Origin of the sequence: Lysinibacillus sp. NPDC056185 (assembly GCF_047737915.1) — a bacterium.
In the GTDB taxonomy this organism is placed as follows: domain Bacteria; phylum Bacillota; class Bacilli; order Bacillales_A; family Planococcaceae; genus Lysinibacillus.
This window is the reverse complement of record NZ_JBLLLQ010000034.1, coordinates 1-49,836: the sequence shown is the minus strand read 5'-3', so window position 1 is coordinate 49,836 and position 49,836 is coordinate 1. Positions and strand designations below refer to the sequence as shown.

Genomic DNA, 49,836 nt, shown 5'->3' with positions numbered 1-49,836 from the left:
CCATCACATCCTGTGATAACGCCTTCGTGACCAACATCTTGTTGGCCCGAGACCCTGGAGCGAGCAAATAGAGGAACGAAGGCTAAGAACATCACGTCCTGTGATAACGCCTTCGTGACCAACATCCTGTTGCCCCAAGCGGCTCATCGGACGCCCCCAGGAAACTCTGCTCTGTGCGAAAGCGAAGCGACAGCAACAAATGTTTTCTGTAGCGAAAGCAAAGCGGCAGCTACAAAGCGCCCAGCCGGAACGGAAATCAACTCCACATTATGGTGAAGAGCTTAAGCGTGTAAAGTTTTGAAGGAAAATTGAGGTATTTTCGAGAGATAAAGTGCTCGTGGTGAACGAATAATCAGTGTAGAATAACCTCACTGATGAAAGTTTTGCTTTATCTATATTGTCTGTATGAAATGAATGTCTTTTCATGCTATTATGGTAAAGGTTAAGCACTAAATTATGAGGTGAAAAATAGAATGTGCGGATTTATAGGCTATATTAATGGAACAAATGTGATCGATCATCATCAAACGATCGAAAATATGATGAATACAATTATTCACCGTGGACCAGACAGCGGTGGGATTCACAGTGATGATAAAGTAACGTTAGGATTCCGTCGATTAAGTATTATCGACTTATCAGACGTGGCAAATCAGCCGTTGTACAGTGCAGATGGTAATATCGTTCTCGTATTTAATGGAGAGATTTTCAACTTCCAAGAGCTACGTGCTGATTTGGTTGAAAAAGGTCACAACTTTAAAACACACTCCGATAGTGAAGTTATTATTTATGGTTATGTTGAATACGGAGTAGAATTTGTCAAAAAGCTTCGCGGGATGTTCGCATTCTGTATTTGGGATAAAAAGAATGATTTACAATTCATCGCTCGTGATGGCTTCGGTATTAAGCCACTGTATTATACAGAAAACACAACAGATGGTACGTTTATTTTCGGTTCAGAAATTAAATCATTTTTACCACACCCAGCATTTATTAAAGAATTAAATAAAAATGCGCTACGTCCGTATCTGACGTTCCAATATTCTTCAATGGACGAAACGTTCTTTAAAGGTGTGTACAAATTACAACCAGCACACTATATGCTTATTCAAAATGGACAAAAGCAAATTGTGCAGTATTGGGATAAAAAATTCCATGCAAAAGAAGCTCCAATTGAAAAATATGTAGAAGACATTCGTACGACTGTAAGTGAATCAGTAGACGCGCATCAAATAAGTGATGTAAAGGTTGGTTCTTTCTTATCAGGTGGTATTGATTCAAGTTATATTACTTCATTATTACGCCCTGATAAATCCTTCTCTGTTGGTTTCTCTGACTACGAGGATATGTTTAATGAAACAAATTTAGCAAAAGATTTATCGGATACATTAAATATTCAAAATGAACGTAAATATATTTCGGCAGATGAGTGTTTTGAAGCATTACCAAAAATTCAGTGGCATATGGACGAGCCACAATCAAACCCATCTTCTGTACCGCTTTATTTCCTTTCTGAGTTAGCATCGAAGGATGTAACAGTAGTACTTTCAGGTGAAGGTGCGGATGAAATTTTTGGTGGCTACTCATGGTACCAAAACTCTGGTAAAATGCAAAAATATGAGAAAATCCCATTTGGTATTCGTAAAGCGTTACGTGGTATAGCAGAGGCGTTACCTAAAAATCAATATTCGAACTTCCTCGTTAAAGGTGGTCAAACAGTAGAAGAACGCTTCATTGGGGAAGCGGTTGTATGGGACGAAGAAGATGCATTAAATGTCTTGAAACCAGACTATAAAAATGGTCCATCTGTTAAATCGATTACAAAACGTATTTACGATGAGGTTCCAGGTGATGATGATGTTACTAAAATGCAGTATCTTGATTTAAATCTTTGGATGCCAGGTGATATTTTATTAAAAGCAGATAAAATGAGTATGGCTCATTCTATTGAATTACGTGTACCATTTTTAGATAAAGAAGTGATGGAATTAGCGAAAAACATTCCATCAAAATATCGCGTAAATGACATTGATACGAAATATGTTCTTCGTCAAGCTGCACATCAGGAATTACCTGAAGAATGGGCAAAACGTCCAAAGCTTGGCTTCCCAGTGCCAATTCGCCACTGGCTGCGTGAAGAAAAGTATTATAAGATGGTAAAAGAAATGTTTACAACTGACTTTGCCAATGAATTCTTTGATACAAAACAATTAGTAGGCTACCTAGATGAGCACTATGAAGAAAAAACAAATCGTGGACGTTATATTTGGACAGCCTATGTGTTCTTAGTATGGTATAAACAATTTTTCGTAGATATGTAATAGAGAAGTAGCATTAATCGGTGGGGATTTTCTTAATCTCCACCGATTATTTTGAGCCTTCTACTTTCTATGGGAAGGGCACAACCACTATTTTTTTTATAGAGCTTCTAGAACTTTTTAATGTATTTGTGCGTCTGTATACCTATAAATATGTTAAGATTACAATTGGTTTACTTATTTAATATTTTGCGATGATGTGCTTTCTAGTTGTTTTGCTGAATTTTTTATTGGCGTAGTATTAAGATTTGAACAGTAAAGAACGTTTGAAACAACCCTGTAAAAGTGCTCGGGTAGCGGAAGAAACCGCTCGGGTACCCAGTGAAACTTCTCAGGTAGCAGAAAGAACTGCTCTAGAAGCAGGTTAAACCTCTAATGCTTTGAAAAAAGACTGCTCTGCATGTAGCAAATATTTTATAAGTGTTACGGTAATGAAAATATTGATTTTACGATGAATGGATGGGTACGATGTCCAATTTAATGAAAGGTACCGCGATATTAACAATGGGAATGTTTTTATCGAAGGTGCTCGGATTAATTTATATTTTTCCTTTTTATGCGATTGTGGGTGAGGAAAATGTTGCCCTCTATCAATATGCATATATTCCCTATTCGATAATGCTAGCAGTAGCCATCTCAGGTGCGCCAATTGCTGTATCCAAGTTTGTTTCTAAATACAATGCAATGGGTGATTATCAATCAGGCCGCAAACTTATGAAATCAGGCATACTTATAATGATGTGTACGGGGTTTGCGGCGTTTATTTTTCTTTTTGTGCTAGCTACGCCAATAGCGGGGCTTGTTATTAAAAGTGATGATCAGGCATTTACGGTAGAGCAAATTGCTTCAGTTATTCGCTGGGTTAGTTTTGCGTTAATTGTCGTGCCATTTATGAGCCTCTGGCGTGGATTTTTCCAAGGCTATGACAAAATGGAGCCTACAGCGGTTTCTCAGTTAGTGGAGCAAATTGTTCGTATTGTTGTGTTATTGGGTGGTTCTTTCTTAGTTGTGGTAGTTTTCAAAGGGAAACCAGAAACAGCTGTTTCCTTTGCAGTATTTGCTGCATTTATTGGGGCAATTGGTGGGTTGCTAGTACTTTATTATTATTGGAAGAAGTATCAACCTGAATTTGATTTACTGCGCAGTCAAAGTGTGACGTCTACACAGCTACCAATGTCCAACATATATAAAGAAGTAATTACGTATTCAATTCCAATGGTATTTGTAGGCGTAGCCAATCCGTTGTTCCAATTAGTAGATATGCTGACATTTAATGGAGCTATGATATCTATAGGCTTAGCGGAAGTAACGGATAAGTATTTATCAATGATCAACTTTACAACACAAAAGGTTGTCATTATCCCAGTAATGTTAGCTACAGGTTTTTCGTCGGCACTAGTACCGACGATTACAAAGTACTTTACGCAAGGTGAATATTTATCGCTTCGACATGCAATGGATAAAACATATCAAATATTAATTTTTATTACATTGCCTGCGGTAGTTGGAATTTCATTGTTATCGAATGAAATTTACTTTATGCTCTATACTGAAAGCGAGATGGGTGCTATGATTTTAGCCCATTATGCACCTGTTGCTATTTTATTTGCATTATTCCAAGTGACAGCAGCTCTTTTACAGGGCATCGACTTCCAAAAGTGGATTGTCTTAAGCTTGTTAACTGGAATTTTAGTCAAGCTAGCGATTAACATTCCGTTAATTCGTTGGATGGAGGCAGATGGCGCACTCCTTGCTACAGCTATTGGCTATAGTGTTTCAATTATTATTAATATGCTTGTGTTACGAAAAACTCTGAACTATAAATCAGAAATGGTTATTCGTCGTGTCACGCTCATTTCTCTTTTGACAGCGGCAATGGCGGTAAGTGTATTACTCGTTCATAAACTTTTAGTGTTATTAATGGGACCGGTAAGTGGTAAATTCTCTGCATTAGTTTATTCTGTTATTTGTGCTGGAGTAGGTGTAGCAGTATATGGCTATTTGTCTTTACGCCTAGGCTTAGCACAAAAGCTTCTCGGTGAACGATTGACAAGAATTACAAACAAACTGGGATTTAAATAGGAGGTACTAATGCGTTTAGATAAATTACTGTCGAATATGGGTTACGGGTCACGCAAGGAAGTTAAGCAGCTTCTAAAGCAAAAAGCGGTGACAGTAGATGGCGCATATGCGAAGGATGCAGCATTACATGTTGATCCTGACAAGCAGGATGTCTCCGTTTTTGGTGAACGTGTGAACTATACAGAATTTGTATACTTTATGATGAATAAACCTCCTGGTGTTATTTCTGCAACTGAGGATTTACGAGATGAAACTGTCATCGATTTGTTAGATCCTTTACATCAACATTTCCAGCCTTTCCCTGTAGGTCGCTTAGATAAAGATACAGAGGGATTATTGTTGATAACAAATGATGGCATATTAGCCCATAATTTATTGTCTCCTAAAAAACATGTGCCGAAGGTTTACTATGCACAAATAGAAGGAATTGTGACTGAGGAAGACTGCGAGAAATTTGCTCAAGGTGTTGAGCTAGACGATGGTTATGTAACAAAACCAGGAGAGCTTATCATATTAAAATCTGCTCAGCAATCAGAAATTGAGTTAACGATTCAAGAAGGTAAGTTTCATCAGGTGAAGCGTATGTTTGAGTCTGTTGGTAAACGTGTAACGTATTTAAAACGCCTATCGATGGGCAGCCTAAAGCTAGATGACAGTCTAGAATTAGGCGAATATCGAGAATTAACGGCTGAAGAACTAGCTTACTTACAAATTAGGGATTAAAGAATTCCTCGATGCTAACATAGATTAGTATCGAGGCATTTTTTATATACATACTTATACCAGTAACTGTATAATTGATATAACTTTTGTGTGAAAAGCTATTTAGTCTATGGTACTAATAAATCTCTAAATGTTTCAGAAAATATGATGGTGAAAATAAGTAGAGGACAAGTTAATGAAAAACCTAAGAATTAAATTATTAATATCTTTAATTGCCTTTGCATTAATACTAGTGGGTGTGATTTTTTACGTTAATAGGCAAATACTTACTGAGGATATGAAAAAACAAGAAGTCATGAATAGAACATTAATTGAAAACCATATTCTTAAAGATATGCAGGCTGTAGATAATGCACATTTTTATTTTGATCAAAATCTCTCTGACAAAATGGAAGAAGTACTACGAAAACTAATTACTTATTATAAAGAAAACCCACATATAGCGAAGTGGGATTTACAGAAAATAAAAAGCGAAAATGGAATGGATGTGTACATACTCGACCAATCAAATACCGTAATTTATACAACTTTTGAAAAAGATAAAGGTTTAGCTTTTTCTCAATGTTGCCACCGTTTTTCTACTTTACTAGACAAACGTCGAGCAAGCGGAGAATTCTACACTGATGGTATTGATATTTCAACAACTACTGGGGGATATCGAAAATTTGGCTATTTAGCAACACCTGACAAGAAATATTTATTCGAGGTAGGTATAGACTTACTTGATGATCCTGTATTCCAAACTTTTAACTTCGGAAAGACTGCTGACTATCTAATAGATAAATATGCAGATTTGTTAGAAGTACAAACGATAAATGCGGGTGGGGTTTTCTTTGATGATTCTAAATCTCATGAAATAACTGTAAAAGATCAATCGAAAATGTTTCAAGAGCATTTTGAGCTAGCCAAAAAAACGATGAAGCCAACGGAATATCAAAAGGGGTTTAATAATGGTTATATTGAAAAGTACCGTTTTATACCATACGAAGCTGAAGCGGTTCGGGGAGAATCCTCGAAAAGAGTTGTATATGTGAAATATGGTAATTTCACAGAAATGAGAGCACTAACTAAAAATACAAAGCAGTTTCGAGTATTGCTTTGTATTGCCTTAGTAACTTCTTTCATCATGCTATTAGTCATCAACAAACTCCTTTCCAAAACGATTCATCTTGCAACATATGATCCTTTAACAAATGTTTATAATCGTGCTACCTATATTAGTAAAATGGATAAATTATTAAGACATAGGAAGACGAATCAACCGGGTTTATTGCTGTTAGATTTAGATAATTTTAAACAAGTAAATGATCGGTTTGGACATGTTGAAGGTGATAAAATTCTGATTGAAACAGCGAGAACTTTAAAACAAGAAGTGGGGAAGAATGGCTTTGTTGTAAGATTTGGTGGAGATGAATTTGCAATTGTTTTATATGATACGAAGGATGAATGTATGGGAAGATTAGCAAATTCTATTTTGGAGAAAATTCATCACTTGAAGTATGAGGATAAAGTTTCTATTGATAGATGGTCTGTACTTTCAGTCAGTATGGGCGGTGCTATTTGCATTCATCCAGATGAGTCAGAAAGAAGCTTATTTGAGCGTGCAGATAAGGCGTTGTATCAATCGAAAAATGCTGGGAAAGACCAATACACCAGTTATGAAGAAGCTCCTGCTAATGAAGAAAGCTAAAGCCACTTCCAATTTTTAAGGATAAAATTATATGCTCGCTCCATTCTTATTAGAGAGTCCAAGCAAGAAGTTAAAGCCTCCGAACGCAATTTGCCGAGGCATAATTGATATGCTTGAGATTCGCTTATAGAAATGGAGCGATTTTTTGTCAGAAGTTAAAATCCGTAAAAGCTCTATTACTTACATTATTTTGGCTCATCACCAAAAGTTGTGGATGACATTTGTTAAAACATATGCCATGTATTTAAGTTGATTGAAGTGAAGACTTGGCGACTACTTGGGGATCAGCATCAGACCCTTGAGCGAGCACATAGGGGAACGAAGGCTTAAAACCATCACGTCCTGTGATAACGCCTTCGTGACCAACATCGGTGCTGTTGCCGCTGCCGCTACGTTAGCACTACGCTTTCGCGCAAAAAACATCTGTTGGTCCAAGCGGCTCATCGGACGCCCCCAGAGGAAGCTTTGCTCTGCGCGAAAGCGAAGCGACAGCAACAAATGTTTTATCTGTGCGAAAGCGAAGCGACAGCAACAAATGTTTTATCTGTGCGAAAGCGAAGCGACAGCAACAAGCCCCCAGTGGAACGGAAATCAACCACACACATTATGATGATGAGCCACTTTATTCCTTGTGGTGTGTCTTAAGCTTTGATCTATAAAATAAACAACTGCATAAAACTAGAACTGCAATGACCGCAAACATTGCGTTCATATAATGTGTTAGCAGCCAACCGCCAATAATTGGTCCAATAAAGCCCCCTAAATTTTTAAATTGAGCTGCTCCTAAATAAGTTCCCTTTTGTGTATCAGGCGCAATTTCATCAATCATGACATTCATAGTCGGAAAGGCGAAAATTTCACCAATCGTGAATATAATCATAGCGATAATATATAACGGATAGTTATTTGAGAAGCCGAATAATAAAAGACCAAACACGAAGAACAAAATCCCTACTAATAGAGTAGCTGCCGATGAAAAACGTTCTGAAAGTATACTAATCGGTAATTGTAGTAATAACACAACTGCTGCATTTATTGAGATTAGTAGAGAATAGAGTTTGGCACCATTTTCAATTTTAAGTTCAATGATTTGTGGCAATGTGGAATCAAATTGAGAGTACCCAATATTTATTAAAATTGCCCCAAAAATAAAGCTTAGTAATACACGATTCGTCAATAGTATCGTAAAGGTTTGCAGTATTTTCGTTGGTGTTGAAGCTTTTGGTTGTTGCATTTCATAGCGATTTAACACGAAAAATAAAAATAAAGCATAAATAATATACATAGTTCCTGTCAGCATGAATGGAATACTTGGGCTGGACAATTGAGAAATATAAACACCAATAATAGGACCGATAACAGCAGCTATGTTAATGGCTGTGTAACGAAGTGAAAACAATCTTTTTCGTTTATCAGCAGGAGTAAAATCAATCATTAATGCCTGTGTCGAGGGTTCAAAGAAGGAGCGACATAAGCCATTAAGGGCGTTCAATGCTACAAAGAACCAAATCGTTTGTGCTGTTGCAAAGCCAAAGAACACAATGCTCCAAACAATAATCGTAAGCAAAATGACGTTTTTTCTACCAAATCGGTCAGTTAAATAACCGCCAAAGAATCCGCCTACAGTGGAGATTAACGGTGCAATACCAATCGTCAAGCCTATTTGTAAAGGGGATGCTTCAATTTCATTATGTAAGTAAATTGCTAAAAAGGGCATTGCCATAAAACTTGCAATACGTGTGAAAATAGTTCCCCCTAAAATAATCCAAACTAGCGGATGAAACAGTTTGGGAAGTTTCATAGAATCCTCCTCTCAAAATGTAGAATGTTTCGATTTTAACGGATTGTTAATTAATTGTAAATAGTCAAAAAACATTTGAAGATAACGCTGAGAAAACGAATGTTACAAAAATACATGAATTGTTAGCAAATAAAGGGCTCCAATCAATTTATATACATGGCATACTTTTAAAATAATGTTATCCTCAACTTTTGATGATGAATACCATAAATAATGAATTTCATGATTAGTGGAAATTTCACTAAAAGTAATCGCAAACTTTTGAGAGGTATTTGCTTGGAAGCTTGAGAAATTGTGGGGAATCAAAAAATAGTAGAAAACAAAAAAAGAATGACCACGACGAAAGGTCATTCTTTTTCCATACAAGATGCTTTACGTGTTACACGTAAAAACTAAGACGTCATTTTTACTTTTTTCTTCGTCGTTGTCCATTTGCCTCGACTTGGACTCATCACCAAATCGTTAAAGGCTAACACGTTCAAATCTCTTTGAACGGTGCGAGGAGTGATACTAAACTCTTCGACTAAATCCTGTGTAGACACGGTTCCTTTGTCTAAAATAAACATGTACACATCTTTAATACGATTAAGCATTCGATCAGTAGTTGGTTTCATAAATGAACCACTCCTTCATCTTAATTCTCTTGGCAAAGACTAGCGGACGACAATATGTGCGGAGTGCACTTAGGCTAATAAGTAGCTGCCTTAGACATCCCCTTTTCTAATTTTATATTCAGAAAAATCATTCTGATAATTTCATTATATAGAAAAGCTAGTCGATTTTCTAGTGAATGCAAGGGAAATTTACAATTAAGACATAAAATTTATACTGTATTTTGTGGGAATAAGTGAAAAACGTGCTATATGTGGTAGTGTTCGAAGTAAGATTTTGAAAAGTTGTCAGAAAGATGATTGTAATTTATGTTGTTAAGAGTAGAATAATGTTATTACTTTAGAGGAGGTCCATCATATGGATTGGTTACAAGCTGCAAAGGAAAGACAAGATGAATTGATACAAGAGTTACAGGAGCTTGTGCAAATTAATAGTGTTCTTGATGAGAATACGATCACTACTGAAGTACCTTTTGGTGATGGTCCATTAAAGGCTCTGGAATGGTTATTAGCAAAGGGCCAAGCTGAAGGTTTGCAAACTAAAAATATTGATAATTATGCAGGTCACATACAGATGGGTGAAGGTGACGATTTATTAGGTATTTTATGTCATGTTGACGTGGTACCAGTTGGTGATGAAACAGATTGGACATACCCACCCTTTAGCGGCACTGTAGCAGATGGTAAGCTATTTGCTCGTGGCGCAATAGATGATAAAGGACCAACAATTGCGGCATGGATGGCAATGAAACTTGTTAAAGATGCAGGCGTTGAGCTTAATAAAAGAATACGTATGATAATTGGTACGGATGAAGAAACTGGCTTCCGCTGTGTCGACCACTATTTTAAACATGAGGAAATGCCGACGATTGGATTTGCACCAGATGCGGATTTCCCGCTCATCAATGCTGAAAAAGGCATTGCCGAGCTAGTGTTCTCTCAAAATAAAACAGGTGATGCTTCGAAAGAACAGCTATTACTATTTAATGCTGGAAATCGACCAAATATGGTACCGGATTTTGCAAAAGCAACGGTGCAGTTCGTTTCCTCACAATTCGAACAGAATTTTCACGCATTTTTAAGTAAAAATCAGCTAGAAGGGTCTTTATTAATCGAGGGTTCTCACTATATAATAACTATCAAAGGTAAGGCAGCCCATGCAATGGAGCCGGAAAAAGGTGTCAATGCAGCTGTTTATCTTGCAGCATTTTTACAACAAGAGTTGACGACAGAGGCAAGTAAACAATTTGTCGACTTTACCGCAGATGTTTTTTATCAAGATCATTATGGTAACAAGCTTGATTTACAATTCGAGGATGAAATGTCTGGTAAAACTACATTAAATCCAGGTATTGTAACCTACGATGTGGCTAAAGGTGGTAGCATGGTCATTAGTATGCGCTATTCTGTCTCATATCCGTTTGATGAAAAAATCACGGAAGCACAACGCTTAACTGTGGCAAAAGGATTTTCATTGGATATTCAAGATGACTCTAAACCTCATTATGTAAGCGAGGACGATGCATTTATCCAGACTTTAGCAGATATTTATAGACGTCAAACAGGAGACTATGAAACACCTCTACTGTCTACTGGTGGTGGTACGTATGCGCGTGTCATGAAAAAAGGTGTAGCATTTGGCATGCTGTTCCCAGGTGAACCTGACGTAGCTCATCGTGCGGATGAGTTTGTCGTCATTGAAAATCTTATAAAAGCAACAGCTATTTATGCTGAAGCAATTGTTGAACTTGCAGGAAACAAATAAATTAAAGATGAAAAGGATGAACGAAGCATGGCATATTCATTATGGAATGATCAAATCGTTGAAGAAGGATCAATTTCAGTATCTCCAGAAGACAGAGGTTACCAATTTGGTGACGGTATTTATGAAGTAATTAAAGTTTATAACGGAAACATGTTCACAGCACAAGAACACATTGATCGTTTCTATGCGAGTGCCGAAAAAATTCGTCTTGTCATTCCGTATACTAAAGACGTATTACACAAATTATTACATGATCTTATCGAAAAAAATAATTTGGAAACGGGTCATATTTACTTCCAGATTACACGTGGTACAACTTCTCGTAATCATATTTTTCCGGATACAAGTGTTCCAGCTGTATTAACAGGGAATGTTAAAGTTGGCGAGCGTTCGTATGAAAACTTTGAAAAAGGTGTTAAGGCTACCTTTGTCGAGGATATCCGCTGGTTACGTTGTGATATTAAATCATTAAATTTATTAGGTGCTGTACTGGCGAAACAGGAAGCATCTGAAAAAGGTTGCTATGAAGCTATTTTACATCGTGGTGACATCGTAACAGAATGTTCATCAGCAAATGTTTACGGCATTAAAGATGGTAAGCTTTATACACACCCTGCAAATAACTTCATTTTAAACGGTATTACACGCCAAGTTATTTTAAAATGTGCTGAGGAAATTAATTTAACAGTTATTGAAGAACCAATGACGAAGGCTGATGTATTAACAATGGATGAGGTAATTGTGTCATCTGTATCTTCTGAAGTAACACCTGTTATCGATGTTGATGGTAACAAAATTGGTGCTGGAGTTCCAGGTGAATGGACTCGTAAATTACAGCAAGCATTCGAAGCGAAATTACCGCTTTCTATTAATGCGAAATAAATAAATCCTTTAAGAGAACTACCTAAACTTGGGTAGTTCTCTTTTTCTATAGAGCAAATTATGGATGTTTTATCCTGAAACGTCATGTAAAATAAAAAGGATGAATGAGTTGTAGAATGATCGCTATCGGAATTTAAAGTTAAAGAGCAAATGTCGATGTAATGAATGCAAATGTCTATTTATCTTTATTTAGTAATTTTTTATGTAGCGAAAGCATAGTGCTAATGAAGCTACAGCTACAACTACAACTACATTATGCCAAGGAGAAAATTGATACTTCGATTTGCCTTCCGAGCAGTTGTAGGGAGATTAGCAAATTAGATATAGGGCGAGTAAGATTGGAGTGACCTTAACATGGCACAATTGGTGAAAATACAAGATTATATTTCACGCTATCAGATTGATTTAGCAAGATATCCAACTCAATTTGTACGCTTAAAGAAAAGTCAATGGGAGCGTGTTAAGCGACAGTGGGAGTTAGGAGAAGAAATTAGTGAGTGGCAACATACCGACGACGATTCAGAAAATGATTCTTTCGCAGAAAAAGAGAGATTTTCTTTATTCAAAAAGATATTTGCAGGTCGTCAGAAGGAAGAAAATGAGGACGTTGAACAGATCGAAATATCGAATGAACTAGTAAGTGATGAAGATAGCATACCTGAAGAAGAAACGACTTTAACATTTGAACCAAAAATTGTCTACGCACCACAATCTATTCATGAATTAAAACGAATGTTTATCGATCAATTTTTCCATTTCCAAATGAAATGGGCAAGTTCAACATTACGTGAAAAGTCGTATGTAGATCCTCGTTTTATGCGTGATCCATTACTACGAAATTTATTGCAAAAATTACCGGACAATTATTTACTTTTTTATTATCCTATTTTACAAATTAGAAAAGCACCTATAGAGCTGGATGTCGTACTAATGTCACCGACAGAATGTATATGTATAACAGTGCTGGAAGCAGAAAATCAAGCAGTTTATGTTGGAGGCAGTGAGCGATTCTGGATCAAAAAAGTAGGAACGAAGGATTCAAAAGTCCTTAATCCAATGATAAGTTTAAATCGTATGGAGTCTGTATTAACTCAATTATTTATGCAGGACGATATAAATATGCCAATTCGTAAGGTTATTTTATCCCAGAATGGCTATTTCGATTATCCAGGGTCACCTTATGGAATTCAATTTGTTGATCGTCGAAATTATGGAGAGTGGATGGAGCATTTAAAGAAAGTATCCTCTCCTATGAAACATATGCAAATTCGTGCTTCTCAAACGATTTTAAACAACGTACAAACAACATCTTTTAATCGAGATATTTGGAAGCAATCTTCTCAACCAGCCGGGGATTAGTGAATGCAAGTATTATTTATTGTGAATGAAGCAGCAGGGCACGGCAAAGGTAAGAAAGTTTGGCATCACCTTCAACAACAATTAACAATGAACTATGAAGTCGCTTTTACAGAATATGAGGGGCATGGACAGGAACTTGCAAAAAATTGGGCGCAAGATGCTCAAACCAAAAAATTAATTGTTATTGTTGGCGGTGACGGCACAATACATGAGATTGTTAGTGGCGTTGTACATAATAAATTTATAGTTATTGGTGTAGTCCGTGCTGGTTCCGGAAATGATTTCGCACGATACTTTACTACATTTCAAAATGCTTTTCAAATTGAAAGCTATATACAAAAAGAAATGGCTAACCTCCAAATGGATGTTGGTACCGTTCAATTTGGAGATCAACTGCACGAAATATTTGTTAATAATGCTGGTGTGGGCTTCGATGCATTTGTCACAAAAAGAATTAATAAATCCCGTTTGAAGCTTTACCTCAATAAAATCGGGCTCGGCAAGCTATCCTATGCTGCCGCCGTTGTAAGAGGGTTATTTAGCTTTAGATGTTTTGATGTAACTATTCGTACAAACAATCAAGAATGGCAATTTAAGCAGGCGTGGTTTGTTGCGATGAGCAATCAACCTTATTTCGGAGGTGGAATGAAAATTTCCCCATCTTCTAAACCAGATGATGGACAAGTCGAAATAACAATCGTTCACGGTATTTCACGCCTTAAATTGCTACTAGTTTTTAGCACGGTTTTTTTTGAAAAGCATACAAAATTTAAAGAGGTTACTTTTTTGCAAGGCAATCAATTTAACATTTTCGTGCACGCAAATAACGTTGATGCTCATACGGATGGTAATTATATCGGAGAAATTAGAGAGGGAACGGGGATTCATTGTACAGTGCAACGTAATGCTTGGCAGGTTATATCAGACGAGCATTGAAGATGGCCCATCACTAAAATATCATTTCGCAATAATTTCATGCGAATTTTATGGTTATACGTTATACTATAAAAAATCAATAATTTCATGAGAAAGAAATGAGGAAAAAAATTGAGATTAAGAAATAAGCCTTGGGCGGAGGAAATGATTACGAGTCATCCAGAGGTGATTGTTCCGAATCCTGAAGACTTTAAAGGTAATTGGCAGGCTGTTTTTGGAAATGACAACCCGCTACATATTGAAGTAGGTACTGGGAAAGGTCAATTTGTCACAGGTATGGCCTTACAAAATCCGGATATAAATTATATTGGCATTGAGCTTTATGACAGTGTAATTGTTTGTGCATTAGAAAAAATTTTAGAGGCTAAATCTCCAGCGAATTTACGATTATTAAAAGTAAATGGCGCAGATTTATATAAATATTTTGGAAAAAATGATGTAGAGCGTGTGTATCTGAATTTCTCAGATCCTTGGCCGAAAACGCGCCATGCTAAGCGACGTTTAATGCACGGGGATTTTTTGAAATTATATGAGTCGATTTTAGTGGATGAGGGGGAAATCCATTTTAAAACGGACAACCGTGGTTTGTTTGAGTATTCATTAATGAGTATGTCTGAATATGGTATGTTACTAAAGTATGTATCACTCGACCTACATGCGAATATGCCAGAGGATAATGTTATGACTGAATATGAGGAGAAATTTTCTGCTAAAGGACAGCCAATTTATCGTCTAGAATCGCAATTCTTTACTAAATAGGGGGAGTATGGATGGATCAGTTAAAGTTTCACAATATGTCATTATCATGGCTAAACGGGGGTGTCACTTGCCTTGATGGCGGTGCTATGTTTGGAGTTGTACCAAAACCACTTTGGTCACGCAAATATCCAGTCAACGAAAAAAATCAAATCGAGCTACCAACTGAGCCGATTTTAATTCAATATGGTGGCAAAAACTATCTTGTTGATACTGGTGTTGGCTTTAACAAATTAAATGAAAAACAGCTACGAAACTTTGGGGTCACTGAGGAATCAACATTAGCGGCTAGCTTACAGGAGCTAGGATTAACAACAGCTGATATTGATGCAGTATTAATGACGCATTTACATTTTGACCATGCTGGAGGTTTAACGCAGTGGGAAAATGATGTACTTGTACCAACATTCCCAAACGCCAAAATCTTCGTAACGAAAATCGAATGGGAAGAAATGCGTGAGCCGAATATTCGCTCGAAAAATACGTATTGGAAAGAAAACTGGGAGCCAGTTCAGCACTTAGTAGAAACGTATGAAGGTACGTTAGAGGTAGTTCCGGGTATTGAAATGATCCATACGGGTGGTCATAGTGATGGACATGCCATTATAAAATTTACTCAAAATGGCGAGGTATTATTGCATATGGCAGATATTATGCCAACACATGCACACCAAAATCCATTATGGGTTTTAGCGTATGACGATTATCCAATGACGAGTGTCTATGCGAAGGAACGTATAATGAAAGAAGCACTTGCGAATGGCTACGGCTTTATTTTCTACCATGATGCGTATTACCGCATGATTAAATGGGATGAAACAGGTAAAGAAATTGTAGATAAGCTAGAACGTAGTAGACAAGCTGTTATTACATTCTAATTAATAGAACGTGTGAACCTTTTGTGTTCGCACGTTTTTTTCATCGTGTTGAAAACGATTGCGTCAATAAAATTAAGATAATTTAATAAAGTATCGCTCTTTGGCAAAACTAGGGTTTGATTTCCGTTCCGACTGGGCGCTTTCCTGGGGGCGTCCGATGAGCCGCTTCACTCGCGTTGCTCGCTCCAGGGTCTCATCTGTGACGCTAATCCCCGAGGAGTCGCCCATTCTCCACTCCAATCAAACGCTTCACATAGTATGTATCTCGGGTATGTCACTCTAATTTATAGTGATAAAACGGAACTTCACTTATTGTTTTATGCAAACGTAAGCTATGTGATAAAAATTATTGTAGTTGTATAGTAGGAACAGAAATTAACTTAACGTTATGAAGATATGCTTAATTGTCTATACCCCATTTTTTTGACACTTTTCTCGTGAACATCTTGGAAAATATGATACACTAAAAACTATACTAAAACACAAAAGAGAGTTGAAATTTACATGGCAACTGAGCAACCATTTTTACCAGTATTATTAGGATCAGATATGAATGCATATGGTATGGCACGTGCATTTTATGAAGCATATGGCATTAAACCACTAGTATTAGGACGTTCACATTTAACGGCAACGCAAGATAGTCATATCATAAATTTCGAAGAGATTGATCGCTTAAATGAACAGGATGTATTTGCACCTGCACTTGCAAAGGTCGCAAAAAAATATTCTGATAAAAAACTACTGTTGTTAGCTTGTGGAGATGATTATGCAAAGCTTATTATCAAAAATAAGCCAGCATTGCAGGAACATTTTACAGTACCATACATTGATGAATCACTTATGGATGAAATTTTATTAAAAGAAAATTTCTATAAAATGTGTGATAAGTACGATTTTAAATATCCAGGTACGACGACTGTAACAGCAGACAATTACGAAAACTTTACACCACCATTTGATTACCCAATTATTTTAAAGGCATCGAACTCGGTGGAATATTGGGCATGTAAATTCCCAGGCAAGAAAAAAGTTTTCGTTGCGAATGATGAAGCTGAAAAAACAGCTATTTTAAAAGCAATCTACAGCTCAACTTATCAGGATACGATGATTATTCAAGAATTCATTCCAGGTGATGATTCGTATATGCGTGTATTAAATGCGTATGTAGGGAAAGATGGCAAAGTAAAGCTAATGTGTCTAGGAAACCCAATCTTAGAAGAGCATTCACCTGAAGGAATCGGTAGTTATGCAGCCATTGTTACAACATACGATAAAGAATTAATGGATCAAGTACGTTCCTTCTTAGAGGATATCGGTTATACAGGCTTTGCTAACTTCGATATGAAATACGATATGCGTGACAAACAGTATAAGTTGTTTGAAATTAACTTACGTAATGGTCGCTCTAGTTATTATGTAACAGCAAGTGGTCATAATTTAATGAAATATGTAGCTGATGACCATATGTTAAATATTGAACAGGAAGTAACTTATGTTCAGGACAAGCATTTATGGATGATCATTCCTAAGGGTGTTCTGTTCAAATATGCATCAAATGAAAAGCTTAAGCTAGAAGCGAAAAAATTAATTCGTGAAGGGAAATATACAAACTCTCTTTACTTTAATCAAGATATGAATGCGAAACGTTGGGTGAAGCTAACATTAAATAATTTAAATTATTATCGCAAATATAAAAAATACTTCAACAATAAAGGATTGTCTGAGTAAAACGAAGAAGCCATCTCAACTAAATGAGATGGCTTCTTTTGTAGGGTTCTATAATATTTGTTCGTGTATTGCTGAGTAAGGTTATACTTCTGTTAGCTCTACTACTACACCAGAGCGAGCGTCAGCAGCAAATTCAAATGTTTGCATTTCGCCCTCGTTCATACGAGAGATACCTCCACGATATACAGGAATAGTCATAATGCCGTTTGAGAAATTGTCTGTCTTCATAAAAATCCAAGAACCGTCAATCGGTGAATCCTTTTTAAATTCCTTTTTTATGTTTTCGAGTACTTGTCCTGCAGGTACATACGGAGAAACCTTTTCACTTGCTTCTTTAACAATGACTGCGGCAGCTAGGCCAGTAGCAACACCAATTAAAAAATCACGTAATTTCATGCTTTTTTCCTCCTTTTTCTATAGCTCCATTTTAACATAGCATACAGAGTGAATGCACGTTCACACTTTAGCACTTTTTAGGAAATGTATCAATATTTCGGATTTGGAAATTGCACTGAGCCTTCGCTTTTGCACTGAGCAAATTTTGGATAAACTTCGAAGAGAAACTACACTCTCATTTTATCTTGCGGCTCATTGAAAAATGGGAGTTTTCTGCTGAATATAGATAAATATGTTACAATGGCAAAGGAAGAATATTCTACTTCGTGGGGGAGAGAGTCATCATGAATGAGGAAACATTACAATTATTTAAAACACTAACAGAATTACCAGGCGCGCCGGGAAATGAACATGCGGTACGTGCGTTCATGCGTTCTGAGTTGGAAAAGTACTCGGATGAGATCGTTCAGGATAATTTAGGGGGTATTTTCGGTGTGAAGCATAGTGAAATTGCTGATGCACCAAAAGTGTTAGTTGCTGGTCATATGGATGAAGTGGCATTCATGGTTACTTCTATTACTGATAATGGGATGATCCGCTTTCAAACATTAGGTGGCTGGTGGAATCAGGTAATGCTAGCGCAACGAGTTGAAGTATTTACTAAAAATGGTGCGATTCCTGGCGTAATTTCATCAATACCACCACATTTATTAACAGATGCTGAACGTTCTAAACCGATGGATATTAAAAATATGCTTATAGATGTTGGCGCAGACAATAAAGAAGATGCTATTGCACTTGGCGTTCGTCCAGGTCAATCAATTATCCCTGTCTGCCCATTTACACCAATGGCAAATCCGAAAAAAATTATGGCCAAAGCTTGGGATAACCGCTATGGCTGTGGATTGGCAATTGAATTGATGAAAGAAGTAAAAGGTGAAAAGTTAGCCTCGCATTTATATACAGGTGCCAATGTAATGGAAGAAGTTGGTCTGCGAGGTGCTCAAGTGTCCGCAAATATGATTAAACCAGATTTATTCTTTGCTCTAGATGCTTCACCTGCAAATGATATGTCAGGAGAAAAAAATCAATTTGGCCAGCTTGGAAAAGGGACATTATTACGTATTCTTGACCGTACGATGGTTACACATAGAGGCATGCGTGAATTCATCTTAGATACTGCGGAAACGAATAATATCCCTTATCAATATTTTGTATCACAAGGTGGTACGGATGCAGGACGTGTACACACGGCAAATGACGGCGTTCCTAGTGCAGTAATTGGTGTTTGCTCACGCTATATTCATACATCTGCTTCAATTATTCATATTGATGATTATGCAGCTGCAAAAGCTTTAATTGTGGAGCTAGTGAAAAAAGCAGATCGTTCGACATTAGCAACGATTCGCGCTAATGTGTAATGTGATTCCGCTGGAAGAAGTTAAAAGATGCCTTTAGGGGCATCTTTTTCTATGCGAAGAAAGAGGGATTAGAAAATGAACATAACTATTGGAACAACAAACAAAGCAAAAACAGAGGCAGTTGAAGTTATAGCTAGAAAATATTTTGATAAACCAAATTTCACCTACGTCAAGGCAGCTTCGCAAGTATCTGATCAACCGATGACTCATGAAGAAACACGATTGGGAGCAATAAACCGTTCGAAAAACGCAATCAAAGAGACAGGTGCCCAATTATCGTTTGGATTAGAGGGCGGAGTGACTGAAATTGATGGTGTTATGTATGTTTGTAACTGGGGAGCACTTACAGTTTCAAATGGCACAACTTATACAGCTGCTGGCGCACAAATTATATTACCAGAAGAAATTGCCCAGGAAATAAGAGCTGGGAAGGAACTTGGGCCTGTAATGGAGCACTATACACAACGCCGAGATATCCGACAAGGTGCGGGAGCTGTAGGTGTTTTCACGCAAGGGTTAGTAAGTCGTCAGATGATGTTCGAGCATATAGTTTCGCTTCTTATTGGCCAATATTTATTCACATTAGCACATGACTAGTTTCTGTTGATTAGTGATAATGGAATAGTGAAGTTGCAACTTTAAAATAATTTTTTAAAAATAGAAAAATATATGATAATTTACATGAGATGACGAAAATCGTTCATTCGGTTAAGATTAAATAATTGGATAGTTTTGAACAGAACGGTTCACAAACATGTGAGCCGTTTTCTCTTCATTTAACTTCTTTCAGCAATTATTTTCTGTAGCGCAAAAAACATTTGTTGGCCCAAAGCCGATTCCGGACGCAATTATGCCAAGGCATAATTGATTATATTAAGTTACAATAGACTCCTATCTATAGTTGATGAGCTAAATAAGGGGGAAGGATACCCAGATTTGCTGGAGTAAACGTCACGTTCTGCGACAATTTATTTCTGCGCGTCAGCGGTAATTACACCAAAAATATAAATTAATTTAGAAGAAAGGGTATGAGCTAGGTGAAACAAATTAAATCAGAACAACTTGTGACCCTATTAAAACAACAATTGAATGAGGAAAAGTTTGATTTTGAATTTGATAAAAAGCACGATAAATTACGCCTAAACCATAAAAAAATTGGTAAAGGAATGGAGCTATCTCTACCAGGCATTTTAGCAAAATATAATGACAAGCAAGGGGCTGCAATCGATGAAGTTGTTTATACAATCGAGCAAACCTTTAATGCTATGGAGCAAGAAATGGAACAGGGATTCCAAACTATTACAAAAATTTATCCAGTTATTCGCGCAACATCCTACCCTAAAGCCTCGAAGGAGGGGCATGCATTCATTACTACTGAACATACGGCAGAAACACGTATTTTTTATGCGCTTGATTTAGGAAAAACCTATCGTTTTATTGATGAATCCATGTTAGAGGTACTACAATTAACAGTAGAGCAAATTCGTGAAATGGCACGATTTTCCGCAAAGCAACTGCCAACAATTTATAAAAAAGATGAAGTTGCAGGGAATATTTTCTATTTTGTTAATGCTAATGATGGCTACGATGCAAGTCGTATTTTAAATGAAAGCTTTTTGAAAGAGATGCAGACGAACATTGAAGGTGACATGACGTTATCTGTGCCACATCAGGATGTATTAATAGTAGGTGATATTCGTAATGAAACAGGGTATGATGTATTAGCGCAGATGACGATGCATTTCTTCGCTGTCGGTACTGTACCGATTACGTCATTATCTTTTATTTATGAAGACGGGGAGCTAGAACCGATCTTTATATTAGCAAAAAACAGAGTTAAAAAGGAGCAAGAGAAACAATGAATGTATTTTACAACAAAGAGCATGTAGGAGATGTATTGCTAGTACAATTAGCAACAGAATCAATCGTGAAGACGGAGTTAGAACGTGCGGGTGATATTGCTATATTAAAGGAAGCACAAACGGGAGAAATTAAAGCATTTAATTTATTTAATGCCAGCAACTATATTCAAACTGATGCAAAAGGTCTAGTTGAAGTTACTCCAGAATTAGTAGCTCAACTAGAGGCAGCTATTGCAAAAAATGGAGCAGTAATCAGCCTTGATGTAGATTTTTCTCCAAAATTTGTTGTTGGCTATGTAGAAACAAAGGACAAGCATCCAAATGCTGATAAATTAAGTATTTGTTCTGTAAACGTAGGTGAAGAAACATTACAAATTGTATGTGGTGCGCCAAATGTGGAAGCAGGTCAAAAGGTTGTTGTAGCTAAAATTGGTGCGGTGATGCCTTCTGGAATGCTTATTAAAGAAGGTAATTTACGTGGTGTTGAATCATACGGTATGTTATGTTCAGCACGCGAATTAGCAATACCAAATGCACCTTCTGAAAAAGGAATTTTAGTATTACCGGAAGATGCGAAAACTGGTAGTGCGTTTGAGGCACCAACTAGATAAAGCCTTAGGAAGCACTTTAGCTGTGCGAAAGCGAAGCGACAGCAACAAATGTTTTCTGTGCGAAAGCGCAGCGGCAGCAACAATTTGCTAAGTGAAAATTGATTATATGTACTTAAAATCGTTATGCTACTATTATGCTAGTAACATAACGATTTTTTTATGTAGAATGAGCCTCTTAATGCAAGTTTCTGTTACATTTTTATGGTATGCTTTTTGTTATAGACATTTAACTTCTTTCAGAGGTCTCCTACCTCTATAGGTGGTGAGATGAATGCAGGTTTAGGCTACTTTTCAGTGGGTGTCCAAATACCCGCTAGAAATAGAGGAACTCAGTCTAGTGACCACATCGTGTTGGCCCAAAGCCTTCGGACGCAATTATGCCGAGGCATAATTGATTTAGTTAATGCTATAAATGAAGTGTAAGAGAAATGAGTGAACAAAGTGAATTGGTTAAAAAAACAAGTGAATAAAATTTTAAATAAAGATGACAATGATTACGAATATGAAGAGTTTTATGATGACTATGAAGAAGAACAATCCGAGCAGTTGCCTTCATATAAAGAAGCAACTGTAGCAAAGCAAAAAACTTTTCGTTTTCCGTTAATAGAGGATGAGGAATTTTCGGCTTCACCATCATCACCACCATCAAAAGAAGCATTCAATCAAATGGACGATACTTACTCCGGACAAATTGAAGATTTATCGCTACCGAGGCATTTAAATAATCATATTGTAGATTCGAGTGTTTATGATATTGAGGTTTCAGGTATTCGAGATCTATTAGCAAATCGGACGAAGAGAACTGGTAGAACGACGATTACACGAAGTCAGCCTGAACAGGAGAACCGTTCAAAAGCAAGTCTTGTTTTTCGAGATGCGCAAAATGAGGTACCGACGCCACCTAAAAATACGAATTATCAATTAGAAAAAGCAGATGAAAGTGTTTTACCCGAAAATCGCAAGCGTTTTGTACCAAGTGATGTTCCGTCACCAGTCTATGGTTTTTCTAAGCCAAGCCCAATTGAGCAATTATTAGAGAAACGGAAGGAAGAGCACGACAAGAAAGAGTTAGAAATACCTACAGCTTCTAAGTCTTTAAAAGAAGCGACAACAAATGAGGCTAATGAAAATATACTAGAAGAAAAAGAGCCTATTAGCGCAGTTCGGAAAGATGAATCTGAACAGCTTGAAAACCCTGAAAAAATTGAAGTACCTGCAATGCAACCGATTACTTTTGAAGATAAATTTACAGACGAAACAAATGATCATAGTGAAAAAACGACGACGGAATTACCTGTACCGCAAACAACTTCTTTTGCTGTAGAATTTGAAAATCAAGTGAAAGAAGCCGTTCAACATGAGCTGAATATTGAACAACTATCATCTGACCAATCAGAAATCCATGTAAAAGAAGTAGTTGTAGAACAAGTACAAATCGAAAATTCTACCATCCACATTGGTGAAGTTACAGTAGTCCAGCCACCAATGAATGAAGATGATAAGCAAGATGTGTTGCAGAAACAGCCTTTAGAAGAACAATCTGTAGAAAAGAAAGAAAAAAGTGGCATTCCATTTAATGTTTTAATGCTAAAAACTGATAAAGAGAAATGGAGAATCCAACAGCAATTTAAAAATATGAAGCCGACATCAACAATTGTTGAAATAAATCAAGAGGAACAGGAGCCTTCATCTGAGCTTATTAATTCGGGAGTAGAACATCAATTAGTGACATCTGAAAAAGAACAAATTCCACAATCTATAGATTTAGAGATAAGCGAGTTAGAGATGGACAATAAAACAACTCCACAGTTGACGAAGGAAAACGAGTATTCTATTGAAAATACTACTCCATCTGAAAAAGAACAAATTCCACAATCTATAGATTTAGAGATAAGCGAGTTAGAGGTGGACAATAAAACAGCTACAGAGTTGACGAAGGAAAACGAATTTTCTATTGAAAATACTATTCCATCTGAAAAAGAACAAATTCCACAATCTATAGATTTAGAGTTAAGCGAGTTAGAGGTGGACAATGAAACAGCTACAGAGTCGACGGAGGACAACGAGGTTTCTATTCAAAATACTGTTCCATTCAATGCTGCACCAGAGAGTGTCTCAGTCATTACAATGGCACCAGTCACATCAATGTCTAACGTTTCGACATTAGAAAAAACAGTGATTGATGTTGAGAGCTTCGACGAAATTTCAGCAACTACTGAAATGGACGTAGAAACAGCTACTGAACAGAAGCTTACTACCGAGAATGTAGTTATTCCTGAGGTGAATTCTATTGATACGGAGGAGTATCCGGAGCAACCTTCCATATTAGATGAAACATTAGTGGAAGTTCAAGTACAGGAAACACCTCGAAAACCTGTTCATGTGTATCAAAAGCCAGATGATGAGTTTTTAGAGCCACCTGAGGAAAAAACACAAGATACTGAGTGGATGGAGCAACAGGGAGATACATTGGTCGAAGCTTTGTCTTATTTCCAAGTCTCAGCTCAAATAGAATCCATTATGCAAGGACCTGCCGTGACACAATTTGAAATAACCGTGAGTCATGGTACAAAGGTTAGCAAAATCCGCAATCTATCAGATGATTTGAAGCTTGCATTGGCAGCGAAAGACATCCGCATCCAAGCACCGATTCCTGGGAAGAGCTCAATTGGCATTGAGATACCGAACCGTGTATCACGCGCTGTTCGATTATCAGAAGTGACAAATAGTGCTTCTTTCCTCGAGTCAGATTCACCGTTAGAAGCAGCATTGGGTCTGGATTTAACAGGGAAGCCTGTAACTATTGATTTACGAAAAATGCCACATGGATTAATTGCCGGAGCTACAGGTTCTGGTAAATCGGTTTGTATCAATTCAATTTTGGTTAGTTTATTATATAAAGCTGCACCACATGAATTAAAGCTGATGCTTATCGATCCTAAAATGGTAGAATTAGCACCGTTTAATCATATTCCACATTTAGTTAGCCCGGTCATCACCGATGTTAAGGCTGCTACAGCTGCACTGAAATGGGCAGTGGAGGAAATGGAGCGTCGTTATCAGTTATTTGCACATGCGGGCGCACGTGATATTACACGTTATAATGCAATTGCGGATAAAAATAATGAACATAGCTTAAAATTACCGTATATTCTAATTGTCATTGATGAATTGGCAGATTTAATGATGATGTCTCCTGCAGATGTAGAGGAGGCGATTTGTCGTATTGCTCAAAAGGCACGTGCTTGTGGTATCCATTTAATTGTTGCAACTCAAAGACCGTCTGTTGACGTTATTACAGGGCTTATTAAATCAAATATTCCTACACGTATTGCTTTTGCGGTATCATCACAAATCGACTCACGTACAATTTTAGATGCGCAAGGTGCAGAAAGATTGCTTGGACGAGGCGATATGTTATATTTAGGTAATGGTATGTCTGCTCCGGTGCGTTTGCAGGGGACATTTGTGACAGATGATGAAATTGAAGCGATCATTGAGCATGTTCGTGAGCAAGGAGAGCCTGATTATATATTCGATCAAGAGGAACTTTTAAAGAAGACGGAGGTTTCCGCTGAGCAAGATGAACTGTTCGAGGATGTATGTCGATTTGTTTATGAGCAGGGAGGAGCTTCTACTTCCTTAATTCAGCGCAAATACCATATTGGCTATAATCGTGCTGCTCGTTTAATCGATATGTTGGAATCGCATGGCTTTGTGTCTGAGGCACGTGGCAGTAAACCACGAGAAAGTTACATTACAGAAGAAGATTTAATTGCTATGTTTGAATAAGAATTACATTGTTTTCGTATAGATTATCTTATTCGCGTAAAAATTAGTATTTTTAGAAAAGTTACACATTTATCCTAATGCATAAATAGTGCTATAATAGACGAGATATGAAGATGAGTACGTATTTTTTAGTACTTACAAAGGTATTAATACCTAATAATTAGTGAAAAATACGATACACCTAATAGATGATAGAAGGGATATTGAATTCCCGGGGGGTTTAATTAATGACAGTTTTTCATTTCACAGGCATTAAAGGTTCTGGCATGAGTTCACTTGCACAAATCTTATTTGATGCTGGTGAACAAGTACAGGGCTCAGATGTTGATAAATATTTCTTCACGGAACAGCCGTTACGTGATCGTAATATTCCAATTTTTACATTTACCGCAGATAATATTAAAGAAGGTATGACAGTTATTGCAGGGAACGCATTTCCTGATGACCATCCTGAATTAGAGCGTGCTCGTGAAATCGGTGTAGAAGTTATTCGCTACCATAAATTTTTAGGTGAATATATCGGTAATTATACGTCGATTGCTATTACTGGTGCACATGGTAAAACATCAACAACAGGCTTGATGGCTCATGTTGTAGGTGGGTATAAACCAACTTCTTATTTAATCGGTGATGGAACAGGAGCTGGACATGAAAATGCTGACTTCTTTGTGATGGAAGCATGTGAATACCGTCGACACTTTTTAGCTTATAATCCCGATTACGCTGTAATGACTAATATTGATTTTGACCATCCAGACTACTTTGCAAACATAGAGGATGTTTATTCAGCATTTCAATCATTAGCACTACAGGTTAAAAAAGCAATTATTGCTTGCGGTGATGATGAACATCTACAACGTATTCAAGCAAAGGTGCCTGTTGTTTATTACGGTTTTGGGGCTGAAAATGATTTTGAAGCTCGTAATGTTGAAAAAACAACTAAGGGTACAAAATTTGATGTATTTGTCCGTAATGAATTTTATAGCACTTTCTTTATCCCGTTATTTGGAGATCATGCGGTATTAAATACATTAGCTGTTATTACACTTTGCCAATATGAAGGTATTTCACCAGAAATCGTTCAAGAACGTTTATACACATACAAAGGTGTAAAAAGACGTTTTACAGAAACGAATATTGGGAATAATGTTTTAATAGATGACTATGCACACCATCCAACAGAAATCCGTGCAACGGTTCAATCAGCACGACAAAAGTTTCCGGATCGTGAGTTAGTAGCTATTTTCCAACCACATACATTTACACGTACACAAGCTTTTTTACAGGATTTTGCGGATAGTCTAAGTCTTGCAGATACAGCATACTTATGTGATATTTTTGGCTCTGCAAGGGAAACACAAGGCGCACTTTCAATCCAAGATTTAGCGTCTTTAATTGAAGGCAGTGCAGTGATTACCACTGAAGGAATTGAAGTGTTAACAAAGCATAAGGACGCAGTATTTTTATTTATGGGCGCAGGCGATGTTCACAAATTCCAAGATGCTTTTGAAGACGTGCTAAAGAACAACGAAACAGCTTAGTCCGCAAGGAATAAGCTGTTTTTTCTCAAAAATGAGGAGGAATTCAGTTTTTTTTGTCGAATTTAAGGAAATGAATAGTAAAGAGAATTTTTACTTGTAGGAGGTCTAGTTATGGAAGTTATTTTGTATATTGCAGCAATTATCGCAGCAATCGGTTTTTTAATTTTTTGTGTGAGCGTTGGAATGACATTATTTTCGCTCAAACCAATCCTTAACAGTTTAGCTGGAACATTATCGGGTATTGAAGGACAAATGGAAGGTATTACACGTGAAACGACTTCCTTACTATCCAAAACAAATAGCTTGGCAGAGGATATTCAAGAAAAATCTGAACAGTTAAATTCCGTTGTTCATGCAGTCAAAGGAATTGGCGACTCTGTAAATGGTTTAAATACATCTGTACAGCAAATTACTTCTTCAATTTCTAAAACTGTGGAACAAAATGAAGAAAAAATTGCGCAAGTTGTTCAATGGAGTAATGTCGCAATAGGCATTGCAGATAAGTGGAAGAATCGTAAAATTATCGATCAGGCCAATGAGGTGATTCAAGAAGATGTTTATTCTTCTGAATCAGAGCAGTCGGAAAAACCGAAAAGAAAATGGGGCCGTAAAAAATAATTATTATTCGGTGGCATTAAATGTCAACGGAATAAAAATAAAGTCTTAAGCATATGTTGAAGAATGCATCCGCGAAAGCAGATGGACAACCAGTCTAAGCAAATTAGATAATAAGATGGGGAGGAATTGTTGCATGACAACTCAAAAGCCAAATTATAATGAAGTGAAGGAACAACAACTTGAAAGTTCATTGCCACAGCTTTATCAACCGCAAGAGTCGATCTATGAAGAGGAGCGAGTGAACATGAAGGATTTTGTTATTGGCGCATTAGTTGGGGGTATAGTAGGTGCAGCTGCAGGCTTATTACTAGCTCCAAAATCAGGGAAAGATTTACGTAGCGATGTAGCAGTACAAGCTGTTAACTTAAAAGATAAGAGTGCAGATTTCTCGACAACTGCTAAAGATAAAACGGTTCAATTATCTAAACAAATTCAAGAACAATCTACACAATTAGTAGAGAAAGTAAAAATATTAAAATCAGCAAAAGCACCAACTGTTTTTGACGATGGTACTGTTTCTTTTGAGGGTGAAGAGCCACTGGAGGATTTCATTCCTAGTGAAGAACCTAAAGCAGAGGATGCTAGTGAAAAAAAGGAACAAGCTGAAGAAAAAAGTGAAGAAGTTCGGGCATAATAGATAAAAGGGATACGCTACATCTTATCATAGATGTAACGTATCCCTTTTTTTAAGATATTGGCGCTTTTTCTAGTAAAATCTCTAATTTATCCCCGCCGAAAATCTCCATATCAAAGCTGGCCGGTTGACCATTTCGTAAAATTGTAAAATTACCTTTAAATGTAGTAGGTAGTTGCCAATTAGAGAAGCGGAACACATCCTGGTATATCCAACGACTTCGGTCTTTTTCTTTAAATGAAAGTGTTGCTCCATTTGGAACGGTTGAAAGAGGTGAAACTACTACATGATTAACGAGAACTTCGTTGGCCATCTTCTTCAGCTCTAACACTTCGTTTTGAAAGTGTATGATGATTTTATCCTCAAGTAAAACATTCATTTGGTCAGCAATCCGTTGAACAGTAGGGAATGTTTGTTGCTGAAATGTAAGTACATCACCATCTTGGACAGCATATGACATTTTAGCTGGTTTACCATTAATCATTAGATGGGCTGAAAACTCTGGTAAATAAAGTGGCTTTCCGTCCACTTGAATATAAAATGACTCAAATTGTTTTAATAACTCCCAATTATTTGTGAGCTTAAATACATCCTCGACTGTTTCGGATATTTCAAACATCACAACATCTCGATCATTTAATGCACTATCGAGTGATGCGCTAGAACTATTAACAGTTATTTGTGGTTCAATTACATATTTTGTATGCTGAATTGTAATTGTTTTAATGGCAGCATCATCTACAATATCTCTCACCGTAGCATTAGCTGGCTGACCGTCTTGGCCTTCAATTAGCTGGATAGCATCGCCTGTTTTAATCATCGTTTTAGTGGATGCCTGATGACCATTCACTAAAATTTCTGCCGGCTGACCGTGACCACCAGGGATGAAAATATCTTGTCCATTTACATTCACTGATAATCCATATCCCGGTTTTCCATATAATTGCTTTGCTCGAATATTGGCTGCTAAAAATGCATCAGCAACGGTCATTTCCTTTAATTCAAAAAGGCGAACTACTTGCTCATTGACAGTTAGACTCATATATTGAATAGGCATTTTTTTTGCTGCGATGGCGATACCAATTGGGGTCACCAATTCAGGAGATGCTTTGATATGATCTTCCTTCGTTAAGTTTTGAATGGCATCAATCCCTCGAACGGCAATGCGATTGGCAGGTAAATCTAGTACCAGTCCAAGTTCAGTTGTAAGATTTGGTGTTAAGCTACCTCCACCAACAAGCATTACCGCCTTAGGAGCTATGCGATTATTAAGACGCAAAATTTCTTCCCCAATGGCTTTTGCAAGTTGCTTAACAGCAGGTTCAATTGCTTGAAGAACTTCTTCTTTCGGATAATATTGGTCAAAGCCTAAAATATCCTGAATTAAAATTTCTTCATCTGTTTGCAGTTGACGTTTCGCTTTTTCGGCAACTGGAAAGTCGAGTAAGTAGTGGTCACTTAAAGCCTCTGTTATTTCATCACCAGCTGTTGGTACCATGCCATATGCGACAACGGTACTTTTATCGGTAATGGCAATATCAGATGTACCAGCACCAATATCAACAAGCGCCACATTTAAACGACGCATTGTTGGGGGGATAAGCACATTAATAGCTGCAATAGGTTCTAATGTTAGTGCATCCATTTCTAAATCCGCGCGTTTAAGAGCCGCGATAAGTGATTCTACGACAACTCGTGGCAAGAACGTAGCAATAACTTCAATTTGTGCTTCATCACCTTGCTGATCGAGTAGGCTACCAATTTCTTCGCCATCTAAACGATAGTATAAAACTGAATAACCAACACAATAATAGTGGCTTATTTTAGCGTCTTCTTTTTGTTGAAGGAGCTGTTGCTGTGCCTGTTGAACAGCTTGCAGTTCTAAACGACTTATATCTTCTTCTGTAAAGATTGGTCGATTACGTATATTGATCGTCACGCTTGCTTGTTCTGTTTTTAATGAACGACCAGCCGCAGCGACGCTCACTTTTTTTAAAGGACCATGCTTCTCTTCAAGTTCATGTTTAATTTCATTGATTAAATCTGCCACATACATGACATTATGTATTTGACCATCAACCATGGCGCGTTCTTTATGTTCTTTTACTAAGATGTCTTCCACGTGAAAGCGGTCATTATCTTCAGCTAAAATAATGCCTACTACAGAACGTGTACCGATATCAAGTGCAAATAATTTTGAACTCAATGTCCTCGCTTCCTTTCTAGTTATATGTTAACTTCTTTCAGCAAAATTCAGCTGGCATAGAGGAACTCAGGCTAAGAACTTCACATCCTGTGAAAGCGCCTGAGTGACCAACATCGTGTTGCTGACGCTACGCTTTCGCACAAAAAACATTTGTTGGCCCAAAGCCTCCGGCGGATGTCACGAAACGGAAAGGAGTTCTTTATACTCGCTTCCTTTCTCGTAATATGTTAATATAATTTAGCGAGTTGAAGCGCTAAATTAAAAATGCGTGACATTCTGTGCAACATTGATTATAATGTTGCTAATATCTAAAAATGTAACATACATTTCAGAGTTCTGAAAGTGTCTGTCATGAGGAGAGGAGCAAGAAACATGAGCCAAAAAGATTTAGAAAGCTTACGTAGTCAAATAGACGGTTTAAACTTAGAAATTCTTCGTCTAATTAACGAACGCGCAGCAGTAGTTGATGAAATCGGTAAGATTAAAGAAAAACAAGGTGTGAATCGCTATGACCCGTTACGTGAACGCCATATGCTTGATCTTATTAAAGAGCACAATCAAGGTCCATTAAACCAAATGACGGTTGATTATATATTTAAGCAAATCTTTAAAACAGCTTTAAAACAACTTGAAGCGGATAAGAAAAAAGAATTACTTGTTTCCCGTAAGAAAAAATCAGAAGATACTGTCATTAATGTGAATGGTGAGCTAATTGGCCAAGGAAAACCATCTTTCGTATTTGGACCTTGCGCTGTAGAATCATACGAACAAGTAGCGGCAGTAGCAGAATCTATTAAAGCAAAAGGTGAAAAGTTAATTCGTGGCGGCGCTTATAAACCACGTACTTCTCCATATGACTTCCAAGGTCTTGGATTAGAAGGACTTAAAATTTTAAAACGTGTGTCAGAGGAATACGGTTTAGGCGTTATTACGGAAATCGTTACACCAGGTCATTTAGAGGAAGCTTTAGATTACATCGATGTTATCCAAATTGGTGCACGTAATATGCAAAACTTCGAATTATTAAAAGCTGCGGGTGCAACAAATAAACCTGTACTTTTAAAAAGAGGCTTAGCGGCGACAATTGATGAATTCATTCACGCTGCAGAATACATTATGTCTAAAGGAAATGAGAACATCATTCTTTGTGAGCGTGGTATTCGGACTTACGAAAAAGCAACTCGTAACACATTAGATATTTCTGCTGTACCAATTTTAAAACAAGAAACGCATTTACCAGTATTTGTAGACGTAACGCATTCAACAGGTCGTCGTGATTTACTATTACCATGTGCTAAGGCAGCAATTGCTATTGGAGCTGATGGCGTTATGGCAGAGGTGCATCCAGATCCATCTGTAGCACTTTCTGATTCACAACAACAAATGGATATTCCAACATTTGATGCTTTCTACGATACACTACAAAAATTCATGAAGAGCCATGAAATCAATGCATAATTTCTTTCAGCAATTATTTTCTGTACCGAAAGCGTAGCGGCAGGTACAGAAGTCTCCCACCTCTATAGGTGGTGAGATGAATGCAGATTTAAGTTACTTTTCAGTGGGTGTCCAAACACCCGCTGAAATAGAGAAACTCAGTCTAAGAACGCCACGTTCTGTGGCAATTTATCTGTGCGACAGCAACAACACACGACTGAGTGACCAACATCGGTGCTGTCGCTACGTTGCACTACGCTTTCGCGCAAAAAACATCTGTTGGCCCAAAGCCTCCGGCGGATGTCACGGAATCGGAAAGGAGTTCTTAGGGGATGTTAGCCTAAAACCATCGCATCCTTGCGATAACAGCTAACTGACCTGCATCACGTAGGCCTAAGCACAAAGCCGATTCCAGACGCAATTATGCCGGGGCATAATTGATATGTTGATAAACACCGCTTGCTTTAATCGGCAGGCGGTGTTTACTATATAGTGACAAAATAATGACTAGAAAAGTACTATTTGTACTTGGTTTTTCTTTTCATGTACATACTGCTTCTTGAAAAGAATATGAAAATTATCGTATGATAAGGCTATAAAAGGAAAAAAGGGAGGCACGTACGATGACTGTTACAATTTATGATGTTGCAAGAGAAGCAAATGTTTCTATGGCAACGGTCTCTCGTGTAGTCAATGGTAATCAAAACGTAAAACCGGCAACACGAAAAAAAGTATTAGAAGTAATTGAACGATTAGAGTATCGTCCAAACGCAGTAGCGCGTGGATTAGCAAGTAAGAAAACAACAACAGTTGGCGTGATTATCCCGGATATTGCAAATAATGTTTATGCGGAGCTGGCACGTGGTGTAGAGGATATTGCAACAATGTATCGTTACAATATTATTTTAGCCAACTCAGACCAACATGAAGATAAAGAGCTTCAGCTACTGGATACAATGCTAGGAAAACAGGTTGACGGTATTGTTATGATGAGTGATGAAGTGACTGAAAAAATGCAACAAACTATGGATCATTCACCGGTACCAATTGTGCTTGCAGGTTCAGTAGATGAATCGCAAACAATTGCGACTGTTAACATTGATTATTTCCAAGCAGCCTATGAGGCGATTACATTACTCATTCAAAATGGCCATAAGCGAATCGCTTTCGTAACAGGTCCGCTTACGTATACTATTAATGGAAAATTCAAACTTGAAGCTTATAAAAAAGCCTTACAAGACGCAGGTTTACCTATAGATGAATCACTAATCGCTGCAGAAGAATCGAGCTATGATATGGGCTTAGAGGCGTGGGAATCATTATCCTCACTTGAAAATCCTCCAACTGCTTATTTTGCAGGTAGTGACGAATTAGCAATTGGATTGATTCATGGTGCACAGGATACAGGTAAAGATGTACCTGAGGATATCGAAGTGATCAGCTTTGAAAATTCAAAATTAGCACGCATGGTTCGTCCACAGCTAACAAGTGTCGCATTACCGCTGTATGATATCGGAGCTGTCGCAATGCGCTTGCTAACTAAATTGATGAGCAAAGAGCCTGTTGAGGACGAAGCGGTTATTTTACCTCATCGTATAGAACATCGACAGTCTGTCAAAAGTAAATAACAGTAATTAACACGTAAATCTGATAATGGATTTGCGTGTTTTTTTTATAGAGAGATTGAAAGCCGAAAGTAACCGATAGAGGACTAAGGTGAAAATAAAAAGCCTCACGATTGTCGTGAGGCATAGTGTTAAACGTGTTTTTCATTGCGAATAATATGAAGCGCTTTGGTTAGCATTTGCGCGTTTTTTTCTTCAATCTCAGCCTTTCGAGGGATTGGCTCATACAATGGATTTGGATCCTCCCAAGTTGGAATAAAAGGCACTGGTGCTTCTGGCTGCCAACGATCTAACCAAGCTTGTGGTAGGGGGCCTGTTGGTAATTGCTGATCTGTCATTTCAAGCCATAGCATCGACCACGCGCGAGGCACAACACGCCAAATATCATAGCCTCCACCGCCAACGGCAATCCATTTCCCCCCACAATATTCATGTGCTAATTTATGCGCAAGCTTTGGAATTTCTCTATAAATGTTCATTGTTCCATATAAATGTGTTAATGGATCAAAATAATGTGCATCTGCGCCGTTTTGCGTTAACACAACATCCGGCTTGAAAAATTCAAAGACTTCTCGCATAGCCTTTTCATATATGTCTAGGAAACTCTCATCTTCTGTAAAAGCATCAATTGGAAAATTAAAAGAAGTGCCATAGCCCTGTCCATTCCCGCGTTCCGTAATATTACCAGTTCCGGGGAAAAGATAGCGCCCTGTTTCATGAATAGACAATGTACAAACATCTGGATCTTCATAAAAACTCCATTGCACCCCATCTCCATGATGGGCATCGGTATCTACATAAAGTACACGAGCATTGTATTTTTCCTGTAAATAGCGAATAGCTACTGTACTATCGTTATAAATACAAAAACCTGATGCACGGCCGCGGAAGCCGTGGTGTAGCCCTCCCCCTAGATTGAGGGCGTGCTCGGCTTTTCCTTCCATTACATAATCGACAGCTGTTAATGTTCCACCGACAAGCTGTGCACTTGCTTCGTGCATATTTTCAAAAATGGGTGTATCTTCGGTGCCTATGCCGTAGCTTTCACATTGTGCCTCTGAAAGCTCACCATGTCCTGCTCTTTTAACGATTTCAATATATTTTGGATCATGTGCAAGTAAAAGTTCTTCCTCTGTTGCGACACGAGCTGGAACGATATCCAAATCATCAAGAGCATCAATATTCTTTAACAAATCCATTGTAAGCGTCAAGCGTTTATGATTGAAAGGATGGGTATCTGAAAATTTATATCCGAGTTGCTCTGGCGAGTACACAAATACTGCTTTTTTCATTGTAATGAAACACCTGGTAAATTAGGCCATAATACATCAAAGCCCTCTTTACGAAGTTCTTCAATCATAGCTAGTGGATTGAGAGTTTTTACTCGGATACTTAAAATTTTATTTTGCGTATTTTCAGAGTCAGGATAAACTAAGACGCTTTGGACATTTGCATGATGTTTACGAAAAATTTTAGTAATCTCAAATAATATTCCTGGCGTATCGGATACACGAATTTCAATTTTTGAGCCAGGTTCAGTGGCACCAGTTAACTCTATGTATGTATAGAGTAAATCTGTGGTAGTGACAATCCCAACTAATTTTCCTCCGGAGACAATTGGTAAACAGCCTATTTTAGATTCATAAAAAGTAAGAGCAACCTCCTCTACGAAATCAAGAGGATGACCGACAATTGGATTTTTAATCATAATCTCTTCCACTTTTGCATTAAAAACTGGTGAATTAGGCTCATCCCGTAACGAGGAAGGCAATGCCTCTTTAATATCTCTTTCAGTGATCACCCCAAGAACATGATGCTCCTCATCTACAACTGGTAAATGACGTACTTTTTTCTCACGCATGAACTTCAGCGCTTCAACCACTGTATTTGTCGGAGCCAACGTGTAGGGCTCATTATTCATAATTTCTTCTACGATCATATACTCATCCCCTTTGTGTTGGTTTTAATACATGAAGCGATTTTTAAAGCGAAGTCTATCGAATCTTTCCATTGTCTCAGGAGGCACGCGTTTGCCTTCACGTGCCATCAGGCAGTTAGCAGGATGTGATGTGATCTCAGGGTCATCTGTAGCAAAATATTCGAAGGTGGCAGAGCCCATCATTTTCTCCATCATTTTGCGATAATCCCAAACGTTTAAACCAGTCCCTTTTAAATCCCAATGCCAATAATATTCGGTAGTGATAACAAGATAGTCTTCCATTTCATCTCCCATAAAAGATACGGCTAGTAGTGCTTTACCAGCACCTGTACCACGATAGTCTGGAATGACTTCAATAGCACCTAGCTCAATCATGTTATCAATACGATCCTCCGCCCAGCGTTCGAGTGGATCGGGATATAGATAAGTGACGTAGCCTACAATAATGTTTTCATTTCGAATAATAATAATTCGTCCTTCAGGAAGTCCTGCAATTTCTATAATGGCTTGCTGCTGTTGCTTTGGAGGTCTAAAAGCAACCAAGCCTTCGTGGAATGAATATGTCGCTAATTTTTCTGGAGGAACAGGTCCTTCCACATACACAGTACCATGCTTTGTTTCCTTTGTGACAGAAAAAAAAGTTTTTTTGTGTTCCATAATTACACCACCTGAGTTTAATAGTTCCATTATAGCTGATTTCCTGCGGAAAAACGCTACTTTTTGCAAAATATACCTGTGTTTTTAGAAAAGTGAAAATATTAAGACATTCTTAGTGATTTCGTGTAAAATATATGTATATTGCATCTGTTATTCAACAGATGAATGTGGTGTGAATAAGCATTCACTAATTTTACACTACCTTAACTGTTGTATAACAAGTGCTACGTAACGTAGTTGTCTTTGGAGAAGGTGGCGGATTTTTAAGGGGGAATTAATGAAATTACGATTTAACTTCTTTCAGCAAATGTCTATTGTAGCAAAAGCGAAGCATCAGCTACAAATGTTTTTTGTAACGTAAGTGAAACGGCAGTTACAAATCACTTTTGTACCGAAAGCGTAGCGGCAGGTACAGAAGTCTCTCACTTCTATAGATGGTGAGAAGAATGCTGATGCTGAATTAAGTTACTTTTCAACGGGTATCCAAACACCTGCTGAAAGAAGTTAAAGCCTCCGGCGGATGTCATGGAATCGATTTGTGCAAGCACTAAGCCGATTCCGGACGCAATTATGCCGAGGCATAATTGAAAATTTGCTTACTAATATACTAAGGCGATCGCAAAGAGAGGGGTAGTTTCATGGGGATGAAAATGTTGGAGAAGTTGAATGCTTTACCGGGGCAATATAATTTGCTTGATTATGAGAAAGCAGCGGCAACACATGATTGGACAGAGACAGAAAAGGGATTCAGTTGGTATGAAACAGGGCTTGTAAATATGGCATATGAGGCAATTGATCGTCATACAGAAACGCATCGAAAAAACAAAGTTGCACTTTATTTTAATGATGGAAAGCGTAAAGAGGCTTATTCTTTCAATGAAATGAAAAAGCTGACGAATAAAGCCGCAAATGTTTTTAAGGCAGCAACAAATTTGGAAAAAGGTGATCGATTATTTATTTTTATGCCGCGTTCACCGGAGCTTTATTTTTCTTTATTAGGCGCATTGAAAATGGGTGTGATTGTAGGTCCACTATTCGAGGCATTTATGGAAGGTGCTGTTTATGACAGACTTGCAGATAGCGAAGCTAAAGTATTAGTGACAACACCAGAGTTACTTGAACGCGTACCTTTAGCAAAGCTACCACATTTGCAGCACGTCTTTTTAGTAGGATCTGATATAGAGGAAACAACACAAATTTTAGATTTTAATAGACGCTTGAAAGAAGCATCTTCTCAATTTGATATTGAATGGGTGGACAGAGAGGATGGTATGATTCTTCATTATACTTCTGGATCGACTGGAGCACCAAAGGGCGTATTGCATGTTCATAATGCAATGCTTCAACAATACCAATCAACGCAATGGGTATTAGATTTGCGTGAAGACGATATTTACTGGTGTACGGCTGATCCAGGATGGGTGACAGGCACAGCATATGGCATTTTTGGTCCATGGTTAAATGGTGTCACAATGCTAATTGTTGGTGGGAGATTTTCACCACAAGCTTGGTACCAAGCTATTGAGGATTATAGTGTAACAGTTTGGTATAGTGCACCAACTGCTTTCAGAATGTTAATGGGTGCTGGTAGTGGTATGCTTGAGAACTATGATCTATCTTCGGTACGTCACATTTTATCTGTTGGTGAGCCGTTAAATCCAGAGGTAATTCGTTGGGGGACTGATGAGTTAGGTCAACGCATTCATGATACGTGGTGGATGACAGAAACTGGTGCGCATATGATTTGTAACTATCCCTCTATGGATATTAAGCCAGGCTCAATGGGTAAACCATTACCAGGTATTCATGCGACGATTGTTGATGATGCGGGTAATGAAGTACCACCTTTTACAATGGGGAATTTAGCGGTTCGACGTGGTTGGCCTGCAATGATGCGTCAAATTTGGGGAAATCCAGAGCGTTATGAATCCTATTTCTTAAAAGGTGAATGGTATGTGTCTGGGGACTCTGCCTATATGGATGATGATGGCTACTTCTGGTTCCAGGGGCGTGTAGATGATGTTATTATGACAGCTGGTGAGCGGGTAGGTCCTTTCGAGGTAGAAAGTAAGCTACTAGAGCACCCCGATATAGTAGAGGCAGGGGTGATTGGAAAGCCAGATCCTGTCCGAGGTGAAATTATTAAAGCCTTTGTATCATTACGTGAGGGTGTTGAACCTTCAGATGCATTGATAGAGGATATTCGTAATTTTGTTAAGAAGGGCTTATCTGCACACGCAGCACCACGTGAAATCGAATTTAAGGATAAGCTACCAAAAACACGCAGTGGTAAAATTATGCGTCGTGTGTTAAAGGCGTGGGAGTTAAATTTACCAACTGGTGATTTATCTACGATGGAAGACTAATTATAAGAAGCAGGAATTTATTCGGTCGACGAAAAATTCCTGCTTTCTTTTTTAAAAGCAACGGGGTTTTCATTGAATGAATTCATTGCTTCGGGTTTATCACCAAAAGTTGGAGATGACATTGTAAAAACGTATGACATGTATATGAGTTGATTGGAGTGGAGAATGGGAGACTCCTTGGCTTATCGAATCACTTTTCTCAGATACCTGATTACCCCTGAGGCATACCTGATCACTTTTCAGGGATACTCCCAAGAAAGTATCAAGTCGGAACAGAAACCAACCCCTCGTTATGATGATGAGCATTGCTTAATACATTAAAATGCAGAAGATAAAACTGAATCCTTACTAGTAAGTAGGTAAACCTTTTAGGGATTTCATTTATTTTTCTATGTATGCTCTCTGTTTAATAGCATTTAGCTATTTAAAATTTTCTCGAAATCAATTATTCAATAAATCTTGCGAAAAATTCAGATATAAATAAAAATTCAGTTGACTTAATAAATATGCAGACGTATACTAATTTTAACTTATTTCAGAGGTGAGTGCATTGAAAGTAGGAATTGTTGGTGCAACCGGATATGGTGGCTTAGAACTTATTCGATTTTTACATAATCATAAAGCGGTGGAACGGATCGATTTATTCACATCTTCAGAAGAAGGTGTAATTTTTTCTTCTAAGTTTGGTCATCTCGTTCATATTGCCGATACACCTTTACAAAAAATTGATTATGGGGCTTTAGAGAAATTTGATGTTGTTTTTACAAGTACACCTTCAGGGGTGACAAGTGAGCTATTACCTCCATTGGTGGGGAAAGGTCCTAAATTAATAGACTTGTCTGGTGACTTCCGTTTACAAGATCCAGCGAGCTATGAAGCATGGTACGGTAAAAAAGCGGCGCCACTGGAAATCATTCAACAAAGTGTATATGGCTTAACTGAATGGAATGCAGATAATGTTCAACATGCTCCTCTTATCGCAAATCCAGGGTGTTATCCAACAGCCGTTTTACTTTCGTTGTTACCATTGCTAAAAGAACGATTGATTGATTCGAGCTTTTTAGTGATTGATGCGAAAAGTGGGATTTCTGGGGCTGGGAATAAACCATCGCAAACAACGCATTTTAGTGAGGCCAACGAAAGCTTTTCAATCTATAAAACGAATACACATCAGCATATACCGGAAATCGAGCAGGCCATTTCAATGTTCGCGGGGGTTGATACAACCATATCTTTTAATACTCATTTAGTGCCAATGACTAGAGGGATTTTATCTACCTCATATGCACCTGTTATGTCTGGTGTTACAGAGAAGCAGCTAGTTGCTTGTTTACAGAGTGCCTATGAAAAGCATCCGTTTGTGCGGATTGTTACAGATGTAAATAGTCTAGGAACAAACCGCGTTAAAGGTTCGAACTATTGCGACATTTTGGTGAAAGTTGATAGCCGTACGAATCGTGCCACAATTGTTGGCGTTATCGATAATTTAGTCAAAGGGGCTGCAGGGCAAGCCATTCAAAATATGAATGTTCAATTTGATTTACCACAAACGACAGGATTAGATGTTGTTCCGTTCTTTCTGTAACTTATTTCAGCGAATCTTTTATGTAGCGAAAGCAGAGCGTCAGCTACTCTTTATATGCCAAGGAAAATTGATTAACTAAGGAGGAAAGATTTTATGACATTAATAGCATCCACGAGTATTATGAAAAAATTATCAAGTAAAAATATTGTTTCACCAAAGGGCTTTAAAGCTGCGGGTTTACATTGTGGTTTAAAGCATAAGAAAAAAGATTTAGCTGTGTTAGTTAGTGAAGTACCCGCAAGTGTAGCAGGTGTCTTTACAACGAACGCTGTACAGGCAGCACCATTAAAAGTAACGAAAGAGGTTGTGTATACAACGAAGAAAATGCAGGCGATGATTGTCAACTCCGGAAATGCTAATGCTTGTACAGGAAAGCAAGGAGCGAAGGATGCACAAACAATGCAGGCCCTCATGGCAGAAAAGCTAGGTATCGGGGCAAATTTAGTAGGTGTTTGCTCAACGGGTGTCATCGGTGAAATTATGAATATGGAGCCACTGGCAATAGGGATTAATCAGTTAGAGCCAAAGGATAATTTAGAAAGTGCTATTGATTTTGCACAAGCGATTATGACAACAGATACGGTTATGAAAAACACAAGTTACAGTACTATTGTTGATGGCAAAGAGATTATTATCGCTGGTGTTGCAAAAGGGTCAGGTATGATTGAACCAAATATGGCAACGATGCTAGGTTTTATTACGACAGATGCAAATATTGAATCAGATGTGCTACAGGCTACCTTATCTGATATAACAAATATGACTTTCAATGCAATTACAGTGGATGGGGATACATCTACAAATGACACAGTAGTTGTAATGGCAAACGGCTTAGCAGGAAATGTAGCTTTAACTCCTGACCATCCAGATTGGCAAAACTTCTATTATACATTGAAAACAGTAGCTGAAGACTTAGCGAAAATGATTGCCAAAGATGGTGAGGGGGCAACGAAGCTAATTGAGGTTGAAGTTGAAGGGGCGTTTTCGGATGAAGAAGGACGTAAAATTGCTAAAACGGTAGTTGGTTCACCACTTGTGAAAACGGCAGTATTTGGCTGTGATGCAAACTGGGGACGTATTATTGCCGCTGTAGGCTATAGTGGCGCAACAGTTGATCCAGAAAAAATTACGATCCAAATTGGCGGTGTTACGATGGTTGAAAACGGTGAGCCGATTCCATTTTCGGAGGATGGGTTAATTCAAATTTTAAAAATGCATGAAGTGAAAATCTATGTGTCGCTTGGTATTGGGGAAGGCAAGGGGCATGCTTGGGGATGTGATCTAACTTATGACTACGTTCAAATCAATGCCTCATACCGCTCGTAAACGAATGGTCATTAAGCTTGGTGGAAGTACGTTAGAGGGCTTAAATGAGTCGTTTTTTGAGAATTTTAAAAAACTCCAAGAAAGCGGCATAGAGCTTATTATTACCCATGGTGGTGGTCCAGCTATTAACCGTGAACTAGCGGTGCGCGGAATAGAATCACATGCTTTAAATGGTATTCGTGTCACGAGTGAAGCTGCAATGGATATTGTACAGTCAACGTTAATAGGAAAGGTCAATCCTGCGCTTGTTCATGAATTAACGACTTCTGGCATTGCTGCGATTGGATTAAACGGCTTCGATGGTCAATTAATTGTAGCGGATTATCTAGATAAAGACGTATACGGTTTTGTTGGTGAAGTGAAAACCGTCAACACATTTTTGCTAGAAGCAATAATTAGTGCTGGGGTTGTACCGGTTATTGCTTGCGTGGGATCAGATGAACATGGTCAGGCATTAAATATTAATGGAGATACGGTAGCAAGTGAAATAGCGCTAGCAATAGATGCAGATAGCTTATTACTTGTAACGGATGTAAGTGGTATTCGCATTAACGATGAATATCAATCGAAAGCAACACCTTCTTTCATCAATCAATGGATTGAGGAGGGGCATATTTATGGAGGGATGATACCTAAAGTTAATGGAGCTCTCGAATGCTTAAGTGCAGGCATTCCATCAGTGCAAATTGTTGGAGAATCCTTAGTAGGTACGACGATTTTATCTGGGGGATGAAGAAAGCAAATTAGTAAAAGTCATTCTTCTTTATAGTTTAAGAGTGACCTTTCAATGGCATAGAGGTAGCAATATAGTTATTTAGAGAAGAAGATTGTTATAGCCAAAATTAGTAGGAGTTGGTAAAATGAGTGCTTTATTTGGAAACTATGGCAAACGCCGCGCCCAAATTGTCAAAGGGCAAGGAACTGTTGTAGAAGATTCGGCTGGGAAAAAATATTTAGATTTTACAAGTGGAATTGCTGTAGTGAGTCTTGGTCATGCACATCCTGCAATCGTGGAGGCTGTTCATGATCAAAGTAAAAAGCTTTGGCATATTTCTAATTTATTTGATATTCTCGGTCAGGAGAAGGTTGCGCAAAAATTAATAGCAGATACACATTTTTCTTATGCATTTTTCTGTAATAGTGGTGCGGAAGCAAATGAAGCGGCCATTAAGCTTGCTCGTAAGCATACAGGGAAAAATCATATTATTACTTTTGAAAAATCTTTTCATGGGCGAACTTTTGGAGCGATGTCCGCAACAGGTCAGAGCAATATACATAATGGCTTCGGACCGCTTGTTGAAAAATTTACGATTCTTCCTTTTAACGATGTGTCAGCACTTGAAGCAACGATTGACGATTCTGTTGCGGCAATTATGCTAGAAATGATTCAAGGTGAGGGCGGTGTTAACAGTGTATCGCCAGAATTCGCAGCAGCAATCGCTAAAGTCTGTGACGACAAAGGAATATTACTAATCATCGATGAAGTTCAAACAGGTATTGGACGAACAGGAACAAGATATGCCTATGAGCAAACGATTTTAAAGCCAAATATCGTGACATTGGCAAAAGGGCTAGGTGGTGGATTCCCAGTCGGTGGGATGCTTGGAACAGCCGAGCTATATGATTCATTTGGTCCTGGCACACATGGGACAACATTCGGTGGGAACCCACTTGCGATGAGTGTTGCTGAAACCGTGCTTAATCATGTTTTTGAACCTGCTTTTTTACAAAATGTGCAGCAGCAATCTTCGTATTTTGTTAAGCAGTTGAAAGAGAATCTACCGACTACGTATACGGTACAGGGTCAGGGCTTACTTCTTGGCATTGGTTGTGGCGATACTGAGGTAGCCTCGTATATAGCTGCAGCAGAGGAAAACGGCTTATTATTAGTAGGAGCGGGACCAAATGTTATTCGTCTTTTACCTCCACTAACAGTTTCAAAAGAGGAGATAGATGAGGCAATTGCGATTTTAAAAACCATACTGTTATAGTATCTGGACAATTCAATACGATGAAAAATGAATCTGCTAGACTTTCTTTTTGTGAGAGTCTAGCAGATTTTTAATGGATTATCGTCGGAAGTTTAGGATGACATTTTGTTAAAACAAATGCCATATGAATAAGTTGATTGGAGTGGAGGCTGGGCGACTCCTTGGGGATTAGCGGATAGAGGAACGAAGGCTAGAACCATCACGTCCTGTGATAACGCCTTCGTGACCAACATCGTTTTGGCCCAAGCAGCTCATCGGACGCCCCCAGGAAGCTCTGCTCTGCGCGAAAGCGAAGCGTCAGCAACAAATGTTTTATCTGCGCGAAAGCGAAGCGACAGCGGCAAAGCGCCCAGCCGAAACAGAAATCAACCTCACATTATGGTGATAAGTTTTTTATTTAGTGAAATCCTATTGTAACTCTTTTACTAATGTTTTCACTAGAGTAGGGAGCCAATCATGAAGTTGACTAAATGCAAAGCCTGCAGCCTCCGCCTTTGTAGTTGTCATATACCAATCTGCAGGAACTCCATACGGTGACTGCGACATTTCATCGCCACCTACTAGTGAAATTTTCGCATGCTTTCCGGTTGTTTCTTCAATAAGCCCCAGCAAATCCTTTAATGAAATTGCACCCGTAGCTGTTGCATTATAAGGTCCTTCAATTGGTGTAATGCCAGCAAAATATAAAAATGCTGCTGCTTCGTCATCCGTAATAAAGCTCATCTTTGCTTCAATATTTGGTAATGAAATAGGCTGGTCCTGTAAAATTCGTTCAATGTGAAAATGTAAACGGCGTGTATAGTCGTTCTCCCCCATAACAATCGGGAAACGTACAGCGACAACAGGGAACGTGGCCTCTTTGAAAAGTACTGCCTCTGCTTGACGCTTACCCTCACCATACGAAAAATCTTCACGGTTCCCCATCCGAACTTCATAATTATATGGATTAAAATCTTCTTCTGTTTTGACCATGCCGTCTATTTCATAGGTGGATAAAGTAGATGTAAAAATGAGCTTTTTCGTTTTACCTTCTAAAATTTCACATATTTTTTTAGCTTCGTTAGGAGAATAGCAAATATTATCATAGACAATATCCCATGTTGAACTTGATAGTGCCTGTGATAACGAATCGGCATCATCTCGATTAACAATTAGCTGCTTCACCTTTGTACCAAAAGGATTTCCATTTTGTCCACGTGTTAAAATAGTTACGCTATGCCCATTTTGAAGATAGAGTTCAACAAGCTTTTTACCAAAAAAACGAGTGCCTCCTAAAACTAAAATGTTCAATTATTTCCACCCCTTCAAATTAGTAGTCCCCTTTATAATGACAAAAAAACAGGCATACTACAATTACTTTGTAGTATGCCATGCCTGTTTATTATTGGGTAGGTGGTGGATTAGTCGGTGGAGTTGTATTTCCGTTGTCTCCTCCGTTAGAGCCATTTCCGGTGTTTCCGGAACCATTACCGTTATTTGAACTATTACCGTTATTTGAGCCATTTCCGGTATTTCCGGAACCACTGCCGTTATTCGAGCCGTTTCCGGTATTTCCGGAACCACTGCCGTTATTCGAGCCGTTTCCGGTATTTCCAGAACCACTACCGTTATTCGAGCCGTTTCCATTGTTTGAGCTATTCCCGTTACTACCATCTGACCCATTGCCATTTTCCGAACCGTTTCCGTTTTGGTTTGAGTCTTCGCCGTTAGTAGGTGGGGTAGTTGGTGGAACATTTTCTTCCTTGTCTTTTTCAGGTTGTTTTTCATTCGCACTACCACCAGTAGAAACGACATTGGATTGCGCTGAAGTTAAACCTGTAATATCTACAGCGACAACAACATAGGCTTGCCCACTTGCTACAGTCATGCTTTGTGATGATTCAAGCACTGATCCGACAAGCGTTCTACCGCCGTTTGTTACTTTATAAACGCGGTAACCGACTACATCATTTGAAGAGCCTGTCCAAGATAATGTATTACCATTAATTGAAGCAGTTACTGCTGCTGGCGCATTGTTATCTGCCGGGAAATCAACGGCTGATACCGATGAATTCGCTAATGTCGAATTTTTTGGTAATAGGCTGGCCGGGTTACCGCCAAGTGGACCTAGCATTCGTTTAATAAATGCCTGATTAATTCCTGCACCGCCTGCTTTTACAAACTCTGCCGGTGTGCTAGGAAGGGCATTATAAGTTTTACCTTTTATCGTAACAACACTTGAGGAAGCTAAGCTATCATCAGGCTGTGAAGGTAAAAATACTTTCGCGTTAAACAAATCAGAGCGCACGAGACCAGCATTAGCACATGCTGCTGAAGGCGCTAAACCAGAAATACCACAGAATGATGCTGTAACAACGTTTTTCGGTTGCGTAAATCTAGTTTTAGGGGCGATTAATTGTGGGTCTACATCATACACAGAATTCATTAATGTACCCCATAGCTTGTTAATTCGCACACTAGGCCGTTGATACGTATTATTAAATGCATCTAGTGTTTCATTTTTATCATAACCCATCCATACACCAAGAGAAACATTCGGGTTATAGCCAACTAGCCAAACATCTTTGTAGTTTTGTGAAGTACCTGTTTTAGCAGCAAAGTCAGCAGAGAATTTTAATGTATTTCTTGCAAGTGTACCTGTACCTTTTGTTAGCACATCTCGTAACATATCAGTAATGATATAAGAAGTTTCAGGACTAAATACTTGTTCAGGTTTAACTTCGTGTTTATAAATGATATTTCCATTTTGGTCTTCAATTCTATCAATCATATAAGAGTCAATGAATTGTCCACCATTTGCAAAAGTTGCATAGGCATTGGTGTTCTCTTCAACCGTAATACCATCTTCTATGGCCCCAAGACTAGCAGAAGGGTTTGTGAAATCATTAGGCTTTAGGGTTGTGATTCCCATCTTTACTAAATAATCGGCAGGACGTCTGTTAAGAATACTATAATATAGACGAGAAGTTGATAAGTTTTGTGAACTCGCTAATGCCTCACGTGCAGGGATTAGTCCTCGTTCATCATTAGTATTATAGTTTGTTGGGCTCCATCCGGGAATAGAGAATTTTACGTCGACTAATGGGCTACCTGCACCGATTACACCATATTCTATTGCAGGTGCATATACGAGTAAAGGCTTCATTGTTGAGCCATTTGAGCGTTTTGCCTGTGTAGCGTAGTTATAACTTTTTAATTCAAAGTCACGACCACCGACAAAGCTTAAAATACGTCCAGTATTATTTTCAATTAAAATACTGCCGACTTGTACAGGCATTTGAACATCAATTTCTTCACCTGTTACAGGGTCTTTGTCTTTGACGGTGTAAGTATGACCGTAATTTTGAAAGTTTTCCGCTGCTTTTTGCATCGAATCGTACATATCCTTATTGATAGTTGAATAGATACGATAACCTTTTGAGCGGACATCACGATCTGCTAGGATCGTATACTTATCTTTTAATTTTTTCTCATTTTTTAAGCGTTCTGGATCAATACCGTCTTCTTTTGCTAGCTTTTCTGCAATAATGTCTTTTGCTCGATTTTCAAGTTCATACGTTAGCCAAGGGTAGCGATCTTCTGCACGCATCTCTGGTGAACGGAAGTCAGCAGTGATATCGTATGCGATCGCTTCTTTATATTGTGCTTCGTTAATATAACCTGCGTCTTTCATACGATAAAGTACAGTTTTCATACGATCAATACCCGGTTGAAGAGCTTCTTTACTTTTGAGTACACCTGTATTTGTGAAAGGTGTGTAAGCAAAAGGTGATTGAGGAATACCAGCTATATACGCTGCTTGAGGTAGCGATAAATCTTTTGCTTTTACATTGAAAATACCTTCTGCAGCTGTTTCAACTCCTGCAATGTTTCGACCGGAAGCGTTACGGCCATAAGGAATTATGTTTAAATAGGCCTCTAAAATTTCTTCCTTTTTCATAAAGTGTTCTAAACGCATCGCAAGTAAAAGTTCTTTTGCTTTTCGTTCATAAGATACTTCGTTTGTTAATACTTGGTTTTTAATAAGCTGCTGTGTTAATGTAGAGCCACCAGTTTGTGTGGAAGAGTTTGTTACGTCTTGAACTAGCCCACGGATGACAGCTTTCGGAACTATTCCGTTATGTTCACGGAAATACTCGTCCTCTGTAGCTAATACCGCATTAACAACATCAGGTGCGACATCGTTTAATGTTGTTACTCGGCGGTCTAAATCTGTACGTAATTTTCCGATATAAATATCGTTGGCGAAATAAATTTCACTTGTTGAATCGTAGTTGAAAATTTCTTTTCGTAATTCTTCCTTTGAGCGTAGTGGCTCTTCTTTTACAAGTGAAGCAAAATAGCCAGCGCCAACTGAACCGGCAAATACAGTGCCTACCAATGCAAAGACTAAAAATAGTAAAAATAAGTTCCAGGTAACACTTCCTGAAATGCGTAATTTCTTCATCCATTTTTGTTGAATAAACTCATCGATCTTTGCATTGATTTTCTCAATCCAATCTTTCAATGTATCGACCTCCTAAAATCTTGTCTATTATAGCACATATTGATTTAGGTCGAACATAGTTATTGACAATGAAAAAGAATCGTTTAGAATAATGCTTATAGTTTTCTAGTGATGAAGAGCTTGCAGTAGTGTCTATATTCCCTGTTTAGAGAGCCAGCGGTTGGTGAAAGCTGGTCATAATGTAGAGACGAATTACGTGCTTGGAGCTTAGACGTGCGCGCCTGCGATAAAGGCGGTTGAATGAAGAGGAAGATGGATGACATCTTCAAGCTGGGTGGTACCGCGTTAGTTTATAACGTCCCTGCATGCAATGTTTTGCGTGTAGGGACTTTTTTGTTTCTCCCTACACTGAATTATTAAACACTTAGGAGGAATAAAAATGACGAACGAATTATTACAAGACTTAGAATGGCGCGAATTGTTGTACCAACAAACTGATGCTGAAGGTATGACGAAATTATTAGATGAACAATCTGTATCTTTGTACTGTGGTGTTGATCCAACTGCGGATTCTATGCATATTGGGCATATTGTGCCTCTTTTAACGCTACGTCGATTCCAAAAAGCAGGTCACCGTCCAATTTTATTAGTTGGTGGTGCGACTGGTATGATTGGAGATCCATCTGGTCGCTCTGAAGAACGCCAATTACAAACAGTTGAGCAAATTGATAAAAATGTTCAAGGTATCCGTAGTCAGTTAGAGCGTATTTTTGATTTTGCAGAAGATGGTAATGGTGCACAATTAGTGAATAACCGTGACTGGATTGGCAATATAAATACGATTGAGTTTTTACGTGATTACGGGAAATTAATTAACGTGAATTACATGTTAGCAAAGGATACGATTGCATCACGCCTTGATACAGGGATTTCATTTACTGAGTTTGCGTATACTTTAATTCAAGGTATTGATTACAATCATTTATACAACCATTACAACTGCCGTATTCAAGTAGGTGGCTCTGACCAGTGGGGGAATATTACAACAGGTTTAGAAGTTATTCGTAAAACACATGAGGAAGAGACGAAAGCCTTCGGTATCACAATTCCTTTAGTAACGAAAGCAGACGGTACGAAATTTGGTAAAACAGCGGGTGGTGCTGTATGGTTAGATAGTAAGAAAACATCTCCATACGAGTTCTACCAATTCTGGATTAATGCTGCGGATGCTGATGTTGTAAAATACTTAAAAATCTTCACATTCCTTTCTCGTGAAGAAATTGAAGCATTAGCAGTATCTGTAGAAGAGGAACCACATTTACGTAAGGCGCAAAAAGCACTAGCTGAAGAAATGACTCGCTTAATTCATGGTCAAGAAGCATTAGACCAAGCAATCCGCATTACAGCTGCTTTATTCTCTGGAGACTTAAAAGCACTTTCTGCTGATGAAATGAAAGATGCGTTTAAAGATGTTCCTTCTATTGAATTGGCGAAAGAAGATAAAAACATTGTGGACTTATTAGTGGAAGCGGGTATTTCACCTTCAAAACGTCAAGCTCGTGAAGACGTAACAAATGGTGCGATTAGTGTGAACGGTGAAAAAGTCACTGAATTAGAATATGTAATCGACGGCAAAGATCGTTTAGAAGATGCATTCAGCATTGTTCGTCGCGGCAAGAAAAAATACCATATGGTGAAGTTTGTTTAACTCAAACCCACAAATCATGACATCCCCTCAAATTTGAGGGGATGTTTCGTTTTGTTGAAAATAAAGTATGGCACCTCGGCAAAACGAGGGGTTAATTTCCGTTCCAGCTGGGCGCTTTCCTGGGGGCGTCCGATGAGCCGCTTCACTCGCGTTGCTCGCTCCAGGGTCTCGGGCCAACACGATGTTGGTCACGAAGGCGTTA

Annotated in this window: 36 protein-coding genes and 1 other annotated feature; of the genes, 27 read left to right on the top strand and 9 right to left on the bottom strand. The window is 38.2% G+C overall.

Annotation, left to right across the window (positions count from 1 at the left end):
• The first annotated feature begins 473 nt into the window (after window positions 1-473).
• The 4 genes from asnB to ACMZ42_RS22960 all read left to right on the top strand — a co-directional run bounded on the left by asnB (window position 474) and on the right by ACMZ42_RS22960 (window position 6,813).
• Window positions 474-2,321, top strand: a complete 1,848-nt coding sequence (gene asnB, locus ACMZ42_RS22975; protein WP_415732907.1) for an asparagine synthase (glutamine-hydrolyzing) — start codon at window positions 474-476, stop codon at window positions 2,319-2,321.
• 465 nt (window positions 2,322-2,786) lie between these two features.
• Window positions 2,787-4,400 carry an oligosaccharide flippase family protein gene (locus tag ACMZ42_RS22970; protein ID WP_370081950.1) on the top strand — a complete coding sequence of 538 codons (1,614 nt, stop codon included), beginning with the start codon at window positions 2,787-2,789 and terminating at the stop codon, window positions 4,398-4,400.
• Between the two features lie 9 nt (window positions 4,401-4,409).
• Window positions 4,410-5,123 (top strand): pseudouridine synthase, encoded by a 714-nt coding sequence (locus ACMZ42_RS22965; protein ID WP_415732906.1) that lies wholly within the window; start codon window positions 4,410-4,412, stop codon window positions 5,121-5,123.
• Window positions 5,124-5,298: 175 nt separating this feature from the next.
• Entirely contained in the window at window positions 5,299-6,813 is a 1,515-nt protein-coding gene (locus ACMZ42_RS22960) for a GGDEF domain-containing protein (RefSeq protein WP_370081946.1), read from the top strand.
• A gap of 622 nt (window positions 6,814-7,435) precedes the next feature.
• On the opposite strand, the gene ACMZ42_RS22955 is transcribed toward ACMZ42_RS22960, so the two are convergent.
• A complete protein-coding gene (locus ACMZ42_RS22955; protein WP_415732905.1) occupies window positions 7,436-8,614 on the bottom strand; it encodes an MDR family MFS transporter in 1,179 nt (392 codons plus the stop codon).
• A 392-nt stretch (window positions 8,615-9,006) separates the two neighbouring features.
• A complete protein-coding gene (locus tag ACMZ42_RS22950) occupies window positions 9,007-9,228 on the bottom strand; it encodes a DeoR family transcriptional regulator (RefSeq protein ID WP_036118795.1) in 222 nt (73 codons plus the stop codon).
• Between the two features lie 355 nt (window positions 9,229-9,583).
• On the opposite strand from ACMZ42_RS22950, the gene pepV reads away from it, so the two are divergent.
• The 7 genes from pepV (at window position 9,584) to ACMZ42_RS22915 (ending at window position 17,532) form a co-directional block, all read left to right on the top strand.
• Complete coding sequence (pepV, locus tag ACMZ42_RS22945) at window positions 9,584-10,990, top strand: dipeptidase PepV (protein WP_415732904.1); 1,407 nt, start codon at window positions 9,584-9,586, stop codon at window positions 10,988-10,990.
• 27 nt (window positions 10,991-11,017) lie between these two features.
• Complete coding sequence (gene dat / locus ACMZ42_RS22940) at window positions 11,018-11,872, top strand: D-amino-acid transaminase (protein ID WP_415732903.1); 855 nt, start codon at window positions 11,018-11,020, stop codon at window positions 11,870-11,872.
• A 354-nt stretch (window positions 11,873-12,226) separates the two neighbouring features.
• Window positions 12,227-13,231 (top strand): nuclease-related domain-containing protein, encoded by a 1,005-nt coding sequence (locus tag ACMZ42_RS22935; protein ID WP_370075811.1) that lies wholly within the window; start codon window positions 12,227-12,229, stop codon window positions 13,229-13,231.
• A 3-nt stretch (window positions 13,232-13,234) separates the two neighbouring features.
• On the top strand, window positions 13,235-14,167 hold the full coding sequence (locus ACMZ42_RS22930) for a diacylglycerol/lipid kinase family protein (protein ID WP_415732902.1): 933 nt from the start codon (window positions 13,235-13,237) through the stop codon (window positions 14,165-14,167).
• A 111-nt stretch (window positions 14,168-14,278) separates the two neighbouring features.
• Window positions 14,279-14,926 (top strand): tRNA (guanosine(46)-N7)-methyltransferase TrmB, encoded by a 648-nt coding sequence (gene trmB, locus ACMZ42_RS22925; protein ID WP_370075807.1) that lies wholly within the window; start codon window positions 14,279-14,281, stop codon window positions 14,924-14,926.
• Between the two features lie 11 nt (window positions 14,927-14,937).
• The gene (locus ACMZ42_RS22920; protein ID WP_415732901.1) at window positions 14,938-15,801 is read left to right on the top strand and encodes a YtnP family quorum-quenching lactonase; all 864 of its coding nucleotides are present in this window, start codon (window positions 14,938-14,940) and stop codon (window positions 15,799-15,801) included.
• 504 nt (window positions 15,802-16,305) lie between these two features.
• Window positions 16,306-17,532, top strand: a complete 1,227-nt coding sequence (locus tag ACMZ42_RS22915; RefSeq protein ID WP_370075803.1) for an ATP-grasp domain-containing protein — start codon at window positions 16,306-16,308, stop codon at window positions 17,530-17,532.
• A gap of 81 nt (window positions 17,533-17,613) precedes the next feature.
• Here the strand turns inward: ACMZ42_RS22915 and ACMZ42_RS22910 are convergent, their stop codons facing one another.
• Window positions 17,614-17,928, bottom strand: a complete 315-nt coding sequence (locus ACMZ42_RS22910) for a hypothetical protein (protein ID WP_323655168.1) — start codon at window positions 17,926-17,928, stop codon at window positions 17,614-17,616.
• A 284-nt stretch (window positions 17,929-18,212) separates the two neighbouring features.
• Between ACMZ42_RS22910 and ACMZ42_RS22905 the strand changes: the two genes are divergently transcribed.
• The 8 genes from ACMZ42_RS22905 to ACMZ42_RS22870 all read left to right on the top strand — a co-directional run bounded on the left by ACMZ42_RS22905 (window position 18,213) and on the right by ACMZ42_RS22870 (window position 28,347).
• The gene (locus ACMZ42_RS22905; RefSeq protein ID WP_415732900.1) at window positions 18,213-19,289 is read left to right on the top strand and encodes a M42 family metallopeptidase; all 1,077 of its coding nucleotides are present in this window, start codon (window positions 18,213-18,215) and stop codon (window positions 19,287-19,289) included.
• A 75-nt stretch (window positions 19,290-19,364) separates the two neighbouring features.
• The gene (locus ACMZ42_RS22900) at window positions 19,365-19,886 is read left to right on the top strand and encodes a DUF84 family protein (RefSeq protein ID WP_402882088.1); all 522 of its coding nucleotides are present in this window, start codon (window positions 19,365-19,367) and stop codon (window positions 19,884-19,886) included.
• 440 nt (window positions 19,887-20,326) lie between these two features.
• Window positions 20,327-21,151, top strand: a complete 825-nt coding sequence (locus ACMZ42_RS22895; protein WP_415732899.1) for a DUF1444 domain-containing protein — start codon at window positions 20,327-20,329, stop codon at window positions 21,149-21,151.
• The gene (gene ytpR / locus ACMZ42_RS22890) at window positions 21,148-21,762 is read left to right on the top strand and encodes a YtpR family tRNA-binding protein (RefSeq protein WP_370075795.1); all 615 of its coding nucleotides are present in this window, start codon (window positions 21,148-21,150) and stop codon (window positions 21,760-21,762) included. The genes ACMZ42_RS22895 and ytpR overlap by 4 nt, the downstream gene beginning before the upstream one ends.
• A 441-nt stretch (window positions 21,763-22,203) precedes the next feature.
• Window positions 22,204-25,554 carry a DNA translocase FtsK gene (locus tag ACMZ42_RS22885; RefSeq protein WP_415732898.1) on the top strand — a complete coding sequence of 1,117 codons (3,351 nt, stop codon included), beginning with the start codon at window positions 22,204-22,206 and terminating at the stop codon, window positions 25,552-25,554.
• A gap of 227 nt (window positions 25,555-25,781) precedes the next feature.
• The gene (gene murC, locus ACMZ42_RS22880; protein WP_370075791.1) at window positions 25,782-27,095 is read left to right on the top strand and encodes a UDP-N-acetylmuramate--L-alanine ligase; all 1,314 of its coding nucleotides are present in this window, start codon (window positions 25,782-25,784) and stop codon (window positions 27,093-27,095) included.
• A gap of 111 nt (window positions 27,096-27,206) precedes the next feature.
• On the top strand, window positions 27,207-27,713 hold the full coding sequence (locus ACMZ42_RS22875; RefSeq protein ID WP_370075789.1) for a DUF948 domain-containing protein: 507 nt from the start codon (window positions 27,207-27,209) through the stop codon (window positions 27,711-27,713).
• 133 nt (window positions 27,714-27,846) lie between these two features.
• Window positions 27,847-28,347, top strand: a complete 501-nt coding sequence (locus ACMZ42_RS22870) for a YtxH domain-containing protein (protein WP_370075787.1) — start codon at window positions 27,847-27,849, stop codon at window positions 28,345-28,347.
• Window positions 28,348-28,399: 52 nt separating this feature from the next.
• Here the strand turns inward: ACMZ42_RS22870 and ACMZ42_RS22865 are convergent, their stop codons facing one another.
• The gene (locus tag ACMZ42_RS22865) at window positions 28,400-30,553 is read right to left on the bottom strand and encodes a cell division FtsA domain-containing protein (protein WP_415732897.1); all 2,154 of its coding nucleotides are present in this window, start codon (window positions 30,551-30,553) and stop codon (window positions 28,400-28,402) included.
• Between the two features lie 372 nt (window positions 30,554-30,925).
• Between ACMZ42_RS22865 and ACMZ42_RS22860 the strand changes: the two genes are divergently transcribed.
• Window positions 30,926-32,011: a bifunctional 3-deoxy-7-phosphoheptulonate synthase/chorismate mutase gene (locus ACMZ42_RS22860; protein WP_370075783.1), complete on the top strand. Its 1,086-nt coding sequence runs from the start codon at window positions 30,926-30,928 to the stop codon at window positions 32,009-32,011.
• Window positions 32,012-32,613: 602 nt separating this feature from the next.
• Window positions 32,614-33,618: a catabolite control protein A gene (gene ccpA / locus ACMZ42_RS22855; RefSeq protein WP_415732896.1), complete on the top strand. Its 1,005-nt coding sequence runs from the start codon at window positions 32,614-32,616 to the stop codon at window positions 33,616-33,618.
• A gap of 128 nt (window positions 33,619-33,746) precedes the next feature.
• Here the strand turns inward: ccpA and ACMZ42_RS22850 are convergent, their stop codons facing one another.
• The 3 genes from ACMZ42_RS22850 to ACMZ42_RS22840 are packed head-to-tail and all read right to left on the bottom strand — an operon-like array spanning window position 33,747 to window position 36,211.
• Window positions 33,747-34,907, bottom strand: a complete 1,161-nt coding sequence (locus ACMZ42_RS22850) for an acetoin utilization protein AcuC (protein ID WP_370075777.1) — start codon at window positions 34,905-34,907, stop codon at window positions 33,747-33,749.
• On the bottom strand, window positions 34,904-35,554 hold the full coding sequence (locus ACMZ42_RS22845; RefSeq protein ID WP_370075775.1) for an acetoin utilization AcuB family protein: 651 nt from the start codon (window positions 35,552-35,554) through the stop codon (window positions 34,904-34,906). The genes ACMZ42_RS22850 and ACMZ42_RS22845 overlap by 4 nt, the downstream gene beginning before the upstream one ends.
• A 24-nt stretch (window positions 35,555-35,578) precedes the next feature.
• Entirely contained in the window at window positions 35,579-36,211 is a 633-nt protein-coding gene (locus ACMZ42_RS22840; protein ID WP_370075773.1) for a GNAT family N-acetyltransferase, read from the bottom strand.
• 638 nt (window positions 36,212-36,849) lie between these two features.
• On the opposite strand from ACMZ42_RS22840, the gene acsA reads away from it, so the two are divergent.
• From acsA to ACMZ42_RS22815, 5 genes are all read left to right on the top strand, one after another.
• A complete protein-coding gene (gene acsA, locus ACMZ42_RS22835; RefSeq protein ID WP_415732895.1) occupies window positions 36,850-38,577 on the top strand; it encodes an acetate--CoA ligase in 1,728 nt (575 codons plus the stop codon).
• 550 nt (window positions 38,578-39,127) lie between these two features.
• The gene (argC, locus tag ACMZ42_RS22830) at window positions 39,128-40,162 is read left to right on the top strand and encodes an N-acetyl-gamma-glutamyl-phosphate reductase (RefSeq protein WP_415732894.1); all 1,035 of its coding nucleotides are present in this window, start codon (window positions 39,128-39,130) and stop codon (window positions 40,160-40,162) included.
• Window positions 40,163-40,255: 93 nt separating this feature from the next.
• Window positions 40,256-41,488 (top strand): bifunctional glutamate N-acetyltransferase/amino-acid acetyltransferase ArgJ, encoded by a 1,233-nt coding sequence (gene argJ, locus ACMZ42_RS22825; RefSeq protein ID WP_415732893.1) that lies wholly within the window; start codon window positions 40,256-40,258, stop codon window positions 41,486-41,488.
• A complete protein-coding gene (gene argB, locus ACMZ42_RS22820) occupies window positions 41,451-42,221 on the top strand; it encodes an acetylglutamate kinase (protein ID WP_370075763.1) in 771 nt (256 codons plus the stop codon). Before argJ ends, argB begins: the two co-directional genes overlap by 38 nt.
• A 127-nt stretch (window positions 42,222-42,348) precedes the next feature.
• Entirely contained in the window at window positions 42,349-43,479 is a 1,131-nt protein-coding gene (locus ACMZ42_RS22815; RefSeq protein ID WP_415732892.1) for an acetylornithine transaminase, read from the top strand.
• A gap of 408 nt (window positions 43,480-43,887) precedes the next feature.
• Here the strand turns inward: ACMZ42_RS22815 and ACMZ42_RS22810 are convergent, their stop codons facing one another.
• Window positions 43,888-44,769 carry an NAD-dependent epimerase/dehydratase family protein gene (locus ACMZ42_RS22810; protein WP_415732891.1) on the bottom strand — a complete coding sequence of 294 codons (882 nt, stop codon included), beginning with the start codon at window positions 44,767-44,769 and terminating at the stop codon, window positions 43,888-43,890.
• A gap of 91 nt (window positions 44,770-44,860) precedes the next feature.
• Window positions 44,861-47,986, bottom strand: coding sequence for a transglycosylase domain-containing protein (locus ACMZ42_RS22805; protein WP_415732890.1), 3,126 nt, complete (start codon window positions 47,984-47,986; stop codon window positions 44,861-44,863).
• Between the two features lie 102 nt (window positions 47,987-48,088).
• Window positions 48,089-48,292: a binding site (T-box leader), on the top strand.
• A gap of 73 nt (window positions 48,293-48,365) precedes the next feature.
• On the opposite strand from ACMZ42_RS22805, the gene tyrS reads away from it, so the two are divergent.
• Complete coding sequence (tyrS, locus tag ACMZ42_RS22800) at window positions 48,366-49,634, top strand: tyrosine--tRNA ligase (RefSeq protein WP_415732889.1); 1,269 nt, start codon at window positions 48,366-48,368, stop codon at window positions 49,632-49,634.
• Window positions 49,635-49,836: the final 202 nt, after the last annotated feature.

What these genes read in the sequence shown, in the direction of transcription:
- asnB (WP_415732907.1), top strand. Translation starts at nt 474, where the DNA reads ATGTGCGGATTTATAGGCTATATTAATGGAACAAATGTGATCGATCAT.
- ACMZ42_RS22970 (WP_370081950.1), top strand. Translation starts at nt 2,787, where the DNA reads ATGTCCAATTTAATGAAAGGTACCGCGATATTAACAATGGGAATGTTT.
- ACMZ42_RS22965 (WP_415732906.1), top strand. Translation starts at nt 4,410, where the DNA reads ATGCGTTTAGATAAATTACTGTCGAATATGGGTTACGGGTCACGCAAG.
- ACMZ42_RS22960 (WP_370081946.1), top strand. Translation starts at nt 5,299, where the DNA reads ATGAAAAACCTAAGAATTAAATTATTAATATCTTTAATTGCCTTTGCA.
- ACMZ42_RS22955 (WP_415732905.1), bottom strand. Translation starts at nt 8,614, where the DNA reads ATGAAACTTCCCAAACTGTTTCATCCGCTAGTTTGGATTATTTTAGGG.
- ACMZ42_RS22950 (WP_036118795.1), bottom strand. Translation starts at nt 9,228, where the DNA reads ATGAAACCAACTACTGATCGAATGCTTAATCGTATTAAAGATGTGTAC.
- pepV (WP_415732904.1), top strand. Translation starts at nt 9,584, where the DNA reads ATGGATTGGTTACAAGCTGCAAAGGAAAGACAAGATGAATTGATACAA.
- dat (WP_415732903.1), top strand. Translation starts at nt 11,018, where the DNA reads ATGGCATATTCATTATGGAATGATCAAATCGTTGAAGAAGGATCAATT.
- ACMZ42_RS22935 (WP_370075811.1), top strand. Translation starts at nt 12,227, where the DNA reads ATGGCACAATTGGTGAAAATACAAGATTATATTTCACGCTATCAGATT.
- ACMZ42_RS22930 (WP_415732902.1), top strand. Translation starts at nt 13,235, where the DNA reads ATGCAAGTATTATTTATTGTGAATGAAGCAGCAGGGCACGGCAAAGGT.
- ACMZ42_RS22920 (WP_415732901.1), top strand. Translation starts at nt 14,938, where the DNA reads ATGGATCAGTTAAAGTTTCACAATATGTCATTATCATGGCTAAACGGG.
- ACMZ42_RS22915 (WP_370075803.1), top strand. Translation starts at nt 16,306, where the DNA reads ATGGCAACTGAGCAACCATTTTTACCAGTATTATTAGGATCAGATATG.
- ACMZ42_RS22910 (WP_323655168.1), bottom strand. Translation starts at nt 17,928, where the DNA reads ATGAAATTACGTGATTTTTTAATTGGTGTTGCTACTGGCCTAGCTGCC.
- ACMZ42_RS22905 (WP_415732900.1), top strand. Translation starts at nt 18,213, where the DNA reads ATGAATGAGGAAACATTACAATTATTTAAAACACTAACAGAATTACCA.
- ACMZ42_RS22900 (WP_402882088.1), top strand. Translation starts at nt 19,365, where the DNA reads ATGAACATAACTATTGGAACAACAAACAAAGCAAAAACAGAGGCAGTT.
- ytpR (WP_370075795.1), top strand. Translation starts at nt 21,148, where the DNA reads ATGAATGTATTTTACAACAAAGAGCATGTAGGAGATGTATTGCTAGTA.
- murC (WP_370075791.1), top strand. Translation starts at nt 25,782, where the DNA reads ATGACAGTTTTTCATTTCACAGGCATTAAAGGTTCTGGCATGAGTTCA.
- ACMZ42_RS22875 (WP_370075789.1), top strand. Translation starts at nt 27,207, where the DNA reads ATGGAAGTTATTTTGTATATTGCAGCAATTATCGCAGCAATCGGTTTT.
- ACMZ42_RS22870 (WP_370075787.1), top strand. Translation starts at nt 27,847, where the DNA reads ATGACAACTCAAAAGCCAAATTATAATGAAGTGAAGGAACAACAACTT.
- ACMZ42_RS22860 (WP_370075783.1), top strand. Translation starts at nt 30,926, where the DNA reads ATGAGCCAAAAAGATTTAGAAAGCTTACGTAGTCAAATAGACGGTTTA.
- ccpA (WP_415732896.1), top strand. Translation starts at nt 32,614, where the DNA reads ATGACTGTTACAATTTATGATGTTGCAAGAGAAGCAAATGTTTCTATG.
- ACMZ42_RS22850 (WP_370075777.1), bottom strand. Translation starts at nt 34,907, where the DNA reads ATGAAAAAAGCAGTATTTGTGTACTCGCCAGAGCAACTCGGATATAAA.
- ACMZ42_RS22845 (WP_370075775.1), bottom strand. Translation starts at nt 35,554, where the DNA reads ATGATCGTAGAAGAAATTATGAATAATGAGCCCTACACGTTGGCTCCG.
- ACMZ42_RS22840 (WP_370075773.1), bottom strand. Translation starts at nt 36,211, where the DNA reads ATGGAACACAAAAAAACTTTTTTTTCTGTCACAAAGGAAACAAAGCAT.
- acsA (WP_415732895.1), top strand. Translation starts at nt 36,850, where the DNA reads ATGGGGATGAAAATGTTGGAGAAGTTGAATGCTTTACCGGGGCAATAT.
- argJ (WP_415732893.1), top strand. Translation starts at nt 40,256, where the DNA reads ATGACATTAATAGCATCCACGAGTATTATGAAAAAATTATCAAGTAAA.
- argB (WP_370075763.1), top strand. Translation starts at nt 41,451, where the DNA reads ATGACTACGTTCAAATCAATGCCTCATACCGCTCGTAAACGAATGGTC.
- ACMZ42_RS22815 (WP_415732892.1), top strand. Translation starts at nt 42,349, where the DNA reads ATGAGTGCTTTATTTGGAAACTATGGCAAACGCCGCGCCCAAATTGTC.
- tyrS (WP_415732889.1), top strand. Translation starts at nt 48,366, where the DNA reads ATGACGAACGAATTATTACAAGACTTAGAATGGCGCGAATTGTTGTAC.